At 55.6% G+C, this 56,966-nt stretch carries 33 protein-coding genes; 12 read left to right on the top strand and 21 right to left on the bottom strand.

What is annotated here, in order from left to right; translation table 11 throughout:
- Positions 1-454 (top strand): hypothetical protein (locus tag RE6C_RS26875; RefSeq protein ID WP_144054888.1); only part of this gene is annotated, 454 nt, incomplete at its 5' end.
- 21 nt (positions 455-475) lie between these two features.
- Here the strand turns inward: RE6C_RS26875 and RE6C_RS26870 are convergent.
- The 4 genes from RE6C_RS26870 to RE6C_RS26855 form a co-directional block, all read right to left on the bottom strand.
- On the bottom strand, positions 476-4,438 hold the full coding sequence (locus RE6C_RS26870; RefSeq protein WP_008661766.1) for an oxoprolinase family protein: 3,963 nt from the start codon (positions 4,436-4,438) through the stop codon (positions 476-478).
- 61 nt (positions 4,439-4,499) lie between these two features.
- Positions 4,500-5,768 carry a phosphoserine phosphatase SerB gene (gene serB / locus RE6C_RS26865; RefSeq protein ID WP_008661764.1) on the bottom strand — a complete coding sequence of 423 codons (1,269 nt, stop codon included), beginning with the start codon at positions 5,766-5,768 and terminating at the stop codon, positions 4,500-4,502.
- A gap of 47 nt (positions 5,769-5,815) precedes the next feature.
- A complete protein-coding gene (trkA, locus tag RE6C_RS26860; RefSeq protein ID WP_008661763.1) occupies positions 5,816-7,162 on the bottom strand; it encodes a Trk system potassium transporter TrkA in 1,347 nt (448 codons plus the stop codon).
- Positions 7,163-7,166: 4 nt separating this feature from the next.
- Positions 7,167-7,358: a hypothetical protein gene (locus RE6C_RS26855; RefSeq protein ID WP_007331653.1), complete on the bottom strand. Its 192-nt coding sequence runs from the start codon at positions 7,356-7,358 to the stop codon at positions 7,167-7,169.
- 245 nt (positions 7,359-7,603) lie between these two features.
- On the opposite strand from RE6C_RS26855, the gene RE6C_RS26850 reads away from it, so the two are divergent.
- Positions 7,604-8,812 carry a lactonase family protein gene (locus RE6C_RS26850; RefSeq protein WP_008661760.1) on the top strand — a complete coding sequence of 403 codons (1,209 nt, stop codon included), beginning with the start codon at positions 7,604-7,606 and terminating at the stop codon, positions 8,810-8,812.
- Between the two features lie 64 nt (positions 8,813-8,876).
- On the opposite strand, the gene RE6C_RS26845 is transcribed toward RE6C_RS26850, so the two are convergent.
- Entirely contained in the window at positions 8,877-10,340 is a 1,464-nt protein-coding gene (locus tag RE6C_RS26845; RefSeq protein WP_008661759.1) for a sulfatase-like hydrolase/transferase, read from the bottom strand.
- A gap of 30 nt (positions 10,341-10,370) precedes the next feature.
- On the opposite strand from RE6C_RS26845, the gene RE6C_RS26840 reads away from it, so the two are divergent.
- Complete coding sequence (locus tag RE6C_RS26840) at positions 10,371-11,105, top strand: SDR family oxidoreductase (protein WP_008661757.1); 735 nt, start codon at positions 10,371-10,373, stop codon at positions 11,103-11,105.
- 116 nt (positions 11,106-11,221) lie between these two features.
- On the opposite strand, the gene RE6C_RS26835 is transcribed toward RE6C_RS26840, so the two are convergent.
- The 6 genes from RE6C_RS26835 to RE6C_RS26810 form a co-directional block, all read right to left on the bottom strand.
- Positions 11,222-12,937, bottom strand: coding sequence for a serine/threonine protein kinase (locus RE6C_RS26835; protein ID WP_008661756.1), 1,716 nt, complete (start codon positions 12,935-12,937; stop codon positions 11,222-11,224).
- A complete protein-coding gene (locus RE6C_RS26830) occupies positions 12,924-13,583 on the bottom strand; it encodes an ECF-type sigma factor (protein ID WP_008661755.1) in 660 nt (219 codons plus the stop codon). Before RE6C_RS26830 ends, RE6C_RS26835 begins: the two co-directional genes overlap by 14 nt.
- Positions 13,584-13,621: 38 nt before the next feature.
- Positions 13,622-14,764, bottom strand: coding sequence for a formylglycine-generating enzyme family protein (locus RE6C_RS26825; RefSeq protein WP_236618551.1), 1,143 nt, complete (start codon positions 14,762-14,764; stop codon positions 13,622-13,624).
- On the bottom strand, positions 14,718-16,049 hold the full coding sequence (locus RE6C_RS26820) for a DUF1552 domain-containing protein (protein WP_008661751.1): 1,332 nt from the start codon (positions 16,047-16,049) through the stop codon (positions 14,718-14,720). The genes RE6C_RS26825 and RE6C_RS26820 overlap by 47 nt, the downstream gene beginning before the upstream one ends.
- On the bottom strand, positions 16,046-18,577 hold the full coding sequence (locus tag RE6C_RS26815) for a DUF1592 domain-containing protein (protein WP_008661749.1): 2,532 nt from the start codon (positions 18,575-18,577) through the stop codon (positions 16,046-16,048). The genes RE6C_RS26820 and RE6C_RS26815 overlap by 4 nt, the downstream gene beginning before the upstream one ends.
- A gap of 141 nt (positions 18,578-18,718) precedes the next feature.
- A complete protein-coding gene (locus RE6C_RS26810) occupies positions 18,719-20,017 on the bottom strand; it encodes a sodium:calcium antiporter (RefSeq protein WP_008661748.1) in 1,299 nt (432 codons plus the stop codon).
- A 506-nt stretch (positions 20,018-20,523) separates the two neighbouring features.
- Between RE6C_RS26810 and RE6C_RS26805 the strand changes: the two genes are divergently transcribed.
- Positions 20,524-21,708 carry a DUF1571 domain-containing protein gene (locus tag RE6C_RS26805; RefSeq protein ID WP_008661747.1) on the top strand — a complete coding sequence of 395 codons (1,185 nt, stop codon included), beginning with the start codon at positions 20,524-20,526 and terminating at the stop codon, positions 21,706-21,708.
- A gap of 29 nt (positions 21,709-21,737) precedes the next feature.
- Here RE6C_RS26805 and RE6C_RS26800 read toward each other — a convergent pair whose 3' ends face one another.
- The 4 genes from RE6C_RS26800 to RE6C_RS26785 form a co-directional block, all read right to left on the bottom strand.
- Positions 21,738-23,042 (bottom strand): serine hydrolase domain-containing protein, encoded by a 1,305-nt coding sequence (locus tag RE6C_RS26800; RefSeq protein ID WP_008661746.1) that lies wholly within the window; start codon positions 23,040-23,042, stop codon positions 21,738-21,740.
- Between the two features lie 789 nt (positions 23,043-23,831).
- Positions 23,832-25,289 carry a sulfatase family protein gene (locus tag RE6C_RS26795; RefSeq protein WP_008661744.1) on the bottom strand — a complete coding sequence of 486 codons (1,458 nt, stop codon included), beginning with the start codon at positions 25,287-25,289 and terminating at the stop codon, positions 23,832-23,834.
- A 70-nt stretch (positions 25,290-25,359) separates the two neighbouring features.
- Positions 25,360-26,433 carry a dihydrodipicolinate synthase family protein gene (locus tag RE6C_RS26790; RefSeq protein WP_008661743.1) on the bottom strand — a complete coding sequence of 358 codons (1,074 nt, stop codon included), beginning with the start codon at positions 26,431-26,433 and terminating at the stop codon, positions 25,360-25,362.
- Positions 26,434-26,437: 4 nt separating this feature from the next.
- Positions 26,438-27,475: an NAD-dependent epimerase/dehydratase family protein gene (locus RE6C_RS26785; RefSeq protein WP_008661742.1), complete on the bottom strand. Its 1,038-nt coding sequence runs from the start codon at positions 27,473-27,475 to the stop codon at positions 26,438-26,440.
- A gap of 84 nt (positions 27,476-27,559) precedes the next feature.
- Here RE6C_RS26785 and RE6C_RS26780 point away from each other — a divergent pair, with 84 nt between their 5' ends.
- Complete coding sequence (locus tag RE6C_RS26780; protein ID WP_008661741.1) at positions 27,560-29,317, top strand: sulfatase-like hydrolase/transferase; 1,758 nt, start codon at positions 27,560-27,562, stop codon at positions 29,315-29,317.
- A 30-nt stretch (positions 29,318-29,347) separates the two neighbouring features.
- Here the strand turns inward: RE6C_RS26780 and RE6C_RS26775 are convergent, their stop codons facing one another.
- The 3 genes from RE6C_RS26775 to RE6C_RS26765 all read right to left on the bottom strand — a co-directional run bounded on the left by RE6C_RS26775 (position 29,348) and on the right by RE6C_RS26765 (position 35,517).
- Positions 29,348-30,829 (bottom strand): DUF1501 domain-containing protein, encoded by a 1,482-nt coding sequence (locus RE6C_RS26775; RefSeq protein ID WP_008661740.1) that lies wholly within the window; start codon positions 30,827-30,829, stop codon positions 29,348-29,350.
- Between the two features lie 44 nt (positions 30,830-30,873).
- Positions 30,874-33,963, bottom strand: coding sequence for a PSD1 and planctomycete cytochrome C domain-containing protein (locus RE6C_RS26770; RefSeq protein WP_008661738.1), 3,090 nt, complete (start codon positions 33,961-33,963; stop codon positions 30,874-30,876).
- A gap of 132 nt (positions 33,964-34,095) precedes the next feature.
- On the bottom strand, positions 34,096-35,517 hold the full coding sequence (locus RE6C_RS26765) for an isoaspartyl peptidase/L-asparaginase (RefSeq protein ID WP_039963566.1): 1,422 nt from the start codon (positions 35,515-35,517) through the stop codon (positions 34,096-34,098).
- 528 nt (positions 35,518-36,045) lie between these two features.
- Here RE6C_RS26765 and RE6C_RS26760 point away from each other — a divergent pair.
- On the top strand, positions 36,046-36,306 hold the full coding sequence (locus RE6C_RS26760; RefSeq protein ID WP_236618550.1) for a hypothetical protein: 261 nt from the start codon (positions 36,046-36,048) through the stop codon (positions 36,304-36,306).
- A 59-nt stretch (positions 36,307-36,365) separates the two neighbouring features.
- Here RE6C_RS26760 and RE6C_RS26755 read toward each other — a convergent pair whose 3' ends face one another.
- Complete coding sequence (locus RE6C_RS26755) at positions 36,366-36,974, bottom strand: hypothetical protein (protein ID WP_039963568.1); 609 nt, start codon at positions 36,972-36,974, stop codon at positions 36,366-36,368.
- 825 nt (positions 36,975-37,799) lie between these two features.
- On the opposite strand from RE6C_RS26755, the gene RE6C_RS26745 reads away from it, so the two are divergent.
- Positions 37,800-41,705, top strand: coding sequence for a PVC-type heme-binding CxxCH protein (locus tag RE6C_RS26745; protein ID WP_008661728.1), 3,906 nt, complete (start codon positions 37,800-37,802; stop codon positions 41,703-41,705).
- Between the two features lie 183 nt (positions 41,706-41,888).
- On the opposite strand, the gene RE6C_RS26740 is transcribed toward RE6C_RS26745, so the two are convergent.
- On the bottom strand, positions 41,889-43,223 hold the full coding sequence (locus tag RE6C_RS26740) for a HEPN domain-containing protein (protein ID WP_008661727.1): 1,335 nt from the start codon (positions 43,221-43,223) through the stop codon (positions 41,889-41,891).
- A 179-nt stretch (positions 43,224-43,402) separates the two neighbouring features.
- On the bottom strand, positions 43,403-45,046 hold the full coding sequence (trpE, locus tag RE6C_RS26735; protein ID WP_008661726.1) for an anthranilate synthase component I: 1,644 nt from the start codon (positions 45,044-45,046) through the stop codon (positions 43,403-43,405).
- A 232-nt stretch (positions 45,047-45,278) separates the two neighbouring features.
- Between trpE and RE6C_RS26725 the strand changes: the two genes are divergently transcribed.
- From RE6C_RS26725 to RE6C_RS26705, 5 genes are read left to right on the top strand one after another with little or no spacing between them, the layout of a single operon-like run.
- Positions 45,279-45,800 (top strand): UvrB/UvrC motif-containing protein, encoded by a 522-nt coding sequence (locus RE6C_RS26725; protein ID WP_007334154.1) that lies wholly within the window; start codon positions 45,279-45,281, stop codon positions 45,798-45,800.
- Positions 45,797-46,888: a protein arginine kinase gene (locus RE6C_RS26720; protein WP_007328432.1), complete on the top strand. Its 1,092-nt coding sequence runs from the start codon at positions 45,797-45,799 to the stop codon at positions 46,886-46,888. Before RE6C_RS26725 ends, RE6C_RS26720 begins: the two co-directional genes overlap by 4 nt.
- A gap of 53 nt (positions 46,889-46,941) precedes the next feature.
- Positions 46,942-53,577, top strand: coding sequence for an excinuclease ABC subunit UvrA (gene uvrA, locus RE6C_RS26715; protein ID WP_008661723.1), 6,636 nt, complete (start codon positions 46,942-46,944; stop codon positions 53,575-53,577).
- A gap of 21 nt (positions 53,578-53,598) precedes the next feature.
- Complete coding sequence (gene topA / locus RE6C_RS26710; protein WP_008661721.1) at positions 53,599-56,409, top strand: type I DNA topoisomerase; 2,811 nt, start codon at positions 53,599-53,601, stop codon at positions 56,407-56,409.
- On the top strand, positions 56,406-56,777 hold the full coding sequence (locus RE6C_RS26705) for a hypothetical protein (protein ID WP_008661720.1): 372 nt from the start codon (positions 56,406-56,408) through the stop codon (positions 56,775-56,777). The genes topA and RE6C_RS26705 overlap by 4 nt, the downstream gene beginning before the upstream one ends.
- The last annotated feature ends 189 nt before the right edge of the window (positions 56,778-56,966 follow it).

Here is a 56,966-nt window from a genome sequence, read left to right as displayed (position 1 = left end):
CTCGGGTGGGGCGACGGTCCAACCAATCACCGCGATGCACGCGATCTCGACGGTGGATGGATCGATTCGTTGGAGTCGTTCATTCGATGATGCTTGGGGTTGCACCGTGGAGCAACCTTGGGTCACGCCGATGTTACTCCTCGTGCGAGCTCACCTGACCGTTCCGGGCAACGGCGTGCGGCGTCGGCAAATGGATGTGATGGGAATCAGCACGGTTGATGGCGAAACGCTGCATGAAATCGATCGCAAAGAAACAAGCAGCAACACGAACGTCATCGAAAGTCGGGTGAAATTGATTCCGCATCGCAACACGATGTTGGCTGAGATTCAATTGGAGCTGCTGACTTATACGTTCAAGGAAGAAGGGTCCGACGACGATGTGGATTCTGAAGCGGATCCCAAAACGGATGAAGTCGATGAGTTGGACAGGACAAAAGAGATAGTGCCGGAGTGATCTAATTCAAGGGAACTCAAGTCATTCGGCGGATGGTTCTTTGCCATAACCACCGCCGCCGGGAGTTTCCATGATCAACCGATCGCCGGCATCAACTTCTTGGCTGGTCGCGAAAGGAAGCTCCGTCCGCTGAGACTGATGCACTAAGGTTTGACGTCCCGATCGACCAGATTCTCCACCGTGCATTCCGTACGCGCGCGTGGTTCGTCGCGAGGTGATGAGCGAAAGCGTCAACGGGCGAAGGAATTCCATTTCACGAATCATTCCGTCACCGCCTCGGTTCTGCCCTGCTCCACCACTGCCACGACGGATCGCAAAACGCCAAAGGCGAACCGGCAATCGTGACTCCAAAATTTCAGGGTCGGTGATTCGGGTGTTGGTCATGTGTGTGTGGACCGCGTCCGCACCCGATGCATTTGCCGTCGCACCGGCTCCGCCGCCGATGGTTTCGTAGTAGCCAAAGGTTGAGTCGCCGAGCAGCAGGTTGTTCATCGTGCCCTGAGATGCGGCCGCGACGCCCAGTGCTCCCAGCAACACATCCACCACGCGATTGCTGGTTTCGACATTTCCTGCGACCACCGCGGGGCTGGTCTCCGGTGTTGAGCCGGCAGGAGGCGACAGCAATCCGTCCGGGATGATCAGCTCGATTCGTTTGAGCACTCCATCGCAAAGAGGCAATTCACCCGGCACGACACAGCGGAGCACGTACAGCACGGCTGCGGTCACGATGGATGGAGTGGCATTGAATCCGTTGGCGTGCACGGGGCCGGTGCCCGCAAAATCAATTCGCAAGCGACCGGTGGATTGGTCCGGTTGCAGTGAGACTCGGATCGGCGTTCCGTCGTCGAGTGAATCTTCAAAGTTTCGCGGCGCGGTTCCCAGGGTTGAGATCCAGGCAGCGGTTGCTTCACCAGCGACATGCAGGAGCTGTTTCAGCAGTTGCGTTAAACGCGTCTTGGTCATCGAGCCTGCCAGCGTTTGAATTCGATTCGCACCGGCCTGCCCTGCCGCTTCCGCCGCCGCGATGTCAGCCATGTTCTCATCCACATTTCGCGAAGGATACGTTGCACTGCCAAGTAGTTTGCGAATGTGAGCATGATGAGATTGCCCGTTACGAACCAAACACTCGTTGTGCAGGACGACGCCTTCTTCTGCGAGACACGTGGCCGCGGGTGCCATCGATCCAGGGACCATGCCACCGATTTCAGCGTGATGGCATCGCGACGCGACGAAGAAGTCGCAGGGCCAATGCTTTGGACGCGACGAAGTGGTTGTGTCGTCATCACAAAAGACAGGAGTCACGACGGTGATGTCCGGCAGATGCGAACCACCGGCGTAGGGATCATTGCTGATGTAGGAATCGCCCGGAGACATTTCCGGGTAGTCCGAAATTAGGCTGCGCACCGTGTGGCTCATCGCACCCAAATGCACGGGCACGTGTGGTGCGTTGGCAACCAAAGATCCATCGCCCAGGAACACAGCGCAACTGTAATCGCGACGCTCTTTGACGTTGACGCTGACACTGGTGCGGCGAATGACTTCGCCCATCGCTTCCGCGATGCCCTGCACTCTTCTCGCCGCGATTTCCATCGCGATGGTGTCGTCCAGCTGTCCCGTTCCGAGCGCCGACGAGTTTGATTTAGCTGAAGGAGCGGACTCTTTGCGGATTTCTAAGATCCCATCGCTGGACATCGTCGCCACCCAACCTGGTTCGACGACCAAAACAGAATAAGGGCCTGCCACGACTGATGGTCCAGATATTTCCTGACCTGTGAAGATCGACTCTCGGTCCCAAAGATCGACCTTCCGATAGGCTCCCTGAACCCACATCGAAATTGCTTCCGGTTTCGCGGGTGTGGAGGCCGTCTTAGTGGAATTCGCTGAGGTTTCGGGTGCCGCCTCGTTTGAGTTTTGATTTCGCTCGATCGTCGCTTCGCAGCGGATGGCCACGACTTCGATGGGCATGGATGACCGGACGTAACCAAACGTGGACTGATGCTTCGCGTCAAAACGATCGGGAAGTGTCTCCAGCGGAAACAAATCGATCGTCAATGTTGACTGCGTCCCCAGTGGTCTCGCGTCGCATTGATGCACGACTTGCAGAGAAGTGTTCTGCGGGATTTTTTCTTCTTGTCGAAGTTGTTGATCACATTGGTCGAGTGTCCGATTCGCGGCTGATTGCAGCGCCGGGATCTGCTCGGAAATGAACGTTCGTGTTGTCGTATCAGCGGCATCCGGAATTGAGTGGGCGACGGTGAGTTGCACTGATTCGGTCGCGATACGGCCGATCGACGCGGCACCCATTCCGACCGCCGACAGCAAACCCGAATCGGGATGGTCGATCACGTGAGTCATCTCTAGCGAGTCAGCGATTTGGCAAAGGTGACCACCCGCGGCACCTCCAAATCCGACCAACGCCATTCGTCTTGCATCACTACCGGCGGCGGTCGTGACGACCCGGACCGCTTCGGCCATTTGCGTGATTGCCAATTGCAGAAAACCGTCGGCGAGTTGTTCTGGTGAAAGCGTGCTGTCGGTTGCCAGCTGTTGATGTGCTTGTTGCAGTGCCGTTTGAGCGGCCACCAAATCCAATGGGAATGGGAAGCGATCGATCGGCAGTCGACCCAACAAGACATTGACATCGGTGACCGTCAGCGGGCCGCCGTGGCCGTAGCAGGCCGGGCCCGGGAAGGCTCCGGCACTGTCAGGGCCGACCGTCAGCCGTCCGTCGCGGATGGCACAGATGGAGCCGCCGCCGGATGCGATCGTGTGAATGTCCATCATCGGAGTCAGCACACGGATGCCGCCGATCATGCTCTCTTGTCGTCGTCCGACCGAGCCTTCAAAACGACTGACATCGGTGCTGGTGCCGCCCATGTCCAATCCAACGGCACCGGAAACACCGCACTGTTTGGCAACTTCACCAAGTGCAACGACACCACCGGCGGGGCCGGACAGCACGCTGTCTTTGCCTCGGAAACCGGCTGAGGCGACAAGATTGCCACCGCTGGTCATCCATCTCAGATGACAGGTCGTTTCGCCACCAAATTGCTCCCAGACTCTTGCAACATAGGATTCGAGTATGGGCATCAAGTAGGCATCCAGCGTCGTCGTCTCGGCTCGCGGCACGATTCGTGGAAGCGACGCCACCTCGGTCGAGCAAATGACGTCGTCGAAACCGACCTCGCGGGCCATTCGCTGGACGATTCGCTCGTGAGCGTCATTGCGATGGGCATGCAGCAAGCAAATCGCCAGCACCACTTTTTCGGGGCCGCTGGCTTTGAGTTCCAACAAAGATGAACGCAAGTGCGATTCATCAACGGGAATCAGCTCTTCGCCGTTCGCGTTCAGTCGACCGCGAATCTCCAGCACCTGAGTTGCCAAGGGTTGGGGCTTCACGATGTCGAGCGCAAACAGGTCTGGCCGGTCTTGAGTTCCAATGGAGAGAAGATCCGCAAACCCTTCCGTGATCAGCAATGCCGTGGGTGCGCCGTTGCGTGTGAGCAACGCGTTGGTGCCTCGCGTGGTTCCCATGCGAACCGATAGCGATGGAAGCGGTTGCGACAACGGGCACGACAGCAACACTCGCGTCGCCAAAATCGGCGATTCGATCTCGGCATCCAACACCCAGTTTTGATCGCGGCGAAGTTGGGTCGCTGGTCCGTCCAGTTGCAACTGAACCTTGCCGGAACTTTGTCGTCGGCAACTCAATACGGTGAACGATTCACCTTGTATCACCGATTCAGCTTGCTCGCGGAGCTTGGCGGTTTCCCAGAAAGCGTCGATGGCAAACGCGGGTGGGAGCTCGACTTCGACCTGAGTGAAGTCATCGCTGTGGTCCAGGACTCGAACCGACACCAATCCGCTGCTGAGAACTTTAATGGCGTCGCGTTGGCGATGTCCGTTTGAATCGGTTTGTTGAACGAGGCAATCGGTGAAGGTGCCGCCGACATCAACCCAGACTTCAAGCTGTTCGGTGTGCATGGAGTGTCAATTGGAGTTTGAAAAGCTGGTCAACAACATGTCAGCGATGGCGACCTCGCTGTCACTCAACCAGATCGCGGTCTCTGACGCCAAGCAGATAGAGAACAGCGTCCAGCCCCAACGTGGACATGCGATGTTCGGCGGATTCACGCACGATCGGTTTGGCGTGAAAGGCAATCCCCAAACCGGCGCGGGAGAGCATGGGCAGGTCATTTGCACCGTCACCGATAGCGATCATCTGTTTGCGATCGACGCCTTCGTTCGCGGCGAGTTGTTCCAGCAGCAAAGCCTTACGTTCCGCATTGACGATGGGGCCGAGGACTCGGCCGGTCAGCTTTCCATCGACGATTTCGAGTTGATTGGCGTGCACATGGTCGATGCCCAGCAACTTCTGAAGGTGTTCACCAAAGTAGGTGAAGCCACCACTCAAGATCGCGGTCGTGTATCCAAAGCGACGCAGGTTCGAAAGCAAACGCTCGGCACCTTCGGTCAACTGCAACCGCTCAGCGACTTTGGGGAGAACGCTCTCGGGCAATCCTTCGAGCGACTGCACTCTTTGGCGAAGCGACTCGTCAAAGTCGATCTCACCTCGCATCGCCGCTTCGGTGATCGCACTGACCTTTTCTCCAGCACCGGCTTCTTTTGCCAGTTCGTCAATCACCTCGGCTTGTAGTAGCGTCGAGTCCATGTCGAGCGCGACGATGCGACGGTTGCGACGGAACGCGTCATCACGTTGCCATGCCAGATCCAAATTCAAGCGATTTGATAGTTCCAGCAGGCTGGCTTTAAGAGCGTTTGCATCAGTGGGATCACCACGCAACGAGAACTCCACGCAGGCACGTGTCAGTTCGTCACCTGGTTCGCGTTCGGGGCGACCTGACAATCGCGTGATCACGTCGATGTTCAGACCTTGGTCGGAGACTAACCGGCTGACCGCAGCAAACTGTTCCGCGGTGACGGACCGCGAAAGCAGTGTGAGAATGAAACGTGATTTGCCTTGCCGTTTCACCCATGCGTCATAGTCCGGATCGCAAACGATTTTGGCTTTGCATTTCAGGCCGAGTTTGCGACTCTTTCGCCGCATCTTTCGTATCAGGCGTTCGGGATCTTCGGTGCCAGGGATCTGGACCAGCATTCCAAGCAAAAGTGATCGGTGAATCACGGCTTGATTGACGTCGATGACTCGGCAATTGAAACGATGCAATCGTTCCGAGATGGACGCGGTCAAACCCGGGCAATCGTCGCCGGTGAATCGCAGCAAAACGATTGTGGGCGGACGCGTTGGAAGGGAAGAGGTTCCGAGGGGGGATGGCAAAATGGAATCGTTCACAACAGCGGTGGGGGTTGGCTTAGGAGCGTTCGTGGTGACTGGCACAATCAATCGCTGTGAAAGAGTGAAAGGACTTCGTCGGCATCGGATAAATCGATCAAGGCGACGATGATGTCGTTGACTTCCAGCACGTCGCTGGCGGTTGGGACGCGTACAAATCCGTCACGTTGGATCGCAGCGATTAGGCATCGCCCCGCCAAAGGCAGGTTCGCCAGGGACGCCTGCGTGACGGCGGATCCTTCCAGGATTTCCAATTCGTAGACGCCGATGGAGCCGTTGGGCAATTTGCTTTGGCTGATGATGGCTCCTTCGTTCAGGAACCCAAGGATTTGGCGAGCGACGACGTCTCGTTCACTGACGGCCAAGTCGATGCCAAGCTTTCCGACCACGTTGGCGTAATCGGGACGCCCGACAACACACATCACGCGTGACGCGCCCAGTTCACGAGCCTCAACGCCCGCCATGATGTTGTTTTCATCGTTGCCCGTGCAGCCGACAAAGTAGTCGACTGTGCCGCCACCTTCATCTTCCAATACGCTGCGACGGTTGGCGTTGGCATGCACGACGGTGACATCTGGCAATAGTTTGGACAGTTGTTCGCAACGTTTCGCGTCTTGTTCGAGCAGCACGGTTCGGAAGTCTTCCCGGCCAAGCAGTCCGGCCAAGTGGTAACCGGTTTCACCGCCACCGGCGATCATGACCTTGGATTGCTTGCGACGTCGTTTCTCACCACCAAAGATTTGGCGTGCCACGCTCACAGCGTCCGGCATCCCGACCAAGCTGACTCGGTCACCGGCACGAGTTTCGTCGGCACCGCTGGCGATCCACATGCGTCCTTCGCGTGCGAGCGATCCGATTCGCACGCTGGGCGGGAGCTGCAATTCCATCAGCTTCTTACCAGCCGCCGCCGAGCCCGCGGCGACGTCCATTTCATAGACTTGCAGTTGTCCACGAGCAAAGTGTTCGAGCGGGATCGCATCGGGGTTGCGAATCGCTCGAGCGAGTTCCGACGCGGAGAGCTGTTCGAGTGAAAGCAAACTGTCGATTTGAAAATGTCGTTGGTAGTCAAACGTCGACAGGTCGCGAAAAGCGGGGGCATAAACACGTGCGATTGCGCGACGAGCCCCCAATGCTTTCGCCATGCTCGCGGCGACAATGTTGACTTCGTCGTCTCCGGTGACGGCGAGGCACAAGTCAGCGCTGAGCACGTCGGCCGAGAACAGCACGGTGCTCTGGGAGGCATTGCCTTCGATTGCCCGAACATCCAATTCGCTGTTGATTGATCGAACGATTTCAGGATCGCTGTCGATCAGCGTGACGCTGTGCCGGCGTCTGCACAGCATATCGGCGATCCAGCGTCCAACCGTCCCACCACCGAGGGTCAGAATCCTCATCGGCTCAGACCATCCAGTCCAAGAAGAGAACCAGGGCGAAAACGACCGCCATGAAACCGGTGATCCAGCGGGCTGTGTGGAAGGCGTGCCGAAGGATCAGCGACAAATCTTCGTGCCGTGTTGCACCAAATACCAATGAGATCGCAATGATCAGTGGCAGGTAGTACAGCAAATAGGTGGGCGAAATTGAAAGCACAGCGGATTCCAGGAAAGGTTCGAAGAACGAGCATCCTAGATCAAACCACCGCCGATCGGCAATGTCACGCGGAGAGAGCTTCTAGCTTCTAGCTCCTAGCTCCTAGCTCCTAGCTCCTGTGCTCCTGTGCTCCTGTGCTCCTGTGCTCCTGTGCTCCTGCCCCACTTTCCTCCTTCTCCACGCCCGCTGGGGTATGATGCCCCCTTCAGCGAGAATTCCCCGCCAGACAGCCACGAATTGCAACCATGATCGGAGAGACGCAGATGAGCAGCGAATTGAGCGGCAACCAGCAAACAAGAACACGTGCGAACTTTGGGATGAAGCTTGGCCCGATGGCCATGGTCGTTTTGGCGGTTTTGCAAGGGAATCCGGCGATGGCGGAAACACTGAACGTTTGGTTTGGAACCACGACGCCCCGAGGCGGCGTTAGCGAAGGGATCTACCACGCCACCTTCGATACCGAATCGGGCAAACTGAGTCCAGCGACCTTGGCGGTCAAAGCCCAGCAACCCGGGTTCTTGGCGATGCACCCGAGCAAGCCCGTGCTGTATGCCTCCAGCGGAAGCGGCGTCACGGCCTACCGAGTGCAAGCTGAATCGAAGGACGCGAAATTGATTGAAATGGGATCGGTCGAGAGCGGCGATGGTGGAGTCGCACACTTGGCGACCGATCGCACGGGGAGTGTGCTGCTTTCGGCACAATACGGCGGTGGCTCAACGACGTTGTACGAATTGGCCGAAGACGGATCCGTCGCGCGCCGCGTGGAGGTCCATGAACATGACGATCTGTTGTCACCGGCAGGGTCGGGTGTGGCTGGCAATCGACAAAATGCACCACACGCTCACTGGGTCGGCACGTCGCCCGATAACCGATTCGCGTTCACTCCCGATTTGGGAATGGACAAAGTCGTGATTTGGAAACTGGATCCGAACAGTCCATCGCTTACGCATCATGGTTTTGGCGAAGGGATTCCCGGTGGTGGGCCGCGTCACATGAAGTTCAGCCCTGACGGCAAACGTATCTATTTGCTCAACGAACTGACACTATCGGTCACCGTGTTCGACTACGACGCGGAGACGGGCACGATGACCGCCGGCCAAACCATCCCTGCCTTGTCGGAAGAAACCAAAGCGAAAGAGCGTTTTAACAGTTCGTCCGAAATTCGCGTTCATCCGTCAGGCAAATTTGTGTACTCCGCCAATCGTGGCCACGATAGTATCTCCGTCTTTCGCGTTGATGAGGCGGGGCAATTGGAACTGGTCGAGGTCGAAGCCATTCGCGGCGGTTGGCCTCGCAACTTCAACCTCGATCCCAGCGGTCGTTGGTTGATTGCAGCGGGCAGAGACAGCCACACTGCCACGGTCTTTGAAGTCGACGGGGACACTGGCGAACTGACCTTCACCCGACAAACCCAGCAAGTCCCCACTCCGATCTGCGTGCTGTTCAGCAAGTAGAGTGGGAATCGAGCGTCTATCGATGACCGATCTGTCGCTTCATGTCGGTCATGGAATTTGACCCTCAGTCAGTGAGGGTGTTTTGGTGGAGCGTTTGAAAGGCTTCCTCGAGTCGAGCGCGAGCTGACTCGGCCCGTTCATCATCCGCCGCCGCTGGTGATTCGGCAGGCAGTTGGCGTGCGTCCCACAGTTGATCCTTCTGAGTAAATGCACGCCATGAACCGTCAAACAAACTCTCGCCTTTTCCGCTGATCGCGTGGTGAACCCACGGTCGAAGTTCACCGGTTTGCCCGTGAATCTGTGGCACGATGCTGCGGCCATCGACGATCAGCGATTCAGGAATTGCGGTGTTGGTCAATTCGCAATACGTGGGGAATAGGTCAACGACATCCACCAAGTCGTCACAAACCTGGCCGGCGGGTACCGATGGCGGTCCCCAGACGATCAGTGGAACGTGAGTGCCCGCGTCATTCAATTCGAATTTGCCGCCGTTAACGGTTCCGGCACGCGTATGGCGAGTGTGTTTCCGTTCCCCCGGTTGTCCGAATTTTGGATTGTCAAAGTCGACCTCGTGCGTGCCATTGTCACCCATGAATACCACATAGGTGTTGTCTCGGATTCCAAGTCTTTCCACCGCGTCGAGCAACCGGCCTACGAGTTGGTCCAAGTAGCCGACCATGTGTGTGAGTCGGGGTTGCCGATTCAGTCTTCGATCCTCCGGGGTTTCGACGATTGGATCGTGCGGAAGCAGTTCATTGTGGATGATCAAAAAGGGTTGGTTCGCAGCTTGTGCCTCAGCCATTTGCTCAATCACATAATCGACCAACACATCAGGACCGAATCGCTTCTGGATATCTTCCCGAATTTGGCCGTCCTCGTTGAACGTCGGATTCCAATGTCGTGACGTCTTTTCTCCGTCCCGCCAGATCTGCCAGACACACCAGGAATCAAAGCCCGCGTTGCGGATGTGGTTCGGCCAGACTTCGAGTGTCGCCAGTTGCCATTTGCCGGTCACGCTGGTGGTGTAGCCGTTGGCACGCAACAGTTGCGGGAAGGTGGGCATCTTGCCGAAGTCCACTTTTTGGTGTGTTCCCTTGTGCACCGGCAGGACTCCAAGATGCGAATGGCGAAACGGATAAAGCCCTGTCAGTAGGCTGACTCGCGAGGGTGTGCAGACGGGGCTCGCGTAGGCCCGGTTGAACCGCACGCCTTCCGCTGCCATGGCATCCAGCTTTGGGGTGGTGAAATCGAGGCCGTCATAACACTGCAGCGTTTCGTAGCCGAGGTCATCAGCGTAGATCATCAAGATGTTTGGTTGAGGCGTGACGCTGGTTGGCTCAATGGCGCTTGATGCGGCGAGAGACAAAAAGCAGGTGCATAGCAAAACAACAAGGAAAAACGAGGCTCGGAACATGAAGTGATAGACCAGGAAAAACGCGTGCCATGAAAACGGGGTGGGTTTGCAGAGATAGTGTAGATTGCTGGCGTAGTTTTTGGGTGAAAGGTCATTGCTGGGAAAATCGTTCAAGTATTCACCAGCGGGAAAGAGTGTTTTCGAATGAACAGCAAACGGGTTGCCATCGTCACCGGTGGGTCGCGTGGGATCGGTTCGGCGATCGCTGAACGATTGGCGAGCGATGGTTTGGCGGTTGTGGTCAATTACTCGAGTAGTCCCAAGGCGGCTGACGAGGTGACTCAGCGAATCACAGATGCAGGCGGCGAAGCAAAGTCGTTTCAAGCAGACGTGAGTGACGCAGACGCGGTCAAAGGACTCTTTGATTTCGCGACGGAGTCATTCGGCGGGGTAGACGTGCTGGTGAACAACGCGGGCATTCTGAAAATGCAAACGATCGCGGAGACTTCCGACGAGGAATTTGGTCGGCTGGTCGATATCAACCTCAAAGGTTGTTTTCACACGATGCGAGAAGCGTCCCGTCAACTGCGCGATGGTGGTCGAGTGATCAATCTTTCGTCCAGTGTCATCGGATTGCGGATGCCAAACTACGGTGTTTATTCAGCGACGAAAGCGGCGGTGGAAGCCATGTCGGCTGTATTGGCAAACGAACTGAGAGGACGACGGATCACGGTCAACTCAGTCGCACCCGGCCCGACCGCCACCAAGCTTTTCCTGGATGACAAGTCGGATGAGTTGATCGATCGGCTGACGAAGATGTCGCCGCTGGAACGACTGGGAGAGCCGAGCGACATTGCATCCGTGGTGTCCTTTTTGGCCGGCCCGGATGGGGCTTGGGTGAACGGTCAGACGCTACGGGCCAACGGGGGAATCGTTTGAAAGTGGAAGGGGTTGCGAGCACGAGCACGAGCACGAGCACGAGCACGAGCACGAGCACGAGCACGAGCACGAGCACGAGCACGAGAAGCTAGAAGCTAGAAGCTAGAAGCTAGAAATCAGCGGATGTTGGTCTGCTCGATTTCGGTGAGTTCTCGTTCGGCGTTGGTGACACTTCGGCCGCCGATCTTTTGACGCCAGTGTTCTGATTTCATTGCCATCGCGTACAACCCGAAGGAGACCGCGATTCCGATCACGCCCACAATCAGTGACGGGGAAAGAGAGTTGGGGCGCAGGACCTGATCGAATCCTGCTGCCACGACGACGGGGATCCAAATCAACCACCATGCGAAGCCGATGACGGGGCCGACCCACAAAGAAAAACGCCTGACTGCGTCGAGCTTTTCGCGAATTTCGGTGATCGGTTGGGACGTGTCGATGCGTTTGATTCGAACCAAGACGTTGGCCGCCGAAATGATCAAGAACAAACCGTAGACGTGCACGATCACGCCACTGACCAATTGATGTGGCACGTGCGTGTTGGGGGCCCAGCAGTAAGCACCCAACGCGATAAGAGCGACTCCAATCAAAATTTGAAGCACCTGGCCGACACCCAAAGGTCGCAACGCCGATTTAACCCGCTCCATGAGTTGGCGACGTGTCAGGAGCAATCGGCCCGCGAGTTCTTGCTCTTGAATTCCGACGGAGGAAGGAACGCGGTCTCGTTGAGAAGCTGAGTCGACGATCTGGGTTGGAGCGAGCGCGGCGCGGTCACCCGAGGCAATGGATTGCACGTCCGATTTGATTTGGCTGGCTCGTTGATAGCGTCTGCGCGGTTCTTTCTCGAGCGTTCGCAGAACAACATCATCCAATCGAACATCGATCTCGACCTTTTGCGATGGGGCCGCGAAACGACCGATCGGAAGTTCACCGGTCAGCATCTCGTAGAAGACGACGCCAAGTGAATAAATGTCGGCGCGATGGTCGACTCCACGTGCTCCTTCGAGTTGTTCAGGTGCCATGTACCGCGGCGTGCCCATGATCTGGTGTGTGCCCGTGAGCGCCGATGTTTGGTCTTGATCGCCGAGAAGTCGCGAAAGTCCGAAGTCGGCGATCTTCACCGAGCCATCGATCGCCATCAGGATGTTTTCTGGTTTGATGTCGCGGTGGATGACGCCGTTGTCATGAGCGTACTGAAGCGCGTCGCAAAGATGCGGCACGATCGCGAGTGCATGATTGGGAGCGAGTTGGCCTGCCGCGACGACATCCCGCAGCGTGGATCCGTCGACGTATTCCATCAAGAAATAGTACGTGTCGTCGACGTGTCCGAACTCATAGACTGAGACAATATTCGGATGGTTCAATTTCGCGAGCGTGCGAGCTTCACGAGTGAACCGCAATGCGAACTTGACATCGTGTCCGAATTCTTCGGGCAGGATTTTAAGGGCGACGACACGATCCAGGCCTTCTTGGCGAGCTTTGTAGACCGCACCCATTCCGCCCGCGCCGAGTAGTTCGGTGATCTTCAAATTAGGGAATTGCTCACCCAGTTGTTCGACCGACGGTGGGATGAAGGCTCGCTTGGGTTGGTCGTTCCCGCGGAACGCGTCGCGGATGACGGAGATGCTATTGGGAAAGCGATCCAGGTAGTCTTGTTCGGTTGGGTTCTCGGATCGTCGCCGGCGATAGTCGACATCCAAAACGACCAATTCAGCCAACAAAACGTCTCGCTCCTCGGGTGAAATGTCTTCCGTCAGAGCCGATTCGATCGAGGGGGATTGGTCGGATTGCCATTTGCGTTCGAATTCGGCGCAAAGGTCATCAATTCGTTCCAAGGTCGCGATCGGTAGTTTTTTCTGGCGAATGCTCATCGAACAGTTCCTGTTGACATTTTTCACGGATGAGGTGCAGACGACGCTCAATCGTCCGTTCAGAGCATCCAAATCGTGTGGCGAGTTCCGCGTTGGAATACCCTTCTAACTTGGCACCCGCTAAATCTCTCAACTGCCCGACACCCAAATGCGAAAAAAATTGCTCGACCGATTCTTCCATCATCAAAACCATTTCGGGTGAGGGCTCGTCGCCGATGGCTTCGATGAATGTTCGGTCGTCATCGCGTTTGTCGAGGGAATGGAGCTGAACGTTGCCGCCGCGACGTTGACGTTGATCACGGCGACGTTTGTCCACCACTTTGCGAGCCGACATCTTCAACAATAAACGCCACAGATCGTCTCGGTCGGAAAGATCCGGAAAACGGCCCTTTTGAGCCGCCGAGTAGAAACTGTCGAAGACGCTCAGGACGATGTCCTCTTCATCCGAGACGGCTCGGTTTTGGCCAAAGAGTTTGTTTCGGACCGATCCGACCAAGCGGTCATAGTAGTGCTGCCAAATCTGGTTGGCGGCAATGGAATCGCCGTCTTTGACTTGGTCGATCCAGTGGCTGACATTTTGAGGTTCCGACATGGAAGACAACTGTGGCATTGCGCGGCACCCGTGACAACACCACGACGATGTCGCTCTCAATCGTTGGCGGCGTTCGTCCCGATTTTTAAGTTCGTTCGCGGTTCCCGGGCGACTCGAAACCCCGTGTAGATCGTTGCATCGGCTGCTTCAGCAAACGTGCGGATCGAACATCGCACGGACGCTGGAGCGCAGGTCCAAGCTCCACCTCGCATGCTCCGCCAATCCCCGTAAGTATGTTGCGGTGTTTCCTCCAGCGCCACTGGATCGGTCACGGTGAACTTTGATCGTTCCGGCCATGGGACGTCATCCAGGTAGTTTCGATAGAGATCGGCTGACCAGCGATCTTGGCACCATTCCCAAACGTTGCCGTGCATGTCATGCAGACCCCATGGGTTGGGTTGGAAGCGAGCGGTTCGGGCGGTGAAGACCACACCGTCGCCGTCGTTCGCCTTCAGCTTGATCGCCCGCTGATAGCGGGTTGTGTTTGGCTGAACAGCCTCGAGTGCCCCATCGGCAACGTTGGCATGCACGTAGGCATCGTCCGGGTCACTCCCCCAGGAATACCATGTTGTTTGACCAGCACGGCAGGCGTATTCCCATTCGGCTTCGGTCGGCAGGCGATACGTCGCGGTTTCCTGTTCCGAGAGCCAATGACAGAACTTCACCGCGTCATTCCAACTGACGGCGACGACGGGATGGTCGTCAGATTGTTCAAAGCCGGGAGATCTCCAAGTCACATCGGATGACTTTCGAAAGCGGTCGACGTAGTCCTTTTCATCTGGAAAGCATCCCAAGGCTCCACCGTTCTTTTCGGCGTCGGTTCGATACCCGGTGGCTTCGATAAAGGCACGGAACTGAGCGACGGTGACTTCCGTGGTTTGAAGCTCAAACGGTTTTGTGAGCACCACCAAATGCGATGGCGAATCAAAACGGAATTCTTGAGGATTGCTGAAGGAATGAGCCAATGCAAATTTGCGATCACGCTGGTTCGATTTGTCAAAACCTCGTCGGTATTCACCTGGTTCGATTGCAACGAACCGCATGCCGATCGAATTGGTCTGCGTTTGCCGAGTCGGTTCATCCGCTCGGCTTGGCAGCGTCAAAAACCTGCCAATACGAGAGCCGAACTCAGTCGTTTGATACACGGGCGAATCATGCGAGAAGTTCCCTGATGCTTCCAGTGCTGTCCTGGAACTCACCGTCCACGTTCACTCCCATCCGTTCAACCATGGTTTGCCACAGTGAAGAAAGCGGCGTGTTGTCTTTGAGTTGAAGGTGCGTTTGGTGACGGATGCCGAGCCCGCTGCCGCCGGAAATCATCGTCGGCAGAAGGTCTTTGCTGTGCCCAATTCCCATGCCGCTGGAGAATCCCAGCAACGTGTTGTCCAGCAGAGTGCCCTCCCCTTCGCGAATGGATGCCAAGCGGTTCAGGAAGTGGCTCCAGTGTTGCATGTAGATTGCGTCGACCCGGGCAAGTTCTTCCAGGTTCTTTGGGTCGTTGCCGTGGTGCGTCAGTTCGTGATAGCCCTTGGAAACACCAAATTCCGGGTACACGCCACCGGCCAATTCAGTTCGAACGACGTAGCTGACCACACGCGTGGAATCTGTTTGAAACGCCAGTGCGATCAGGTCGTACATCAATTTCGCGTACGTGTCGTAGACGAACTTTCCATTGCCCTCCGGTGCGACGGCTTTTTCGTAATCACCAAACCCATCGAGGTTGGGGGACGGTTTGGGACGATCGGACCAGTCCATTTCACGTCGCAATGTCGTTTCAACTTCGCGAATGGAATGGAAGTATTGGTCCAGTTGTTGACGATCGGATTGGCTGAGTCGTGTTTGCAATTGTTTCGCATCCGACAACACCGCGTCGAGCACACTGCCACGTTGTCGGAATTCGTCACTTTGTTTGACGAGTTGTTGGGAGTTGGGCGGGCGAAAGAGATGGTTGAAAATGGTCTGCGGATCATTCTCGGCGGCCAATGGGATGCCCTGTCGATTCCATGAAATGGTTGCCAGAGCTTGCGAACCAAAGCCGGTGCCACGTTTGACAGACAACTGCAATGACGGGAACCGAGTGTGCTTGCCCTGCACTTCGGCGGCCAATTGATCGGGCGAGATTGTTTGTTTTTCGCCGCGAGCGATCGAGGTCGCAAACGGGTAGGCACCGTCGTGACCGCCACCGTGACTGAGCGAGGTTCCCGACAGAACCGTGAACTGATCGCGTTGCTTTTCCAGTGGCTTCAAGATGCGAGACATTTTCGCGTCTTGCCCATAGCCTTCCGGGTAGAACTGCCGCATGTTCATGCCCGTGCCAAAGTAGAACATGCCCATCCGTGGGACGGCCTTGGTGGATTCCGCGGCGGAGGCCGTTCGCGGCAACATCGCTTCCAACCAAGGCAACGCCAAACAGGTGCTGGCCCCACGCAGAAGCATCCGGCGGTTGAGCGTCTTGAGTCGTGGTTTGTATGACGGTTTGCTCATCGGGACACAAATGCCTGGCTGGTGACAATGGATTGAATCAGTGCTCGGAAGGTGTCGCCTTCCGCTTTCATGTCGGTGACGACGCGATTCAGGGTTGCATCATCTTCAGGTCCGACGGGGCGACCAAAAGCGTAGACAAACACCTTTTCCGACAAGGATCGGCGGAAGCGATCGCTTTGTTGCAGCAGCAATGCCCGAAAATCTTCGAAGCCTGTGAATTCGTTGCCGTTGGGGAGCCGGCCGCTGGCGTCGATCACAGGCAGATTGCGACCGCGAAAATTCTCGCCGTCTTGTTTCTCTCGCCATTGCCCGACGACGTTGAAGTTTTCCAACGCCAGCCCATACGGATCGAGCGAGCGATGGCAGGCCGCGCAGGCTTCGATTTGTTGGTGCTGCAGCAAGCGTTCTCGGACGGTCAGGCGTTGGCCTTGGATGTTGGGTTCGACTTCGCCCGCGTTGGGTGGCGGTGGATCCGGGGGGTTGTTGAACAAGACTTCCCGAACATAGACCGCTCGCGAAACCGGTTTGGTGCGAGTGCCGTCCGATCCGGCTTGGTGCACTCCTGCCATCGCCAGCAACCCACCACGCACGGAATCCGGTGGCAAATCAACTTTACGAAACTCCTCGCCGCTGACATCATCGATGCCATAGTGTCGAGCGAGCCGATCGTTAATGACCACAAAGTCCGAGTCAAGAAAGTTCAACACGCTTCGGTTGCTGCGTAAAATCTCACGAAAGAATTCGAGCGGTTCGCGAACGAAGGCTTCGGCTAGTTTTTCGTCGTATTCCCGATACAAGGATCGGTCGGGCGTGAACGTCAGGAATGTGTCGGTCTGCAGCCACTGTCGAGCGAAACTGTCGACGAACCGATCCATTTTGGGATCCGCCAGCATCCGTTCGACTTGCCGTTTGCGTTGTTTGGGATCGATCAGTTCGTCGTCTTTGGCCGCGCGAAAGAGTTCCTGGTCCGGCATGGAAGACCACAGGAAGTACGACATTCGCGACGCGATTTCGTGGTTGGTCAGCACGGAGTTGTCTGCGTCGTTTCCATTTCCTTCTGCAAGGTAGAGGAAATTCGGCGACGTCAGTGTGGCGGCCAACCCAACGCGAATGGCTTCGTGGAATGTTTCACCGTTTTCAAGTTCCGATTGAATGACTCCAAGGATCGGTTCAACCTCGCGTTCGTCCATCGGACGCCGCCACGCGATCGGCAAGAGTCGCAAGAGGATCTCACGGGCGTATGCCAGGTCATCGGTTCCTGCTTCGCCGCGGAACAAGACGGTCGTGTGGCTTTTCGGCGGCCATTGATCGTACAAGGGACCTTCGACTTCCAAATGATCCAAGAAGACTCGCGGGAATTTGGTCAGGTCGAGTTTTTCAGGATCGGGTGTCGAACGTTCTCCGCCCCAGCCTTCGGCGATCTTGCGACCGGCCAGACGCAGCGATTCGGCGAAGTCGCCGGCTTCACCCACTTCATTGATTCGTCTCATGAAGTTTTCGCCAGGACGTTGGCCCATCGAAAGCTTGGTGTCGTTCAGGATTTCGATGCTGAGTTCACCGCCCAGGGTGTCTCGCGGAATTGTCACGGTGGTATCGGTGGGTGAGTCCCAAGGTGCCGTCACGTCGTACTCCATGATCGTTTGCATGGAGTCATCGGGATGGCTGTGTTTCAAACGAATTCGCGGCACTTCCCCGTCGATGCCCGGGGCACCACCGGCACGGATGGTGAACCGATAGAAACCGTTGGTTGGTGCGACGTTGTTGTCCTTGCGACCCGGGTAACGAAGCATCCCGAAAGACCGCGTGCTGCCTTCGATCAGTTGCAAGCCACCTGGGACCGGATTCATTCCCCGACGTGTGACGAGATATCCAATCGCGTGGCTGTCGGCGATCTCCTCGAATTCCAACCGCATCGTTTCGGTCGGGTATTCCGGTGAACCATCCACAATCGCCCGATCCGCGATCCGGCGTGCGACACGGTAGTAGTGAGTCATCAGTGAAGGGTCGACCATCAAGGCAGTGCTGACTTTGTCGAATCCTTCTGCGGTGCCATCGGGCGGTAAAGTGTCGAGTGGACTTTCACCGGTCGGGAACTTCATCGACAGCAAGTCGGAAACGGTGTTCGTGTATTCATGCCGGTTCAATCGACGCAGCCGAACTTGTTTGTCGGATCGGCTTTGCGAGCGTTCCAGTTCTCGCAACTCGCCTGAGACCCACTCGGAGGTTTGCGAGATGATGTCGACTGGAAGTGGCGGTTCGCCATCAGGAGGCATCTCGCCCAGGTTGATAGCGTTTCGGATTTCGATCCATTTCAACGCGTTTTCGCGATCGGTGAGATCGCCGGTCAGTTGATCAATCCTCAGGTTTGCTTCCGCTGATTCGGAACCGTGGCACTCAGCGCAGTGCTTTTTCAGCGACGCGAGCACGTCGGCCGGGACTTCGGCGAAGACTGGCTCACTCGCGATGATTTGCGCGGCGACGATCAACGCCGCCGCGAAGATGAACGAACGTGACTTCCAAGTGGTCAACTCAAGCGACTCTCTGTTGGTGATTCATTCCGTCACGCAGCCACGTATCCTTTTGGGAAACGCGGGCGAAAAAACACGGCCAATCAGTCTACAACAAGTGAGTTGACGATTCAGGTTTTGAGAAGGTTTGGGCTGAGCGGGCTAAATGATGGTGCCGATCGCTGGCAGCATTCTCAGGAACGTTTGCAATTGGTCCGAGATCTGGTGGACCCATTCGACATCGTTTTCGTGGGCCAGGATGTAGACGACAAACAGACCGTACATGGTCAACAAAGCAAACGCTTTGCCTCGCTTCATTTCGACATACTTGGTTCCGTCCGCCGCGACACCACGTTTGCCGATGTAGTAGATCAAAAAACCGATGATCGTCAGGATGAAGAGGAACAAACGCAGTTCGCCGCTTTGAGCCGCGATTTCGGGCTCCATTGCGATGGGGCCGTGGATGAGCGTGAACAGGAACAGTGGGAAGCCGAGTGCGAAGCAAATGTCAAAGATGTTGCTGCCCAAGGCGTTGGCCACCGCATCGTCGTAGTCGCCGTCTCGAGCGTCGCGAATGGACATGACCGTGTCAGGGACGCTGGTCGCCATCGATGCAAAGATGACTGCGACGAACATGGCGGGCATGCCCAGGCCTTCGAAGGTCTGCCCGAACAATTCGTACGATGGATTCTCAACGTTGGCCGGGCCGCTGCCGAGCCACTCGCACGCCAGCACCAACGTCCAGCAGGCCATGGCGATGACTCCCGTGCTGGTCAATAGCAATCCCCAGCCGTTCCAGGTTTCTTCTTTCATCTGTTCGCGATGATGGTCTTTTACAAACCATCGTTCCAGATCCAAGAGCGGGCCTCCGGAGATCCAATAGAACAAGGTGGCGATGGCGCCACGTGGGGACTCATCCTCCTCTTCGTCTTCATCATCCGATTGCTCGTCGTCGGAGGACAACTCAGAAGGCTTCATCGTCGTCAACATGTACACGAGGTAGGTCCCGTACATCAGCATCAGGATCAAACCTTGCCACCAATGAAGTTGTTCTCCGTTGATCAACAGAATGAGAATGAACTCGCAGATGATCAGCGAGATCCCATCGCGGAGAAGAACACGAGTGGAAACGTTGACCGAGGTGACTCGGACTCCCATCACGACAAAGCCAACCACGCTGAGAATGCAAACCGCGGGAATGATCATGCCGTTGAACAACGCGCTTCCTGCCGTGGTCCCGATGCCGATCGAAAATCCATCTCGGTCGGAAAGCACAAACAGTGCGATCAGTGTTGTGAAGAGCTCCGGAATTGAACTGGAGATGGCATTGATCGTGCCGCCGCGAACGCCTTCGGAAAGGTTGCGTCCGATGTACTCACTCGCGATTTCAAATCCATCGCAGGCTCGCCAAATGACGAGGCAGGTGAGGAAGATCAGAACGAGTGGGATGACGATGCCCATGGAAGCCTTGAAAAACGGAAAGAGGAAGTTCGATTCGCGGATTGCTCACGACCCCAAAGAATGACATCGCGAAGGTAACAATTACAAGTGGCAGCAGTGTTTTGCCAACACCTCCGATTGGGCATGAGTTCCACGCTCGGTTTCACGAGGCCGTCTCAGAATGCAATCCGCGGATATCAGATTGAACGCGAAGAGTCCTCGTTGTCCATCGCCGGATGCTCTTTGCGATCACGCGGCCGAGTCGTGAAACAGACAATGATGCGTGTATTGCTGTGCATGAAAGGCGGAAGACTGTGCCGGTTTTACCGGCCATCCAGACATCACCGCTTTCGTTCCAGTTCAGAAAGATCCTTTTTGGTTGTTTCCACTGGAGGGGTCGCTAATCTGAAACTTTGACTTTTTTAGGTAATCGGCACGTTTCCTGCACCAACGGTCCTCGCCGCCTGGGCTGAACGAGCACCACCGGAAACGAACGGACATTCGACCGCCATTTGGAGCCACCTTCTATGCCGACCTCATCCATGACCCGCCGCCTTCGAACTTCGGCCAACGTCGCGTCCACCTTGACATTGTCGTGCGTCGTGTTGGGATCGCTCACCAACTCGCTGTCAGTCCGTGCCGACGATGCCGCATCGGTGTCTCATCACGCGGCCAAGTTTGGTGATTCGGGTAATGACCGAGTGTCGGTGCAGAAGATTGCTGTGGAAGACAGTACCGATCAGCTGGCCGAGCAAGCGATCGCTGAATTGGGATTGGACAATTCAAACGTCATCCAACAAGTGTCGGCGACATCGCCGATGAACTCGCTCTCGACAAAAGACGCTTTGGCTCCGTTGATGGATGCACAGGGCACCGCGGGCAATCCGAAGGATCATCGATCGAGCCCACCGATCGCCGATCATCCATTGGGTTGGGCACTTGGGTTTGCACGGGCTCATGCTGACCACATTCGACAGCACGTCAGCGATTACAGTTGCAAGCTGATCAAACGCGAACGCATCGATGGCGAACTGCAGACGCCGCAGATCATGGATGTTGCCGTGCGTGTCGCACAAACGAACCAGACGGGTGATGTCTCGCCGATGTCCGTGTTCTTGCAATACCAATCACCACGTACACTACGCGATCGCCGAGTTCTCTACATCGAAGGCGAGAACGAAGGGAAAGCCCGTGTTCGAAAAGGCGGTGGAGCACTCAGCTATTTGGTGCTTTCGATTGATCCACACGGGCGACAGGCCAAAGAGCAAAGCAACTATCCGATCACGGACATTGGTTTTGACAAGATCATGAATCGCTTGATTGGGTTGATCGAATTTGACATGGAAACCGATCCGACCGGCAACAACACCGAAGTGACCTACTTTCGGAAAGCCCGGGTGATGGGACGGCCAGCCACGCACATTCAGATTGTTCATCCATCCAAAGAAGGCGGTGTCACATTCCATCGTGCCAACGCATTCATTGATGACGAACTGCACGTCCCCATCCGTTTGGAAGTCTACGATTGGCCCACTGCGGAAGGCGACGCACCTGAGTTGAAAGAGGAGTACACCTACGCGGATCTGAAACTCAATGTCGGCCTGGCTGATGCCGCATTCGCTTCGACTCGCTTGAAAGGCAAGCTGAAAGGTCCTGTCGGTTTGACCAAAACGGATTTGAAAGTCAGTCCCAATGCGGTTGCAAAGGATTGAACGATTCAGGCCGGCGTCAACACGCCAAGTCAGTCTTGTCTGAGATAGATGCTGTTGAGGATCTTGAGCGATTGGACCTTTCCGTTTTCTTGCCCTTCCAGCAACACGCCGACGTCGTCGTCGGATCCATCCAAGTATTGAAGACGTTTCGCAGACGATGTTTTCGCGAGTTTGCCAAACGTTTTGGGGCCTCCCCAGTCGATCACCATTTCCAATCCTTGGCCGGCTTCCGAAACGGTTATCACTCGCGACTGAAGTCTGAACTGCCCGACCAACGATTCGCGGAATTCTTTCTCGAACTGCTGCGAATTCGGGAGTGGAATGACCATGGTCTCCAAAGCCTTTCGGCAGCCAGATTCGGCAAGGAAGAAACCACGCTTGTCGTCGGTGTTGGCCAGGACGATTAAAGAAGCGTTCTGTTCTGGGTACCAAGAAACCGCGGTGAGGAATCCACGCACCGAACCGGTGTGAGAGACTCGCTGATGAGGTTCGCCTGCATCGGCGATTCGCCAACCAAGTCCATAGCCGCCGTCGGGTCCAGGCTGCAGCATTCTCTCAACGCTTGTCTTTGATTTTCGAAGCGTCAGGAGAAAGGAGAGCATGTCCTCCGCGTTGGCAACGATCCCTCCCATTCCTTGGTATTGCAAACCGTAAAAATCGCCGTAGGGATGATCCAATGCGGAACGGTCTGCGCCATAGGTTGATTTGCCGATTGACACCTGGAAGTCTTTGGGGGCGGAGTCACCGGTGAAACAAGCGGCATCCATTTTCGCGGGACGCAAAACCAATTCACGAATTGCGTTCTGGTAGGTCTGGCCGGTTACCTCCGCGATGATGGCGGCGAGCAACGCGTAGCCCTGGTTCCAGTATTCAAATTTGGTTCCTGGTTTCTGTTGTGGGCCACCTCGCAGATAGGCTTTGGTCACCTGACCGACATCTTTTGACACAGGACCATAGTTCGTGCCGGGAATGCCGGAGGTATGTTGCAGCAGATGTTGGATCGTGATGCCGCGACAACTCTCAGGGACATTTGGCAAGTGATCCGCAATGGAATCCTCCAGAGACAATTTGCCTTGTCGATCGAGGATGATCACCGCGAGAGCCGTGACCGGTTTGGTCACCGACCCAATCTCGAACAGCGTTTTCGAATCGATTGGAATTTTTGATTCGGAGTCTGCGTAGCCAAAGCTAAGATTGGCGATGACCTTTCCATCTTTTTCGGCAACCACGATCCCACTGAAATTGCTTTTGCCGGCTCGGTCGATGACTTCTGCGAATTGACTCTGCAGCGACTCCTGGCCCATCAGAGTTTGGACGAGGAAGAATTGACTCACCAGTGTCGATATCAAAAGACTGGTGCAAAAGCGTACGGCCATCTGTTTGTTCCCGCAGATCGATCGAGACCATTGCCACCGGCGAGGCCGGTGACCGTTCTCTTATTTGAAATCGTTCTCTGTGGGACTGTATGCGTGCCACCCGGGCGGGTCAAGTTTGGGGCTCGCATTCAATGATTGGATCGACCGAGTGCGGTCACTCTATGAGAAACGCTGGATCCAGGGTCGGATCCAGCGTTGATGGTGAAATGATTGAAGAACCTACTTTCCGTAGGCTTCTTTCGCCGAGGAGTTCATCATTGCTTCGTAGTCGTCTTTTCAGGATGTCGCATTGGCAGGTTGTTTGAAGATGTCTCTGCAGCTCATTCGTCGAGTCGCTTCCCGAACCGCTTGGACCGCTGGTAGCAATCGTCCAACACGGACGCCGGTGACGGTGGTGACCGACAGAAATTCGACCAAGGTAAAACCGCGTCTGCTTCTTCGTCAGACTCATTCCGATAGCTGAATCGCGAATGAATGAGACGAGGCATTGCTGAAGTCGAGAAATCGACTGCGGTGTTTGAGTGGTAGACAAGACAACGTCACCTTAGAATCCGTGGGCGGTCGTTGTGCCACTCTAATGTTAATAAGTTCTGCCGCGTTGCAACGCTTTGCGATCGTCTGAAGACTTTTCACCGTTGGTTCGCGAGCCACTCAAACGCCGCCGATAGCACGGTCCTGAACGAGCGGCCCAAATTTGGTCTAGAAGTGGTGCGTCCTACTCTTGTGTCCGACGCAAGTGGAGAGATGTCAGAAATCGCGAAAGGGGCCGCGAGGTTCGGCGGCTTCCATCTCACGGAGCCAGTTGGCGTAGCGGTCTTTGACCATGGCCAAAATTTGTGGGCGAGACTCCGAAAGGTCGTGAGTTTCGGCCATGTCATTGGCAAGATTGAATAGGCCGCCTTGTTTGCCCATTTGAACCCATTTCCATTGACCGACGCGCGCTCCAATTTGATCGCGGCGTTTCCAGAACATCTCTTCTCTCGGAGAAGCCGATTCGCCACGAAGAGTGGGCCACCAATCGAATCCATCGAGGACAATGTCCGCTGGTGGTTCCAAACCTGCAGCCGAAGCAAAACTTGGCAGCAACTCCAGGCTCGTTAGGAATTCGTCGTTCACCGCACCGGCTGGGATCTTTCCCGCCGTCCAGCGAACAATGCAAGGCACGCGGATGCCGCCCTCCCAGGTTTGAGCCTTGTGGCCTCGCAAGGGCGAGTTGTCAGCGCCGCCGCTGCCACCGTTGTCAGAGAAGAAAACGACAATCGTGTCCTCGAGCATCTGCTTTGCTTCCAAGCGATCCAACATCTCACCAATCGCCGCGTCCATGCAGGTGACCGCCGCCCGGTAGTCTCGACGACGAGCTTGCGGTGTCGCGACCGTTGCGGGGGTGCCATAGCGATAGCGGTCGGTGACTCGCGTTTCCGACTCAACCGGTGGATACATCGCTTTGAATCGTTCGGGTGCCTGCACCGAGGACCGAATCTTTGGATCAAGCGAAGAGGAATTGTGCGGTGCGTTGAAGGGAACGTACAAGAAGAACGGTTCTTCGCCCGCATGTTCATCCAAGAACCGCAGAGCCTCGCGTTGAAACAGGTATGTGCAGTAGGTGCCCTTGTCTTCTTCCGTCGGTTCTAGATTGCGGACCATGCAGGGCACGCCGTACCGTTCGTGCGTGAAGTAGTCGATGCCGGTGTTGACGAAGCCGTAGAAATCATCGAAGCCACGCGAATTGGGCAGCATTCGGCGCAGGGCACCGAGGTCCCATTTGCCGTAGATTCCGCTTTTATAACCTGCCCGTTTCAGCACGGCTGGGATGATCACCTCACGCTCATCCATTCCGCCAATGCGTTCGAACGTCACGGCGTATTGGTCGGGTGTGTAGCGATGACCGTAGTCGGGGGCTTCGTTGCGGATCATGTCGTAGATCCCGTTTCGCTGAGGATACCGACCCGTCAGCAAGCTGGCCCGCGACGGAGTGCAGGCTGGCCACGCCACGTAGAAATTCGTCAGCCGTGTTCCCTCGTTGGCAAGGCGATCCAAAGCGGGAGTGATGATTCCGTTGCCTAGTTGGCCCAAATCGTTGTAGCCCTGATCGTCCGAAACAATCAACAAGATGTTCGGGCGATCTGCCGCTGAGGCCTTGATGGCAACCAGCAACATCGCGAGCGTCGTGAACAAATGGATCATCCAGTTTCGGTGCGGTTGCATCACGCTGTTCCAGTGGGAATTCGGTTTCAGGTGTCTTATGAGGTGTGTTGTTCAGCTTGCGTGGGACGCTTCAACGTAGCCATCGACTCAGATTCTCGCGTACGAATGCATCGTCATTGAGAGATGGGTAAGCGGCGATCACACGATCGATCTCTTCGGATTGACCATCCGAGAGAACTTCCTTGGGATCCAGGCACCAGGTTCCGGGCAGCAGGCCTTGCCGACGTAGCACCTCATGGATTCCGGGGATGCAGCCAGCAAACCCGTTGGCGGCATCAAAGAAGGCAGCGTTGCAATCCGTGACCTGGATGTTGCGAGATAGTAATTCAGAAGGAATGTCATCGCTGCGATCCAGAATCAAATGAATTTCATCGAGCAGTTCAACGGCCTTGCGAGTCCACACGCACCAGTGCCCGAGCAACCCGCCGCGAATTCGGACTGATTTCACATCGTGCTCTGTGGCAATGCGGTACGTCGTCAGCAGGTCCGCGATGATGTTGTCATCGTTGCCGGTGTAGAGAGTGATTGCGTCGTCACGATCTGCGTCGCAAATCGCGCGAACCACATCGAGTGTTTGATAGCGGTTGAAGGCAGCCACTTTGACCGCGATGACGTTTTCAATCTCAGCAAATTCCCGCCAGAACTCATACGGAAGCACACAACCGCCGACGGCTGGTTGCAGGTAGAAACCGATCACCGGCATGACCGAGGCGACTTCTCGGCAGTGAGCAATGAGGTCGTCGATGGTCGAATCGGCCAAGGCCGCCAGACTCAACAAACACGCATGGTAGCCCTGTGAGCGGGCGAATTCCGCTTCACCGATTGCCTGCGGTGTTCTCCCGCAAACTCCCGCGACCTTGAAGATTTCACGCCCTTGCGAACCGGCGTGTTCGTCAATGACTTCGGAGGTCAAACGCAACACGGGTTCATACAAAGCGATCGATGGATCGCGGATCGCGAATTGGGTGGAGTGAACGCCGACTGCGATTCCGCCGGCGCCAGCGTCGATGTAGTAACGGGTCAACGCCGTTTGGTATCGCGGGTCGAATTGCCGGTTGGCATCGAGTGCCAACGGTTGTGCGGGGATGACGATTCCCCGACGAACGTTTTCGCGAATGGTGGGCGATAGGTCACTGATTTGCATCGGTTCAATAGGCTCCGTCGTTGACTTCGAAATGCGTTGGTTTGTTCAGTGAACGCCCTCCGATTTTGATCCAGTGTGCTTGCCAGCGAATCAGTTGATCGGCCGAGACGGACGGAGCTCCGAACAGCTTTCTAGCTTGCGAACTGTCGCTCAGGTAGGAAGCGTCGCTGGGAGTGGTCGTGAATTGCACGGGCTTGTTCAGCAGTTCGCCAAATCGACGAGCAACATCTTCGGTGAGCAAGGTTTCTGGACCGGTGACGTTGAGAACGTTGGCTGGCGAGGCGCAATGGTCCAAGCACATCAAAGCTTGATGATTCGCATCGCCCTGCCAAATCACGTTGAAGGCTTGGACGAAATTGTCGACGGGCTGCTCATTCCAAATCTTGGCGGCGATATCATGCAGCACCCCGTATCTCAGGTCGATCGCGTAGTTCAGTCGGTACAGACAGACGGGAGTTCCCCACTCAAGGCTGCCGTACTCGAACATGCGTTCTCGCCCCAGACACGATTGAGCGTACTCGCCGATCGGCCCCGGTGGCGTGAGTTCGGTTGGTTGTTGATCGACAGAAGCCAGCGGGTAAACACAGCCCGTCGAAAAGGCAACGATCTTGGATTCGCGAAAGTGATGGGCGACGTTCGCAGGAGCCATCGTGTTCATCGCCCAAGTCAGAGGCTCCGTGCCTTCGGTTCCAAATTTCCGGCCGGCCATGAACAAGACGTTGGGCACGGAAGGAAGTTGGGCAACAGCTTCTCGATCAAGCAAGTCACACTGAATCGTTTGCACACCGGCTGATTCCAAACGAGCACGAGCGTCCGCGTCGGTGAATCGTGCCACGCCATATACGTTCTTCGACACGCCTGCCTTTCTGATCGCGGCGACAGCCAGTTGTCCCAAGCTGACGCCCATCTTCCCGGCGATCCCCAAAATGATCAGGTCGCCATCGAGTTGCCGCATGAATTCGACCAGCGCATCACTTGGTCGGGCCAGCAATGCGTCCAGTTGCGTTTCGGATTCGATCCGTTCAGACAAGTCGACTGTCATTTTCTGCCGCCATATTGTGGTCCAATGTTTTGTTCGCAAGTCTAACATTGTGCTCCCACCTCTCTCGACCCACCGAGGATCCGAATGGCGAAGATCGTTTTTTGCACCATCGCGTTGTTGCTTTCGAAGATGCTTGTCTTCGGGGCGGTTCAGGCTGAGACCGTGGAACACCCGAACGTCCTTTTGATTTTGACGGACGATCAGGGATGGGGTGATCTTGCGTCGCACGGGAATTCGAAAATCTCAACGCCAACGTTGGACGCTCTGGCAAACCAAAGTGCACGACTGGATCGTTTTTATGTTTCCCCCGTGTGTGCTCCGACGCGAGCCGCCTTGCTGACCGGGCGTTATCCGGAACGCACCGGAGTCGCTGGGGTCACGGGACGCCGTGAAGTGATGCGGGCTGAGGAAACGACGCTTGCGGAGATGTTCCAGGCGGCTGGCTACGCGACAGGCTGCTTTGGGAAGTGGCACAATGGCGCACAGATGCCGCTGCACCCCAATGGACAAGGTTTCGATGAGTTCTTTGGGTTCTGTGGCGGGCATTTCAATCTTTACGACGACGCGTTGCTGGAGCGAAACGGCACGCCGGTGCAAACCAAGGGATACATCACCGATGTCTTGACGGACGCGGCGATCGAGTTTGTCAACGTCCATCGCGACCATCCGTTCTTTTGTTATGTGCCGCTTAACGCGCCGCATGGTCCCTTTCAGGTGCGACAAGAATTGTTTGATCAGTACAACGACGGCACGATTGACGAGAAAACAGCAGCCGTGTACGCGATGGTGCAAAACATCGACACCAATGTTTCGCGATTGCTGAAGTGCCTTTCAGATCATTCGTTGAACGAGGAAACCATCGTTGTGTTTTTGACAGACAACGGGCCCAACGGAAAACGCTTCAACGGTGGAATGCGTGGCGCCAAAGGCAGTGTTCATGAAGGAGGCTGTCGCGTGCCATGTTTCATTCGCTGGCCGGGAAAGATCAAGCCGCAAACGATCTTTCAAATTGCGGCGCACGTTGACCTGCTGCCAACGCTGGCTCAGTGGTGTGATATTCCGGTGACAACGGAAAAGCCGCTGGACGGAAGAAGCTTGGCCAAATTGATTCGCGATGGATCCGATGCCGAGCTCGACGACCGCTCGATCCTGACCTATCGACCCAACCAGTTGCAATTGCAGAAGTTTGGCAAGGCGGCGGTGCGAACCAACACTCATCGATTGACGATCGAGAAGTCCAAGGTGTCATTGTTTGACATGACGAACGACCCCGGCCAAACCACCGATGTCGCGTCGAGTGATCCGGAATTGACGAAGCAGTTGCGATCGCAGATCGAAGAATATGTGCAGGAAATCACACCCAGTATCACTGCGGTGCGGCCTGTTCCCATCGAACCGATGCGATCGGTCTTTGTGCCCGCCGTGGATGCCAAGCCCGAAGGAGGAGTCGGGTTTGCCGACGAAATTTCATGGGCACACAGTTGGATCGATCGCTGGTCGTCACCGCAGGATCGGATCCATTGGCCGATCCACGTGAAGGAAGCTGGCCGATACGAAATCGTGATCCACTACGTTTGCGATTCGGATTCGGCAGCGGTCGTGCTGACGACGGGCAACCAAAAAGTCACCACCAATCTTCCGCGATTCGCGATGAAAAGCGTTGTTCGGCCCGATTTGGATTCCAAGGCGACTCCGCGACGGATGCTGACGTTTCAGCAGCACTCAATCGGAGTTGTTGACCTTGCCGCTGGTTCCTCAACGCTGACTTTGCACCGAAACGACCAGGACGGCGTCATGATTGAATTGAACGGACTCACCATCACCCGACAGCCCGCCGAATGACGCGATGCACCGGGCGATCGCGGCAAGAAGTCAACTGATGATGTCGTTGATGACGTTTCCGTGAACGTCGGTGAGTCGAAACTGGCGTCCTTGGTAGCGGAATGTCAGCCGCTCATGATCGATCCCGAGCAGATGCAGGATGGTGGCGTTCAGGTCGTGAACATGCACTCCATCTTCTGCGATCCCATAGCCGAGTTCATCGGTCATTCCGTGGGTGTGTCCGCTCTTAGTGCCTCCGCCTGCCATCCAGATTGTGAAAGCTTCTTTGTGGTGGTCTCGCCCGATCTTTGTCGGGGTGCCCCCGCCGTTGCTTGCTTGTGCCATCGGCGTGCGACCAAATTCAGCAGCCCAGACCACGAGCGTGTCGTCCAGCATCCCTCGTTGTTTGAGGTCTTTGATCAACGCTGCGATCGGTTGGTCGACTTCTTTCGTTTTCGCTGTCAAGCGATTCTCGATGTTTCCGTGGTGATCCCATCCTTGATCAAACAGTTGAACAAAACGCACTCCGCGTTCGACCAGACGTCGGGCGAGCAAGCAGTTGTTGGCGAAGCTCGTTTTGCCGGGTTTTGTTCCATACATCTGATGAACCTCAGCAGTTTCATCGTCAATGTTCATCAACTCGGGCACGGAGGTTTGCATCCGATAGGCCATCTCGTACTGGCTGATGCGAGTCGAGATTTCTGGATCACCAACGTCATCCAATCGCAAAGCGTTGAGATCTTTGACGGCATCGACAACCTTTCGACGGTCAGACGGTCGCATGCCCTCGGGGTTGGATAAGAAGAGGACGGGATCGCCTTGACTTCGGAACTCAATTCCTTGGTGAACGGTTGGCAGGAAACCGCTTCCCCATGCACTGTTGCCCGCTCCTAAAACTTGTCCCGTGATCAGCGTGACAAAGTCCGGCAGGTTCTTGTTTTCGCTTCCTATCCCATAGCTGACCCAAGACCCGATGCTGGGCCGACCAAAGCGTTCAAAGCCGCTGAGCAAGAACATTTGGGCGGGCGCGTGATTGAATTGGTCAGTGTGCAGCGTTTTGATGAAACACAATTCGTCTGCAACCGACTGCAGGTTGGGCATCAAGTTCGAAATTTCCGCTCCTGATTCTCCGCAGCGTTGAAACTGAAAAGATTGATCCGTTGGAGTGCCAAACAACTTGGGTTGTTCGCGAATGAACGCCAGTTGCTTTCCGTTGAAGAACTCATCCGGGCACAGTTGTCCTGAACGCTCCTGCAGAACGGGTTTGTAATCGAACAGATCCAGATGTGACGGTGCACCGACCATGTGGATGTAGATCACGCTTTTGGCTCGCGCCGGATGGTGCATCCCGAGCGTGGATTCAATGTCGTCTTTTCCAAACGCTGCGTTTTGTTCGGTTTGGAACAGTGACGTTAGCGCGAATCCACCGAGGCTCATGCCGGCTCGTTGAAAGAGTTGTCGACGAGTCTCGTTTGCGGACATTGCCGCGGCAGCGGACTCGTTGAGTCGTTGTTCTGATCGATATGTTTTCATCTTCGACGACCATCTCAATGAATCGAGGAATTTGTGGGGAGGCTTCAGTCCTTCGTGATCGTCTCGTCCAAGTTCAACAGGACGTTTGCGACGTAGAACCATGCACCCAATTCTTCCGTGGATGAATGAGTGGTGTGATTCGGAAACGAGTGTTCTTGAACGAGCGATTTGGCAAGCTCGGGATTGAATTGAAGGTGTTGCTTTCGCTCATCAAGAAACGCCATCAACCGAGCGGATTCGTTTGGGTCTGGTTGTCGAGCAAGCACGATTTCAAATGCTGCCGAGAGTCGATCGGAGTCGCTCTCGTCGGGGTGTTCACAAAGGATGCGATTTGCCAGAGCGAGAGCCATTTCGACGTAAGCCGGATCGTTGAGTAGCGTGAGTGCTTGTAGTGGCGTGTTGGTTCTCGGCCGACCCACCACGCAAGAACTGCGATCGGGACCATCGAAATTTACAAAGCTGGGATAAGGTGCAGCGCGACGCCACACCACATACACGCCGCGTCGGTATCGGTCTTGATCGATTGCCGCAATCCATTTCGGTTCATTCCGACCAACTTGCCGCCAAATTCCCGTCGGCTGATGCGGCATGATGGGTGGACCATGCATCTCGGTCGAAAGCAAACCGCTGACGGCCAAGGCATTGTCGCGAATCATTTCCGCTGACATGCGAAAGCGTGGTCCTCTCGCGTACCATTTGTTCGCCGGGTCTGCTTCGATCAAATCGGCGCGAACTTTGGAGTCCTGTTGGTAGGTCTCGGACGTCACGATCGTTTTCAAAACATGCTTCATCGACCATCCTGATTCAACAAACTCAACGGCCAACCAGTCGAGCAACGCAGGATGTGTCGGCGGCGAAGACTGTGTTCCAAAGTCTTCCAGAGTGTCCACAATTCCGTGACCAAACAATTGTGCCCACCAGCGATTGACGGTCACCCGCGCGGTCAACGGATTCGCAGGATCGACCAACCAATGTGCAAGGCCCAAGCGGTTTGGTGGAAGGTCTTCGTCCATTGGATGAAGAGCCATCGGCGTACCCGGTGAAACCCGGTCTCCAGGTGACAAGTAGTTGCCACGTTGCATCACAAATGTTTCGCGTTGCTCTTTCATCTCCACCATGACGAGCGTGGTGGCGGGCTGTGTCGATTCCAGTCGCTTCGATAGCTTTCGGATTTGTCGTTCGAGTGCCCTCGCCTTCGGGTTGGTTTTCTCGTAATGACTTTCGAGCGTCGCGAACTCACTTGGCGATCGATCTTTTGCCGGTTTCCTCGCCGCTTCCGCGACTTTTTCGGGGACATCGATTGAGAGTGGATCACCGCACAAGGCAGAGAGACGCACACGTCCGATCGTTCGACCTCTTCCGTAATGTTGTTTCAACCGGAATCGCAACGTTGAGTCATCGTTTCGACGAAGTGGTGTTTGAAGCAGAAACTGTGCCCAGTGTGATTGTTGGAATTTCGATGCGATCGCCCAACCCGTTTTGGGATCGCCGTCAATTGCGTCGGCGACGTTCCATCCGGATTGGGAATAGTCGGCCTTTGCCGAATGCAGCACCAGACGTTTGGAGGGTTTACCTTCCTTCGAAACAACCTCCACCTCAAATTCACTCAAGATGAAATTGGATCGCACGGCATCACCGCGGCCCGGGCCTGTTCCCGGAAGACTTGGATGAGTCAGCGCTTCGACCTTCCATCCGACGATGTCAGCGGGGATCTCATCACAGTCGATCTCGTAGACAGTCGTGTTCGGCACATTGCCCGAGAACAAGATGGACTGGTCCTCGAGGATCTCAAACTCTTCGCCACCGGTCGAATTGACCGAGGCAACCGGAAGCGTTTTCCACTCCGGTTGGTTGTCGAGTGCAGTTGTGAGTTGCTTGGTCCAGTTTTCGAAATCACCCTTTTCCAGAACCGAATTCCTTTCGGCTTCCAAGGCAGCGATTTCGTCTTGTAGCTGACTCCGAACGCTCGCTCGATCAGGAGGTAGCGGCAAGTCCATTTTTGGACCCCAAAAGTCAAAGGACACGCCTTTGCCACTCGGGTTTTCTACCTCCATCGGAGTGTTGTTGAAGAACGCGAAAAGCTTGTAGTACTCGTCTTGGCTGACCGGATCGTATTTGTGATCGTGACACTGGGCACATTCGATGGTCATTCCCAACCACGCAGTGGCTGTCGCATTGACCCGGTCGATGACTTGGTTCACCCGATTTTCTTCCGGATGAACACCGGCTTCCACATTGCACGGCACGGTGCGATGAAAGCCCGTTGCGATTTTTTGGTTGATAGTCGCATCCGGCAACAGGTCGCCGGCGAGCTGTTCAATTGTGAACTGATCAAAGGGCATGTCATCGTTCAAGGCGTCGATCACCCAATCGCGATAAGCCCAGCTCTCTCGCAATTGGTCAGCTTGAAACCCATTGGAATCGGCGTAGCGAGCCAGGTCTAACCAAGGTCTCGCCCAACGTTCGCCAAACTGTTCGGATGCTAACAGCCGATCGACCAATCGCTCATAAGCATTCAGATCAGAATCGTTGACGAAGGATTCAACTTGTTCCGGCGATGGCGGGAGCCCTGTGAGATCAAGTGAGACTCGGCGAATCAAGGTGCGTCGATCGGCGGGCTGGGATGGCTCGAGACCTCGCTCACGCAACCGATTTCTGATGAAGCGGTCGACTGGATGCGAAGACGCCGCGGCTTGATCAAGCTGAGGAGCACTTGGGCGAGTCGGTGCGATGAAGGCCCAATGTTGTTCGTAACCACCGCCCTCGGCGATCCATGATTTCAGAATGGACTTTTGGTGAGCCGACAAGCTGCGTTTCGACTCCGGCGGCGGCATCAACATGCCAGGGTCGTCAGAGAAGATCCTTGCGATCAGCTCACTTTGATCCGGCTCGTTCGGGACAATCGCAGGGCTCCCTGAAAGGTTTTCGCGAGAGCCGGTTTGAGTGTCGAGACGCAGGTCTGCCTCGCGCGATTCGGCATCCGGTCCGTGACAATGAAAGCAGTTCTCCGAGAGAATTGGTCGCACGTCTCGGTTGAAATCGATTGCGAATGCGTCTGGTGAGAGAGGCAGCACCAATGCCAGTGTCAGCAGTCCGAAACGCGTTGGGAAGCCTTTTTCAAAGCAGAAAACCATACTCGTCACGATCGAAGGGGAATTGGAATGGCGGTGATCCGTGACGGAAGAGTCTAACACCCAAGGTGGGTGGAAACGAATCAACGCATGCCCTTTCTACTTCGAGGGTTCGCTTTGAAGACCGGCGGTCGTTCAGTCGTCTTGCGTGTCGGGCGACTTTGAGGTGTGGTCGTGAACGATTTTCCAACCTTCCGGGAATCGTCGAAACACGAGCGTGAACTTGCCCTCCATCGGCTCCGTTCGAGCGAGTTTCCAAACACCGAGGACTTGCATGGCGGAGTCACCCAGCGGCAGGAATTCCAAGTCTGTGAAGGTGAGCTTTCCCATCTTCTCAGGATTTGGATAGCGTTCTTTGTATCGCTGCAACGTTGCGTCGAACCCACGTGTCACTTCACCACCGGAAGAGAATGTGAGTTGGTCGCTCTTCCAGTAGACTTTCATGAAAGCGTCAATGTCGCCGGCGTTCCAATCGCTGGCCTGTTGCTGAATCAGTTCAGTAATCGCCGATTCATCGGACGCCGATTGGCTTGGTTCGGTGGTCGCTGTTGTTGGTGCTCCACCGTTATCGAGAATCAGGTGCGTCTCGAATCGTCCTGTGCTGTCGGCTGCTCCGCAGCTCATGCCCGGGGTGTTGTGCTGCATCACAATCTCGCCCTGCTGGGAGACGGCAATCAATCCACCGACACCAGGTTCGAGGCGATTCAACATAATGTCCGTGATTGCTGACTCGAGCGACTGGTTCGCGTATCGCATTTGCGCGGCGATGTCATAAGCGACACTGTTGCGAATGTATTCTTCACCAACACCGGTGCCGGAAACGGCGCACAAACCATTGGCGGCGTACGTGCCCGCACCGACGATGGGTGAATCACCAACTCGTCCTGGCAGTTTGTTCGCGGTGCCACCGGTGCTGGTTCCTGCGGCCAAGTTCCCATGCAAATCCAGCACAACACAGCCGACGGTTCCGAGGTGGGATTCGTCTTTTTCCTGACTTGCAGAAGCAATGTTTGCTGCGTCATCGCCATCGCGTTGGGAGAGAAAGTATTCCGGATCGACGAGTGGTACTTGCTGAGCTTCTGCAAACTCGTCGGCGCCTGGACCGACAAGCAGGACGTGTTTGGTTTCAGTCATCACGCGGCGTGCGAGTGAGATCGGATTCTTGACCCGTGTCACTCCGGCAACTGCGCCACACGCGAGCGTCTTGCCATCCATCACGGATGAATCCATCTCGACGCGACCCTCGTTCGTTACTACGGATCCTCGCCCGGCGTTGAAGATCGGATTGTCCTCCAAGGTTCGAATCACAGCTTCGACCGTGTCCATGGCGGTCGCTCCATCAGCCAGCATGTCGCGGCCTGTTTGCAGTGCGTGTTGCAATCCGGCGGTTCGTTTTTGGCTCGATGCCTCGCCGAGTTGAGCTGGTGAGCTGCCGGCTCCGCCATGAATCACGATGGCCCATTTTGTCTTCATGGCTGGCTCTTCACTTTGGATTGGTCGGGGGGCGAGGAGTGCAATCGCAACGGCCGCAGCAAGGATCGTCGTCTTGAAATTCATGGCACAGGCTCTTCAGCATCGCTGGCAAAACAGGAGACGGACATCGAATCCATCTTCCACCGATGGGGGAACAGCGGAAAGGGGAGACGCCGCCCATTCCCGGTCCGACCTGAATCGAGATCCGGTTGGGCTCAACAAGCATTGCCTGCTTTCGATCAACTTCCCGTGACGTTTTTGCGTGAAAGCGTCCTTTGGTAGGGAGAGGACGAGTCGTCGTGTTGGCGATCTCGGTTGCCTTTGGTTCTTCGACGACGCGATGGGGACACAATGAATATCAGTATGGGGAAAATCGGTTCAAAGAATATCGGTGCAGGGAATCATGGTAAGAGGGATCTCTGTCGAGGCTTTTTTCTCGTTGCAGCGGCGTTGTTATCCGTTGCGTTCTTCGGGGGTGACGCGTTTAGCCAATGTCGTTCTCGAGGTGGGGGACCGCCATCGGGCAGCCCCACCTCGTTTGCGAGTAGTTCGCAGTATGCCCAAAATCCATATAGCCAGAACCAATTGGTCAGCAGCTATCCGCAGAGCAATTTGATTGCGTCGCAATATCAGCAACAACTGTTGGCGAATCAGCGGCGAATTGCGAGCTTGGCGTATCAAAATGCCCAGCAGCAGCGGCTCGCTGCGATGCAAGGTGAAGCGGATGTCCAGGCTTATCGACTCGCACGAGCTGAAGCAAAGCGTGCGGCTCGGGCTGAACGCATTGCCGCCCGGTTGCGTGAACAAGGGCGTTCGGAAGACGCCTACACACTCGCGTCAGTCAATGTCGACAACGCAATGCCGAGACGCTGAGCAACCGAGATGGCTCACGCTTGTTGACAGATCGTTCATTCGTTCCTGGTTGGGGCGTTTCAGACGATGGTCGATGTCAAAGCAGATGCTTTGGCACGGGCGGCGGGAACGAGTCCGGCGACGTGTGGAGCGGAGACTCCGGGTGAAGCTGTGTGAGCCTTGCGGGAAGCATCGTGTTTGCTTTGCGAGCGGTACGCCCATCGAACGTCGATATGATCGAGAGCGACGATTGATGGATCCGCGTTGCAGTCGACGCGAACTTGGTACAGGATGATCACGGTCGCACCGCTTTGAACCGCATTGAAATGCAGGTCAAGGCTCCGGTGCATGGATTGGTTTGTCGGTCGAGCGGGCTTTCCGTCAATGTGAGTCGATACGATACGGTCGAACATCAAGTTGGGGCCGTAGGTACGTGAAAGTGCTACTTGCACTACATCGCACTCGTTCTTGATCTGTGGCATCTCCAACGTGATTCGAAATTGAAGGACGTCTCGAGCGACCGCAATCTTCTTGTCACAGGATTCTCGCCATCGAAGCGGGCCCGTTTCGCCACGCGAGACTGGGAGCATTTGAGACTGATGAACGGTTGATTGAATCGAGTTGCACGATTCGATGATTTGGTTCAGTGCCAAATCGTTCTTCAAAGAGTCCACCTTGGTCGTCTTCATTCGTTCCGCTCCTGTGCCACCGCCTGGCGCTGATTTCAAGGAAATGGTCCGACGACCGATCTCCATTCGCTGCCTGAAGAGACTTTTGCACCAACAATCGGACGGGGCAGCAGCGTCAACGGGAGAAGCGACGAAACTCCTCACGCCGAAGGCCACGCATGTGACCTAGAACGATTATGCGGGAACGCCGGGATAGGGAATGCTGAGGACGAGCGGGGAAGCGTGCCGTCGTCATGTTCGGCACTCGCAGGAAGAGAGGGACAAAGTCAGTTTGGCAGTCGGTACCGGCGTTGTGGGCCAACGTGCGATTTCAGACATCCACGTCGAAACCGCGATCCAAATGCTGGATGCGACAAGCGATCAATTCATTGTTCGACAAAGCAGGCCATTACTCGAGAACTCGCGGGGTTAGTTCGAGCGAGTGTTCGGTCCGCGGCATGGCCATATGGTGGCACGGTGTTTAGCAGTCCAGTGTTTGGCGACTCTGTATTTATCGACCCAGTGCAGCGGGTGTCGCAAAGGATTCAGTGACTGTCGCATATCGACATGGCATTGGCTTTGGTGAACGCTTTGCATCGTTCTTTGATGCTCTTGTCTGTTTCGTGCGAAGTGGAAATGGCAGTGCACGTCCGCGATGACATGGCGGAAAACTCGTGCACGTTCGGTCGCTCCACGTTACGATGCTTCGTTTGAAGCCAGTTTTGCTGGCCTGCAGACAAGATGCTGAAATTGCACTCCAAGATTCGACAACTGAGAAAGCGAACAATGCCGCAAAGGATCATGACAGTCCTCCAATGGAGCCTTTTCTTTCTATGTGCCAGCGTCATGCCGGCCATCACGCAGCGAGCTGACGCGCAGGACGATTTTGAGTTCCGGTCAAACGACGTGGTCGCCATCTACGGCAACGGATTGGCTGATCGGATGCAGCATGACCCCTGGGTCGAAACTTTCCTTCAACACCAACTGAAGGGACTCGACGTCAGTTTCCGGAACATGAGTTTTTCGGGCGATAAAGTCAATCAGCGTCCGAGGAACAAAGGGTTCACCAATGACATCGAGTATTTGAACCATGTGGCACCGGATGTGGTCTTTTCTTTCTATGGTTTCAATGAATCGTTTGCTGGAGCTGAGAAAGCGGACGCGTATCGCGATGAATTGATCAAGCTGGTGCAGCGGTACACCGAGGCGCGAAAGGACCATGGGGCGGACGTGCGTTTCGTTCTGTTCAGTCCGATTGCCTACGAGAACACCGGCGACCCGAACCTGCCCGATGGCACGGAATTGAATGCGAACTTGGCGGCCTACACCGAGGCGACTCGTGAAGCGGCCGAGGAAACCGGTGTGACCTTTGTCGATTTGTTTTCGCCAACCTTCCAGTTGTTCCAATCGAGTTCCGAGCAACTCACACTCAACGGCGTTCACCTCAACGCAGCCGGGTACAAAAAGCTTGCCGGAATCATTTCGCGGGCGTTGCTTGATGACGAGCCCGCTGCGGATGCAGAATTGGATCTTCTGTATGACGCGGTCAAAGATAAAAACTGGCACTGGCACAATCGTTACCGGGCAACCGACGGCAATGACATCTGGGGCAGTCGTTCCACGTTGACCTTCGTGGATGGACAAAGCAACGCAGAGGTGCTGAAGCACGAGTTGGTGATGCTCGACGTAATGACCGCTAATCGCGATAAAGTGATTTGGGCGGCAACTCAGGGGCGAACCTTGCAAGCGGATGACAGCAACGTGCCTCCGCCAGTCAAGGTGATCTCAAACATTGGTGGCGGGAGTGCCAGTTCCAGTGCGATGAAAGAGGGCAGCGTTGAGTACCTCAGTCCCGAGGAGTCGCTGTCGAAGATCAACGTGCCGGACGGCTATGAGCTCAACGTTTTCGCATCGGAAGTTCAATTTCCCGATTTGGCCAACCCTGTCCAAATGCAAGTCGACGCGAAGGGGCGCCTGTGGGTTGCGAGCTGGAACACTTACCCAAAGTGGGAACCAGGGAAGGAGATGAATGATTCCCTGATGATCTTGGAAGACACCGACAACGATGGCAAAGCCGACGTCCGCAAGATCTTCGCCCACGTTCACAACCCGCTCGGTTTCGAGTTTTGGAACGGGGGTGTGGTTGTCACGTCTGGTCCTGATTTGTTGTTCTTGAAGGACACCGATGGAGATGACAAGGCCGACGTGCGATACCCCATTCTGCAAGGGCTCGGTACCTCGGACACTCACCACGCTGCGAACAATTTGGTTTATGGGCCAGACGGTGGGATCTATTGGCAAAGCGGGATTTTCCTCGTTCACAATCACGAGACCCCGTGGAAGCAAAACCTGAACATCGGTGCGTCGGGCATGTACCGCTTTGACCCGCTGACGTTCGCGATCACTCCACACGCAGGCAACTCACCCAATCCGCACGGGACCAGTTTTGACTACTGGGGGTATTGCTATGCCAGCGACGGAACCGGTGGGCGTTGCTACCAAGTGCGTCCTGAGGGCAACGGCTTCAAGATGCACCAATTGCTGGAAAAAGAGTTTCGTCCGGTGGCAGCGAATGCGATTTTGTCTTCGGAGCATTTCCCTGAAGAACTGCAAAACGACATCTTGATCTGTAACACGATCGGATTCTTGGGAGTCAAGCAGTACAAGCTGGACCGAGAAGGGGACGTCGTGGAGGAAGACTCCGCGGATTCGACGCCGGAGGAGCCAGCGTATGTCAAAATCACGCGAGGTGGTGGTCTGATCACGGTTGACCACCCTGCCCTGAAGGATGCCAAGATCACCGGGTTCAAGCTCAGCGTGAACGGCCGGCAGCAGATGAATCTCTCGGAAGTGGAGATTTTCAGTGGCGGCAAGAACATCGCGAAAACGGCCAATCTGAAACAATCGAGCGAATACAACAACGGAGCTTTTCCTGTCCAACGGCTCGTCGATGGCGACAAGGGAAACTTCGCTCACACTTCGCCGCAGAAGGACCCGTGGATGCGAGGTGACTTCCCGTCGCCCGTGCAGATCTCCGAGTTCAAAGTTTGGAACCGCAAAGGCTTCGAAGACCGTTTCAACAACGGCAAGATCGAGTTCTTTGATGGCGATGATGTTGTCGCTTCCGTGGACATTGAGATTGCTTCCGCCAATCCGGAAGAGAAACATCGAGAGTTCGGTGAGGTCTGGGGAACACCTGGGTTGGAGTTGCTCAACAGTGACGACCGCAACTTCCGTCCCACCGATGCTGTCGTTGGCGAGGACGGTGCTCTGTATGTTTCCGATTGGCACAACGCGATCATTGGTCACATGCAGCACAACATTCGTGACCCCAATCGCGACCACGCTCACGGCCGAATTTTCCGATTGACAGTCAAGGATCGTCCTCTGCAAAAACCCGTCAAAATCGCGGGGCAGCCCATCGAGGTTTTGCTTGACAATCTCAAGCATCCCGTCAATGGCGTGCGGCATCGGACTCGAATCGAGCTCACTCAACATGACTCGGACAAAGTCATCGCGGCGACGCAAAAGTGGATGGCCGATTTCGATCCCAATGATGAAACGGAAGCCCACCACTTGTTGGAAGCACTTTGGTTGCACCAACGAAATGGAGTCAAGAACCAAGCGTTGCTGAACCAATTGTTGGAATCGGATGTCCGGCATGCGGTTGTCGCTGCCAAGACGGTTCGTCACTTTTGGGAAAACGTTGATACGAAGGGCGGAAGCGAGTTTGCCGCGCCGGCGGAACTTGAGTTCGTCAAGTTTGACACACCCAAGCACCTCAGCCCGGCAGACAAGAAGACGTACGAGTTGGGCGCGACGATCTATCAGCGCGAATCGCACTGTGCGACTTGCCACATGACGCACGGCAAGGGAACTCCCAATGTCTACCCACCACTGGTCGGCAGCCCCTGGGTCAACGGGAGTGAGGATCGACTGATCAAGATGGCTCTGCATGGCGTGTGGGGCAAAATGACTGTGGCTGGGAAGACTTACGACCCTGCCCGAGGCGTGCCGCCCATGACCGCGTTCCGCTCCTTGTTGAAGGATGATGAAATGGCCGCGGTTCTGACCTTCGTGCGGAACACCTGGGGGAATGAAGCCTCGGTTGTCAGTCCTGAGTCCGTCGCCCGCGTTCGCGAAGAGACCAAAGGCCGGACGACGTTCTACAAACCCGAAGAGATTCTCAAGCTGCATCCGCTGGAGAAGGATCTGATGGATGAGAACGTCACGCCGGAGACAGAAGTGTTCTCGAACGAGGCGTTAGAGAAGGAGTTGCTGACCGCTTCGCCGGGCAAGCTGGCTCAGGTCGCTTTGGCGAAGGGGAATTTCCAGCGTGGCAAACGGTTGTTCCATGAATCATCCGCAGCCTGCTTCGCGTGTCACTCGCCACCAGCGGGCACCGTTCGAATGGGTCCAGATCTGGAAAAGGCAACGACCAAACGCACGAACGAAGAACTGGTCGATGCCCTGCTCCGCCCTTCGAAGTTGATCGACAAGGACTACGCGCAGGTGAGCGTGCTGACGGCGGATGGTCAGATCTTCACTGGCATTCGTGTGAGTGAGAACGACGACGAGATTGTGCTACGCAATCTCGCTCAACCGGAACCCATCACGATTGCACAGGACGATGTCGAGGATGTGATCGAGTCGGAGGTGTCGTTGATGCCCGAGAACTTGATGCGGCAGATGAAAAACCGCAAAGAGTTCAACGACTTGTTGAAGTACGTCATCGAAGTCCGCAAGAAGTGAGTCGGCTTTGAGGCTCGCTGATGATCGATCTTGGCAGCGTGGACAAACCGGTTCGCGCTGCCGAGTTGGTTGAAGTTAAATCTTTGGTCGGTGAGTTGACCTTTCGATGCCGGCGCTCCCGTCAGTTGAGCCAGCTAGCATTCGCAAGAGTTTTGATCCGCCAGAGATACTTACCCGTGTGCGCTATGAAAACTTTTTGTCGTGTAGCATTCCACGCAGCTTCGCGTGTGTGTCGAGCGTTTGTAGTTGGTTTGAGACGGCGAGCAACGCATTCAACGCTAAGTTTTCAATTTCTTGGCGTTGTTGTGTCTCAACTGCTTCGAACCCAGCATGGACGATTTTGGAACGAATGCCGTACAGTCGTTTGGATGCCTTGTGAATTACTTTCTGTTCACTGCCATCGTTTGATAGAAGGTAGGCCAACCGGTCAGCAAATTTTTCGACAGTCGTCTCTTCGCCATCGCAGACAAGCAATCGTTCAAGACTTACCGCACACAGGGTGAAGGCGTCTGCGAGCGTGGTGGCGACGATTGATCGGCCCAGCCATTGAGTGGCAACTCTTAACGAATGTTCAAGCGTGTTGAGTTCAGCCCACTTTGTTCCGGCAATTCTGGAGAAATTCTCAAAGTTGAAATGTTCGTTCAAATGTCCGAGGACAGAGTTGTTAATCGTAAACGGAGCGTAGGAGCCCTTCCTGTCCCATTTGATTTCTATTCCGCTGTCAGAAGTTGCAATGTATCCAGTATTACCCGACCGCATTTCATACGGCAGACCGAAGGCGGCGGCAGCTGAAAGCGAATGGAATACCCGAGTGAATGCACGGACTGTGTTTACAGCCGTTTCGACTTCTTCGGTGGCAGCGTGGACTATCCTCTCGGAATGTGCATCAACTTCGGTCAACGCCCACGCCGATCCTTGATTCGCAATGTCATTCATGAAATTGAGCACATTCGCTTTTTCCAAGATGTCAGCGGCGTGATCGGCAGGTCCTCGGTGATCTAATGCCATTCTCGTGTTTTCGATAACTCCGAATGACCGTGGCATGAATGTAACATTCCCGATCTTTGTGCTGTCGTTGATTTGCAAGTTAGTAATCGGCAGCTTAACTTGCCATCGGACGATGCTCGAACGTAGCTTCTTCAAGACGTCTTTCGAAACGACTTCAACATAGTTGATGTCTGAAGGCACATTTGGCACTAGTGTCTTTAGTATTTCATCCAATTGTTTTGAGAGAGCGACACTGCCAACTCGTGTCGCAAACTCTCTGTCTTTTAAGCACTCGTTTGCAAAGTCATTCTTTGCTGCTACCCCTTCCCTGTTGATGTAGAGAGTAGGGTGAGCGGCATTGTTCATCGGGCCGAGTATCTGTTTGCCACCCCTTCCGGTGATTTCCACTCTCGAGCCAGATCCGCCGAGAATTGAACCAGGTTCATCTAAATTGACTTGCGTCCGATCCGTGGTCGTGTTCCGAACGATTCTCTCAAGGTATTCCGCAAGCTTTGTTTTGTTGTAAGACATTGTTGCAAGCGATGTTCAAATTTGCGTGATGAGCGTTGAGATGAGCAGTTTTCGTGAAATATTGGCAATTCCTAATCGCTACTGGGAGTTGGGTTGGTATCCGAGGTGACGCTTTGGAAGTCAACCAAATTGAAGTACTCGTTACAATCGACGAGTGGTTGTCGATGGGCGATATCGTGTCAGGCGTTGCGGGATTCTCGGGCGATGGTCCACTCGATGGCGGCGATCAGGGCGCGGGCCTTGTTGAGCGTTTCTTCGTATTCCGAGTCGGGGTTGCTGTCGGCGACGACTCCGCAACCGGCTTGCACATGATACGCCCCGTTGTGATGCACGATCGTGCGGAGCGCCAAGCATGTGTCCATGTTGCCTCGGTAGTCGATGTAGCCGACCGCGCCACCATACGGGCCGCGACGGTGCGGTTCGATCTCGTCGATGACCTGCATCGCACGGACTTTGGGAGCACCTGAAACGGTTCCCGCGGGCAAGCACGATTTCAAAGCATCAAACGCGTCCAGGCCTTCCCGCAGTTTGCCTCGCACTTCGCTGCTGATGTGCATCACGTGGCTGTATCGCTCGATCACCATGATCTCGGTCAGGTCCACGGTGCCGAATTCGGCAATCCGGCCGATGTCGTTGCGACCCAGGTCGACCAGCATCACGTGTTCGGCACGTTCCTTGGGGTCGGCCAGCAGATCTTTCTCGAGAGCCTTGTCCTCTTTTTCAGTCGCGCCACGGGGCCGTGTTCCCGCCAGCGGTCGCACGGTGACCTCACGGTCTTTTACCCGGCACATGATCTCCGGCGAGCAACCAACCAAAACGCATTCAGGGTTGCGGACGAAGAACATGAACGGCGACGGATTGACGACTCGCAGCGATCGGTAGACCGCGAAAGGATCGACGTCGCTTTTGACGGTCAGTCGCTGGCTGGGGACGACCTGGAAGATATCGCCCGCGCGAATGTATTCGACACAGTGGCGAACCGCGTCGCAGAAGGACTCGCGGGTGAAGTTGGACTCGACCGGCAGCGGTTGCCGTTGGTCTTCTTCGATGATCTCGTCCACTCGGAGATCCGGTGGGCTGGTCGTCAGACGCTTGATCGTTTGGTCGACTTCTTCGGCGGCGGCTTGCCGAGCGTCGGAAATGGCGGCTGAGTCCGTTTCCTCATCGATGCCGCGACAATCGGCCAGGGAGACCACCGTGATGGTTTTGTCGACGTGGTCGAATACACACAGGGTGTGATAAAAGGCGAAGTTCAGGTCGGGGAGGTTTCGGTCGTCTTCGGTGGTGTCCGGCAAATTCTCGACATATCGGACCACATCGTAGCCCGCGTACCCGATTGCTCCGCCGATGAACGGAGGCAGCCCGTCCAGGGTTGCCGTGCGGTCCTGAAAACTCTCACGAAACGCGTTCAGTGGATCGTCGCACTGGGATTCAACGACTTCGCCGGTGGACAGGTTGGTTCGCTGAACCGTGTTGCCTTTGGCGGTGAATCGGGCCAGTGGTCGAGAGCCCAGGAAGCTGAAACGTCCCACCTTTTCGCCACCGATCACGCTTTCGATCAGGAAAGCGGGGCCCCCATCGTCCAAGTGCATGAACGCCGTGACGGGGGTCAACGTATCAGAAAGCAAGCGTCGGTAGACGGGAACGAAGTCGAACCGACGGGCCAGCGATTCGAACGACGAAAGCGGCGGTTGGTGCATGAGGTTTCCAAGCATGAAGTTTCGGCGCGTTGGGACGTTGCGATAGTGTGAAGTGCGACGGCGGGCTTGGAAACCGGGTTGGCCAGCGATAGAATTCCAAGGCGTGAACGAGTCCGCCTCCACGGGCGGTCATCACGGAGCCGTGATGCCGACCATGACAGCAAACGTGCCGCGAAGTTCGCTTCGTATCGCGAATTCCGCATCGTGCCACGGAAGCCAGAGCAAGATTCCTGAGCAGAATTTTTGACCCGATCCAGGGTGAGAGAGCTCGGAAGAGCAGAGAGCCTTGAACACGGGACGTTCAAGGACACGGAACCAGTGTCACGAAATTAGCGAGCCATCCTGCGAGACTCTCATGAAATGCCAGTACTGCGATAAGCCGGCGACTTTCCACATCACCGAATTGACCGAACCCGATGGACCGCAAGTGTTGCACTTGTGCGAGCAGCACGCTCGTAACGTGTTGCAAAAGGGCGAACCAACGCCGGTTTCCAGCGTCGCGGGTGCCTTGGCCAAGCAGCTGCAATTGGGCCAAACCAAGGAAGAATTGCGGAAGCTGGACCAAAAAGAATGCCCCGTCTGCGGGATCACTTTCTTTGAATTTCGCAATTCCGGACGGTTGGGGTGCCCCCTGGACTACGACCACTTCGAAGCAGACCTCAAACCGTTGTTGATCAACATTCACGACTCACTGGAACACACCGGAAAGCGGCCCACACGAGCGGCCGCGACCGCGGATTCTCAGGCGGATCTGATCCGTTTGCGAAAAGAAATGGAAGCCGCGGTGGAACGAGAAGAATACGAACGAGCGTCCGAATTGCGAGATCAGATCAACGCGATCCAAGGCGAGCCAAAACGTCGAGGAAACGCGATATGAAAGAAGCCACCGACTTGTCGGTGTTGGTCAAAAACAGCGGTGAATGGTTGCGTGGCACGGGCCCGGAATCCGATATCGTGATCAGCAGCCGCATTCGATTGGCCCGCAATTTGGCGGGATTCCCATTCATCCGAAAATGCAGCCCCGAGGATCGTGAAAAGATCGAACGTCAGGTTCGTTCGCGGCTGGAGAATTTGCCCGATTGGGACGAAATCCCCTACGTCGACATCGCGACGCTGAGCGAGGTGGATCGCCAATTTTTGGTCGAACGCCAACTCATCAGCCGGGAAATCGCTGATTCGGAAGGCAGCCGCGCCGTGGCGATTGATCCCAGCGAACAATACTCGGTGATGATCAACGAAGAGGACCACTTGCGCATTCAGGTGATGCACAGTGGTCTGGATCTGGTTAGCGCGTGGGAACAAATCGACCGGATCGACGATGCGATCGAAGGCGAGGTGCTGTACGCCTTTCACAATAAATTCGGCTACCTGACGGCGTGCCCAACCAACGTTGGCACGGGGCTGCGCGTCAGCGTGATGCTGCATTTGCCTGGTTTAGTGATCACTCAGCAAATCGAAAAAGTGTTCCGCAGTATGCAGCGGATCAATGTGACCGTCCGTGGATTGTACGGTGAAGGTTCGCAGTACACAGGCGATTTCTATCAGGTCAGCAACCAGGTAACGCTCGGGCACACCGAGAAAGAGTTGCTGGAAATGGTCGGCCAAGAGGTCGTGCCGCGGATCATCGATTACGAACGCAAAGCTCGCGAATTTTTAATCGACAAGGGCCAGCAAGATCTGCATGACGATGTCAGCCGCGCTCTGGGGATTCTCAGCACGGCGCGGAAGATCAGCAGCGAAGAGACGATGCACTACTTGTCCAAGGTTCGCATGGGCGTGAACCTGGGGCTGATCGACGACGTGCAATTGGCAACGATCAACAAATTGTTCATCCACACCCAGCCAGCTCACTTGCAAAAGCTGCACGGCCGAGTGTTGACGACCAGCGATCGGAATGTCCAGCGAGCCAGCTACTTGCAGCGTCATTTGTGCGGGCCAGCCGATCGCGCCGACGAACTGAACTGACTTTCTCGACGATGCGTCTGACTGAATGGATGTATCAAACGCCGACCCAATGAGTGGACAAGTTGCAACGGGAAATCATCGTCAAAGGCGCTCGCGAACACAATTTGCGCGACGTCGATTTGACGCTCACGCGAGGGGAGCTGATTTGTTTCTCGGGTGTATCGGGAAGTGGCAAGAGTTCGCTCGCGTTTGACACGCTTTACGCCGAGGGTCAGCGCCGATACGTCGAAAGCCTGAGCAATTCGGCTCGGCAATTCATGGGGCAAATGCCCAAGCCCGATGTCGATCTGGTGACTGGGCTGAGTCCATCGATCTCAATCAGCCAAAAGTCGACCGGCAACAATCCTCGCAGTACCGTCGGCACGATCACGGAGATCTACGACTTCTTGCGAGTCTTGTACGCTCGTGTTGGCACTGGGCACTGCCCGGCATGTGACGTCGAGATCGCGGCTCAAACGACGGATGTCATCGTGAGCCGTCTGTTGGAATTGGCTTCCGATGGTTGGCAAGACGATCAGTCGTCCGAAGATTCCGAAACCGAAGCCGCAATCGAAGATGGCACACTGTGGGTGATGGCCCCACTGGTCCGTGGCCAAAAAGGTGAATTCCGCGACTTGTTTGAAGACCTCCGCAAACAAGGTTTCAACCGTGCTCGTGTGGATGGCGAAACGTTTCGGCTGAGCGACCCACCACCGTTGGATCGAACCCGTCGCCACGATGTGGAAGTCGTGATTGATCGAATCGTCGCGGACCAAATTGAACGACCGCGATTGGTCGAAGCGGTTGAATTGGCACTGAAGTTGGGCGAGTCGTCTCTGATTGCTTCGGTGGGGCCGCCCAACGGAGAGGATGTGCCTCCGGTTCGTCATGACCAACTGTTTTCGTCGAAGTATTCGTGCGGGAATTGTGGCCGAAGTTTCCGACCGCCGACGCCCCAATTGTTCAGCTTCAACAGTCCGCAAGGCATGTGCGCTTCGTGCGACGGGATCGGTCGTCTGTACACGTTTGTGCCTGAGTTGTTGATCCCGGATGAGTCGTTGTCGATTCGCAAAGGTGCGATCGCGCTGCTCGGCAAATGGGGAGACCTGGGGCGCTATCGCCGTCACATCTATCGCGGCGTTGCCGATGCAATGGACGCGGAGTTGGAACTCGAACCCGGCACGATGCTGGAAACCCGCTGGGACAAATTGCCTGAGATCGCTCGCCAGATTTGGTTGTGGGGTGCCGATGATTCGATGCAATTCACTTGGCGAGGTGGACGCAAAGCAAAGAAGTACGTCGGCAATTTTGAAGGTTTCATTCCCGAGTTGCTCGATCGTTATCGAACCAGTCGCAACAAGATGCAGTTGCGTCAGTTCGAGAAGTACATGAACACGATGGATTGCCCGGATTGTCATGGAAAACGACTGAACGATCAGGCCTGCGCGGTTCGTATTTCGACTGGCTCGAAAGACTTTACCGAATCGAAAAGCAAATCGCTGCCAGAATTGTGCGAGCTCTCCATTGATTCGTTGATGGAGTTCTTTAGCGAGATTCCGCTTTCAAAAACCGACACGCAAATCGCCGGTGAAGCTCTCAAGGAAATTCGCGGACGGATCGGATTCCTGCTCGGCGTTGGGCTGGAATATTTGACGCTCGGCCGAACGGCGCCGACGTTGTCCGGGGGCGAGTCGCAGCGGATTCGACTGGCCGGTCAAATCGGTTCGGGCTTGTCGGGGGTGCTGTACATTCTGGATGAGCCTTCGATCGGCTTGCACCCGCGAGACAACGATCGTTTGATCACAACGTTGACCCGTTTGCGAGACGCGGGCAACACATTGATCGTGGTCGAGCACGATGAAGACACAATGCGAGCCGCTGACACGATTGTGGACTTCGGTCCTGGTCCCGGGGTTAAAGGCGGTCACATCGTGGCGGCCGGTTCGCTCGAGGACCTGCATCGATCGAAGCAAAGCGTCACGGGAGCTTTCTTGTCAGGTGCTCGCGCGATCACGCCGAGTGAAAAGCTACGCCCGGTTGATCCCAAGAAGCAACTCACCATTCGCGGGGCACGGTTTCATAACCTGAAAGACATCGATGTCTCCATTCCGCTGGGTGTGGTGACCTGTGTGACCGGGGTTTCCGGCAGCGGCAAGAGTTCGTTGATTGGTGGGATCGTCGAACCCGCTCTTCGCAATGCGCTCAACGGTGCTGAAGCGGAAGTTGGCGACCATGATTCCATCGAAGGTCTCGAGCATCTCGACAAGACAATCGCGATTGATCAGTCGCCGATTGGCCGGACGCCTCGCAGCAACCCCGCGACGTACGTGAAGGTGTTCGACGAGATTCGCAACCTGTTCGCGAAGCTGCCCGAAGCCAAGGCACGTGGTTACTCGGTCGGCCGATTCAGTTTCAATGTGGACGGCGGTCGTTGTGCTGGTTGCGACGGCAACGGTGCGACCAAGTTGGAAATGGATTTCTTGGCCGATATCTGGGTGACCTGCCCGGTCTGCCAAGGCCAACGGTACAACCGCGAAACGTTGTCGGTGCAGTTCAAAGGCAAGTCTATCGCCGATGTTCTTAATATGGACATCTCGGAGGCTTTGGATTTGTTTCAGAACATTCCGAAGATCGCCGAGAAGTTGCAGACGCTGGTCGATGTGGGGCTGGAATATCTGAAGCTCGGCCAGCCATCGCCAACCCTGTCCGGTGGTGAAGCCCAACGGATCAAACTTTCGCGGGAATTGAGTCGGCGTGACACCGGAAGCACGTTGTATGTGCTAGATGAACCAACGACTGGTTTGCACTTCGCCGACATTGATTTGTTGTTGGGCGTGATCAATCGTTTGGCCGATCGCGGCAATACGGTTGTAATTGTCGAACACAATTTGGACGTGATCAAAACCGCGGATTGGGTGATCGACATCGGTGTCGAAGGTGGTGCCGGTGGCGGCCGAGTCGTTGGCGAAGGTCGGCCAGCAGATGTCGCGAAAGTCGACGACAGTTACACCGGTGCAGCGCTCGCCGAAGTGCTCGGTATCAAACGAAGGCAAGCCAAGAAACGTGGCCAAGCGATCCGCGACATCGTGGCTCCGCCGGCGAAGTCACGAACGCATGTGGTGGTCGAAGGTGCGTGCGAGCACAACCTGAAATCGGTTGACCTCGAAGTTCCTCGTGACGCGATGACAGTCTTTTGTGGTCCCAGCGGCAGCGGCAAAAGTTCGTTGGCGATGGACACGATTTACGCCGAAGGCCAGCGGCGATATGTCGAGTCGTTGTCCAGCTACGCTCGGCAGTTTATCGGTCAGGTTCAAAAGCCCAAAGCGGAACGCATCGAAGGGCTGTCGCCGGCGGTGGCACTCGAGCAAAAGAACCTCGGGCATTCGCCTCGCAGTACCGTCGGTACGGTCACCGAGGTGTATGACTATTTGCGGATTCTCTACAGCAAGCTCGGCACGATGCACTGCCCGGATTGTGCGGTACCGGTCGGAACGCAAACGCCCGATCAAATCATCGACAAGGTGATGGGATTGCCAAGGGGCACGCGAGCTTTGTTGCTGGCACCGATTGAGGTGCAGTCCGGCGAAGCGTCACTTGCAACGTGGCAAAGCTACCGCGCGATGGGGTATTCCCGTGTTCGTATCGATGGCGAGACGGTTGAGCTCGACGACGCGAAAGCTCTCGATCCGCGACGAGTTCACTTGGTTCAAATTGTCGTCGACCGAATCAAGATCTCTCCCGAAGAACAGTCTCGGATCAGCGACAGCGTTGAACAGGCGTTGTCGTTGGGCGTCGGAGTGTTGGATTTGGCGATCGCAGATTCGGACCAGCCCGAGCGGGATTGGCATGTCCTTCGTCACAGTCAACACTTGGTTTGTGAGTCCTGTGGTCGTTCGTTCTCGCAATTGACTCCGCACCACTTTTCATTCAATTCAGGAATCGGCTGGTGTCCTGGTTGCGAAGGTTTGGGAACCCAGACGGGGACCAATCCAGCGTCCTTGATGGGAACACCTCAGACAACGTTGGCTGACGGTGCCGCATTGCTGTGGCCGTCGGTTGATCACGCGGTCAGTCGTTGGATGTTGCGGGCGCTTTCTCGCACGACTGGCATCCCCATTCATCAGCCGATCGATCGGTTGACGGTGTCACAGCGTCGCATTTTGTTTCATGGTTTGGGGCCGCGTTGGGTCGAAGTTCGCCAAGGCGACACGACCGATGAGAAGTCATCGACCGAAAGTGAACACGCCGAAGAAGTTCGCGATCACTTTGGTGAAGGCAACGTGCTGTTTCGGTTCCAGTTCAAAGGGTTCTACCCCGCACTGGAGGAAGCGTCGCGATTGACGCCTGGATTGCGGATGCGATTGGAAGCGTTCGTAGCCGAAATTGATTGTTCGGTTTGTGATGGTTCGCGTTTGCGAGATGACTCAGCGGCCGTGCGTTTCCGAGATTTAACGATCGGCGACTTGGTGCACATGCCGCTGGATCGATTGTCCGAAGAAGTCGATTCGTGGGATCTGGATCGTCGTGAATTGAAGATCGCTGGCGAGCTGATTCGCGAAGTTCAATCTCGTGTCCGGTTTTTGCGTGACGTGGGGCTCGATTATCTGACCCTGCACCGCGGTGCCCCAACATTGTCAGGCGGTGAGGCTCAGCGGATTCGTTTGGCATCGCAACTTGGCAGTGGTTTGTGCGGCGTGTTGTATGTGCTGGATGAGCCGACGATTGGATTGCACCCGCGAGACAACCGGCGATTGCTCGCGGCGCTTCATCGATTGCGAGATCAAGGCAACACGTTGTTGGTCGTTGAGCACGATCACGATGTGATTTCAGGAAGCGATTACCTGTGTGACTTTGGGCCACGAGCCGGTCGCCACGGTGGTCGCGTGGTCGCACAGGGCAAACCCAATGCGGTTGAACCAGCCGACGAGTCGGTCACGGCGCCTTACTTGCTGGGTGTAAAACAGATCGAGTTGCCCGCGGTTCGACGTCCGGTGCTTTCCGATTCGGGCAAACCGATGGTGGAGTTTTTGTCCGTCAAAGGTGCTCGCGAAAACAATCTGCAGGACGTGGATGTCGACATTCCTTTGGGTGTGTTGACTGCGATCACGGGCCCCAGCGGTAGCGGCAAAAGCTCGCTGATTAATGACATCGTCTATCCGGTTTTGGCCAGACGTCTGCATCGGGCCAAGGTGAAACCCGGTCAGCATGATGCGATCGATGGTCTGCGATACGTCAACAAAGTCATCCAAGTCGATCAATCACCGCTCGGGAATTCACCGAGCAGCAACCCGGCGACTTATACCGGCGTGTTTGATTTGATCCGCGGACTCTTCGCAGATTTGCCCGCCGCGCGTGAACGTCGATTTACGCCGCGAACGTTCAGCTTCAATGTGTCCGGCGGTCGTTGCGAATCGTGTGAAGGCAGCGGGCAACGCAAAATCGAGATGCATTTCTTGCCGGATGTTTGGGTTCCTTGCGACGATTGTGGAGCACGACGCTACAACGAGGACGTCTTGGAAGTCAAACTGCACGGGCAGTCGATCGCGGATGTGTTGGAGATGCCATGCGGCGAAGCGGTCGAGTTGTTTGCCTCGCATTCCCGGATCGCTCGCGTCATCCAAACGCTTTGCGATGTTGGATTGGATTACGTCACGCTCGGTCAATCGGCTCCGACCCTTTCCGGCGGAGAGGCCCAGCGGGTGAAGTTGGCGGCCGAGTTGGCTCGTCCGGCGACCGGGCACACGATTTACTTGTTGGACGAACCGACGACCGGTTTGCACTTCGGCGACATCGAAAAGTTGCTGGTTGTGATGCAGCGTTTGGTCGAGCTCGGAAATTCCGTGATTGTGATCGAGCACAACTTGGACGTGATCAAGTGTTGCGATTGGTTGATTGACATCGGGCCTGGTGCCGGTGTCCATGGTGGGCAAGTCGTGTTTGCCGGAACCCCGGAAGGTTTGGCTGCGAAGGCGGACCCGGCCAATCGCGAAAACGACGAATGGGTTTCCGCGACCGCGCCGTTCTTGGCGGACGCACTGGCGGGAACGCGAACGGCCGAGCCGCGCGAGGTGCTCGACTGGCAACCCGCTGTGAACGGCCGAGTGTTGGAATCCAGTTCTGCTACGTTGCCAAAGAACACAATCGCGGAGGAACCCGAAGTCACCCTTCGCGTGGATTCGCCCGGGCCAGTTTCGTTGCCGGCCAGTGATGCGGAGGTCGAAAACGAAAACGATTCGGCAAACGTGTTGATGCAACCTTGGCGTGCCTTGGGACGTCGTTGGCACACCTTGCCGAAAGGTTTCCCCGAGAATGCACCGCCTCAGTGGCCGCTCGAGTTGGTCGAGGGTTTGCTGGAGATGTTGTCAAACGTCGCGGGCGAAGGTGCGGTCGAGTACCCTGCCCCGGACCGTGTATCGGTTCGGTTAGAATCGGGTGAAGAGGACGTTCCGTTGCCTCACTGGGCGGAAGTTGAAACCAAAGTGAGCAACTGTGTTCGATTGAAATTGAGCGGTCCGCAATCCGCGATCGATTTGGAGCAGTTGTTGGCTTTGGATGTGCTTCAATCTCGCTCCGACACCGGCACTTTGGACCTCAGCGACGCTGAACGCGTGACGCTAACATTTCATTTGACTGACGTGGATCATGCACGCAGTCGAAAGCTGAAAACGTTCTTGAAAACGCACTTGGATCGGACGCGGTCCTCGACCTGACGTGTTGACGAGGCGACAGGTTTGAGCGACAAACCCGAGTCACGCACTTCTGAAACCCCCATCTTTCCACCTCGAATCGGTTCGTTCTTGCTCATGGCCAAATCGACCAGCAAAAGTTTGGTGATCGTCGAATCGCCCGCGAAAGCCCGGACGATCTCGAAGTTTTTGGGAAGCGGTTACCAGGTCGAAGCCAGCGTTGGACACGTTCGCGATTTGCCAGGTGGGGCCAAAGACATCCCCAAAAAGTTCAAGAAAGAACCTTGGGCGTACCTGGGAGTGAACGTCGAAAAAGACTTCGAGCCGGTCTACATAGTGCCGGCGGACAAGAAGAAACAAGTCGACAAATTGAAGGCCGCTCTCAAGGATGCAGATAGCCTGTATCTCGCGACGGATGAAGACCGCGAGGGAGAAGCGATCAGCTGGCACCTCTTCGAGTTGCTGAAACCGAAGGTGCCCGTTCATCGTTTGGTTTTTCACGAAATCACGAAGGAAGCGATCCAACACGCGTTGGAAGACCCTCGTGAAATCGACGATGGTTTGGTTCGTGCCCAGGAAACACGCCGGATCTTGGACCGTTTGTATGGCTACGACGTTTCGCAATTGCTGTGGAAGAAGGTCGGGCGTGGCCTGTCGGCCGGACGCGTTCAAAGCGTCGCAGTTCGATTGATTGTCCAACGTGAGCGTGAACGAATCGCCTTCCACGATGCGACCTATTGGGATTTGGAAGCGATCTTCACGACTGACAATGGCGACTCGCTGCCCGCGATGTTGGCGACCGTCGATGGCCGAAAGATCCCCACCGGGAAAGATTTTGATTCGACCAACGGTCAATTGATCAATCCCGAGCTGTTGCAAATGGATGAGCAGCAGGCCAAAGAATTGAAGCAGAAACTCGAGAAGGAAAATTTTCGCGTCACGAAGGTGGAAGTCAAACCGTTCACCGAACGTCCCAAGGCTCCCTTCACGACCAGTACGTTGCAGCAGGAAGCCAACCGGAAGCTCGGCTTTACCGCACGTCGCTGTATGCAAGCGGCCCAGCGGCTGTATGAAAACGGTTACATCACCTACATGCGTACTGACTCGACCACGCTGTCGAAGGAAGCCATCAACGCGGCTCGGGATTTGGTACGCAGCGAGTACGGCGAGAAATTCTTGCACGACTCGGTGCGAGTCTACAAAGGCAAGGTCAAGAACGCACAAGAGGCTCACGAAGCGATTCGACCCGCGGGTACCCCATTCCGTGTTCCCGGCGCGGTTCAGAACGAACTGGATCGAGACCAGTTCCGTTTGTTTGAACTGATTTGGAAACGAACGGTTGCTTGTCAAATGGCAGATGCCAAAAAGCAACGCATCAGCGTCACGATCGAAGGCGGCGGAACCACTTTCACCGCTAGCGGCACGAGTATCTTGTTCGAAGGTTTTTTGCGAGCCTACGTCGAAGGCAGCGACGATCCCGAAGCCGAACTCGCCGACAAAGAACGCTTGTTGCCAGCGGTCAGTGAAAACGATGGTTTGTCGGTCGCGACTTTGGATCCCAAGAGCCACACGACTCAGCCACCATCGCGTTTCAGCGAAGCATCACTGACACGTACCTTGGAAGAGAAAGGGATCGGTCGTCCCAGTACCTATGCGTCGATCATCGATACGATTCAGCGTCGTGACTACGTTTACAAGAAGGGCAACGCGCTCGTCCCCAGTTGGACCGCGTTCAGCGTCATTCGATTGATGGAAACTCACTTCGAGCCTTTGGTCGATTACGACTTCACGGCTCAGATGGAAGATTTTCTGGACACGATCAGCCGCCAAGAGGCTGAGTCCCTGCAGTATCTCAAACGCTTCTACTTCGGCGATGAAGCCGAACCAACCGGCGACGAAAAAGCTGCGATTGGTCTGAAGCCTCGTCTGGAAAGCAAGATCGAAGAAATCGATCCACGCGTCACGGCGAAGTTCTCGTTGGGGATTCCAACCGAAGGCGAAAACCGTGAAGAGGTGTTTGTACGAGTCGGAAAGTACGGCCCGTTCTTGGAGCAAGGCGAACGCAAGGCTCCAATCCTGGATGGGATGGCACCTGACGAAATGACTCTCGCCCGTGCGATGGAGTTGTTCGAGGACGCCGCTCGCGAAGATGAGCCTTTGGGAGTTCACCCGGAAACGGGCAAGCCGATTTACATCAAAGCCGGTCGTTTTGGGCCTTACGTCCAAATGGGCGAGAAGGACGACGAAGAAAAGAAGAACGCGTCGATCCTGAAAACCATCGCCGTCGAAGACGTCGATTTGGAAATGGCCTGCAAGCTGCTTTCATTGCCTCGAGATCTCGGTGAGCATCCGGAAATGAAAGAGCCTATTTTGGCTCACGACGGACGCTATGGACCGTACGTCAAATGTGGCAAAGAAACTCGTTCCTTGCCGGCTGACAAGTCGCCTTTGGACGTGACGTTTGACGAAGCGATCGAGTTGCTCAAGCAACCCAAGACTCGTGGACGTGCCGCTCCCAAGGAACCAATCAAAAAGTTCGAAAAGCCAAGCCCGGTCACTGAGAACGAAATCAAGATCTTGGAAGGTCGCTTTGGTCCCTACGCGACCGATGGCGAAACCAACGCATCGATCCCGCGTGGCACCGATCCGAAAGAGATGACTTACGAGGGTGTTCTCGACTTGTTGGCCGAACGTGCCGCCAAGGGGCCGACGAAGAAGAAAAAGAAGAAGAAAGCCGTGAAGAAAAAGGCGGCTAAGAAGGCAGCCAAAAAGAAAACGGCGAAGAAGAAAGCCGCGAAAAAGAAGACTGCCAAAGCAGCCGCGAAGAAGAAAGGCATCATCAAGAAGTCGTCGTGAGATACTCTGCCGAAGAGATCCAGTTGGCCCACGAACTGAAGGCGGCCGGTTTGCCATGGCAACCCGAGCCGGGACATTTCGTGTGGGACGGCGAGCCATTGATTGAGCACGATTCACCGTTTCACGATCGGGTTTTCTTCATTCTCGATCTGAAACACTTCTTGCGCCGCAGTGAAACGATGGAACACTTGATCGCGTCGATGGTCTGGTTGCCGACTTGGCAGCAAGCTCGCGAGCTGTTGGCCGGAATGGATGTCTCAGCCGATGCCATTCAGTCGCGATTGATCGAGTCCAACGCGTTGGCAAACGGCAACGAGCGTTTGGTGCTGTATCAAATGCTGATGGAAGCCTTGCCTGAGCGTTCTTGATTCGTTGCTAGGGCATCGAATGAGCGGCAGACGGCTGCCCCCGCTTCGCTGAAGTCGCTCACGTTTCCAAAGCCAAGCTCGCGGGGCAGTTGTCATCAAGGATGCATGTCGGTCTCGCGGCGCGATCGCGACTTGGGTTTCACCATGTTTCATGGCGAATTAAAGAACCTAGCGTTGCGACCAAATTGG

It is taken from the genome of Rhodopirellula europaea 6C (assembly GCF_000338295.1).
In the GTDB taxonomy this organism is placed as follows: domain Bacteria; phylum Planctomycetota; class Planctomycetia; order Pirellulales; family Pirellulaceae; genus Rhodopirellula; species Rhodopirellula europaea.
This window is presented reverse-complemented; position numbering and strand designations above follow the sequence as displayed.

Excerpts from the sequence above, each read along its gene's own strand:
- RE6C_RS26785 (WP_008661742.1), bottom strand. The coding sequence starts at position 27,475 with ATGACAGTCGACTTGTCTGAACGGATCGAATCCGAAACGCAACTGGAC.
- RE6C_RS26765 (WP_039963566.1), bottom strand. The coding sequence starts at position 35,517 with ATGAATTTCAAGACGACGATCCTTGCTGCGGCCGTTGCGATTGCACTC.
- RE6C_RS26840 (WP_008661757.1), top strand. The coding sequence starts at position 10,371 with ATGAACAGCAAACGGGTTGCCATCGTCACCGGTGGGTCGCGTGGGATC.
- RE6C_RS26740 (WP_008661727.1), bottom strand. The coding sequence starts at position 43,223 with ATGTCTTACAACAAAACAAAGCTTGCGGAATACCTTGAGAGAATCGTT.
- RE6C_RS26775 (WP_008661740.1), bottom strand. The coding sequence starts at position 30,829 with ATGAAAACATATCGATCAGAACAACGACTCAACGAGTCCGCTGCCGCG.
- RE6C_RS26755 (WP_039963568.1), bottom strand. The coding sequence starts at position 36,974 with ATGAAGACGACCAAGGTGGACTCTTTGAAGAACGATTTGGCACTGAAC.
- RE6C_RS26795 (WP_008661744.1), bottom strand. The coding sequence starts at position 25,289 with ATGCAACCGCACCGAAACTGGATGATCCATTTGTTCACGACGCTCGCG.
- RE6C_RS26830 (WP_008661755.1), bottom strand. The coding sequence starts at position 13,583 with ATGCCACAGTTGTCTTCCATGTCGGAACCTCAAAATGTCAGCCACTGG.
- RE6C_RS26770 (WP_008661738.1), bottom strand. The coding sequence starts at position 33,963 with ATGGTTTTCTGCTTTGAAAAAGGCTTCCCAACGCGTTTCGGACTGCTG.
- trkA (WP_008661763.1), bottom strand. The coding sequence starts at position 7,162 with ATGAGGATTCTGACCCTCGGTGGTGGGACGGTTGGACGCTGGATCGCC.
- RE6C_RS26790 (WP_008661743.1), bottom strand. The coding sequence starts at position 26,433 with ATGCAAATCAGTGACCTATCGCCCACCATTCGCGAAAACGTTCGTCGG.
- RE6C_RS26820 (WP_008661751.1), bottom strand. The coding sequence starts at position 16,049 with ATGAGCAAACCGTCATACAAACCACGACTCAAGACGCTCAACCGCCGG.
- RE6C_RS26870 (WP_008661766.1), bottom strand. The coding sequence starts at position 4,438 with ATGCACACCGAACAGCTTGAAGTCTGGGTTGATGTCGGCGGCACCTTC.
- RE6C_RS26720 (WP_007328432.1), top strand. The coding sequence starts at position 45,797 with ATGAAAGAAGCCACCGACTTGTCGGTGTTGGTCAAAAACAGCGGTGAA.
- RE6C_RS26810 (WP_008661748.1), bottom strand. The coding sequence starts at position 20,017 with ATGGGCATCGTCATCCCACTCGTTCTGATCTTCCTCACCTGCCTCGTC.
- RE6C_RS26805 (WP_008661747.1), top strand. The coding sequence starts at position 20,524 with ATGCCGACCTCATCCATGACCCGCCGCCTTCGAACTTCGGCCAACGTC.
- RE6C_RS26725 (WP_007334154.1), top strand. The coding sequence starts at position 45,279 with ATGAAATGCCAGTACTGCGATAAGCCGGCGACTTTCCACATCACCGAA.
- RE6C_RS26745 (WP_008661728.1), top strand. The coding sequence starts at position 37,800 with ATGCCGGCCATCACGCAGCGAGCTGACGCGCAGGACGATTTTGAGTTC.
- RE6C_RS26780 (WP_008661741.1), top strand. The coding sequence starts at position 27,560 with ATGGCGAAGATCGTTTTTTGCACCATCGCGTTGTTGCTTTCGAAGATG.
- RE6C_RS26850 (WP_008661760.1), top strand. The coding sequence starts at position 7,604 with ATGATCGGAGAGACGCAGATGAGCAGCGAATTGAGCGGCAACCAGCAA.